This window comes from Microbacterium testaceum, assembly GCF_003075375.1.
Lineage (GTDB): Bacteria > Actinomycetota > Actinomycetes > Actinomycetales > Microbacteriaceae > Microbacterium > Microbacterium testaceum_E.
Genome location: NZ_QDFT01000022.1, coordinates 1 through 53,265, shown reverse-complemented (window position 1 = coordinate 53,265; position 53,265 = coordinate 1). Strand labels below are relative to the sequence as shown.

Genomic DNA, 53,265 nt, shown 5'->3' with positions numbered 1-53,265 from the left:
CAGTCGTCGGTCGCGGTCCTCGCGTTTCTTGATCGCGACGCGCGGGTCTCCGAACCGGCCGTCGTACTTCAGTAGGCCGTCCGCCTCGCCCGCGATACGCAGTTGGGGCCACCACAAGTCCACGCGGTCTCCGTCCCCGGCCTCTGCGCCGAACCAGACCTGCAGCTCCGGTTCGGCGAAGCCCGCCCATTCAGCGACCGCACGGCTCAGTGATTCGAGCGGCGATTCCGCGGCCGGATCCGCGCGATGAAGAGCCCAGCGCGCCCGCCGTCGACCGCGCGCGGACGCGCGTTCCTCGTTCAGCGTCACGAGAGTGAGAGCGGTGCAGCGTTCATCGACGCGTGCAGCCGCGTCGGCGACGGCCAGGGCGATCGCGGGATGCCGAGTCCTGGCCACGTCGATGCACGTATCGGCGATGGAGGTCAGACGGATGCCGTCGACCTCCTCGATCACGCGGTCCGGGTGGGCGCTGGTGTGCACGCGCACCCCGCCCACCGTCCGGGCCGTCGCGCTCGCCGATCCGAGCACATGGATGTCGTGCGCCGCCCCGACCACGGTCAGTCCGTGCAGCGCCGCCGCGGACTCGAGGCAGAGCACGTCGCCGGGGGCGTTCAACAGATGCGCCCGGACGCGCGCGAGGTACTGCTGCCACGGCGGGAGCGTCTGCCACGCGTCGCGCGGCGCGTAGACCCCGCGCATCACCTGGATGATGTCGCCGCGGCGCACGCTCCGCGTGGAGTGCGTCACCGCGGCGGCGGGCATCAGCGGAAGGGGCGTGTCGACTGTTCGGCGGAGCACCGTCATCGTTCGACTCTGCCGTCCGCGATCGCCCGGGTTCGACGGCATCCGTCGATCTGTGGACGGCTCGTTCTCGCGACCGTCGGTGGAGGAGCCGCGACATCGGCGCCGAAACTGCGCCCGGCCGACGATTCGGTTGAAGGATGTCGCCGAGTTGTCAGCCGCGTGCAGTTTCGCGGTCCGAGGCGGGCGCGACCGGCGCCCCGTCGGGGCCCGGTGCGGGCGTGGCGCGGCGACCCCGGCGCGCCGGCCCGGCCGGCCCGCCGGCCTCGCCGCGGCCGCCGACCTCGCCGCGACCGGCGACCCGCCCGCCAACCCCGCCGCGGCGCGGGGCGCCGGCCCGGGGCCCGGCCGGCCCCGGGGATCGCTCAGGGGGCGTTGGGTAAAGTGCCCCTGTGCACCACGGGCTGAACGACGTTCCTCGACCGACTCGACGACGCCGCGGTGCGGGCCGTCTGATCGCGCTGCTCGCCGCGGCCGGTGTCGTGCTGGCCGGCTGCTCGGCCGCCGAACCGGCACCCGCCCCCGAGAAGGAGCAGCGCACGAGCCTCACGCTCGGCGTCGTCGGCGAGCTCACCAGCTTCAACGCCGCGACCGCGACGGGCGCGACGGCGGCCAACCGCGCCGTGTCGGCGTTGCTCGACGAACGGCTGGGGTCGATCGACGGCTCGCTCCAGGTCGTCCCCAACGACGGTCTCGGCCGCATCACCCGCGTGCAGGGCGACCCGCTCAAGGTCAGCTACGAGCTGTTCACCGATCGCGTCTGGTCCGACGGCACGGCCGTCACCCTCGACGACCTCGTGTTCGGCTGGGCCGTGAGCTCCCACTTCTTCGACGACGCCACCTACGACGTCAACGGACAGGTCGTCTCGGGCACGCGCTACTTCGACACCGCGATGCCGGCCGACCCGAACGCGCGCACGGCGCGTCCGATCGTCGACCGCGCCGACGACACCCTGACCCTCACCTACGACCAGCCGTTCGCGGACTGGAACCGCCAGTGGCTGCTCGATCGGCCCGTGCACGTCGTCGCGCAGCGCGCGGGCGTCAGCGTCGAAGAGTTGATCACGGCGATCCTGACCGCGCCGGAAGGCGACCCCCGCGCCCCCGCCGAGCCGAACCCCGTGCTCGCGGCCGCGGCCGCGGTGTGGAACACGGGCTTCGACGTCGCTCCCGGAACCACCCCCGATCCGGCGAGCGTGGTGTCGGCGGGGCCGTGGTCGGTGGCCGAGGTCACCGCCGACAGCCTGCGGCTGACGCGCCGCGACAGCTATCAGGGGGCGCACTTCCCGGGCCTCGAGGGCCTGACGGTGCGCTTCTTCGCCGACCGGGCCGCGCAGCTCGCCGCGCTCGAGGCCGGTGAGGTCGACGTGGCCAACGTGGGCGACCTCGACGTCGCCGAGCGCAAGACCCTGACCGACGCGGGCTACCAGGTGCAGGTGGGCCCGACCACCCAGACGCTCCACCTCAGGTTCGCGGATGCCACGGCATCCGACCTCCGTCAGGCGATGACGCTCGCGACCGACCGGTCGTCGCTGGTGCAGGACGTCCTGGGCGCGATGCGCCCCGACGCCCAGCCGCTGCAGTCCTTCCTCTCGTCGACGGCGGCCGGGCAGCTGTACGCCGACCTGATCGCCGGCAACGGCGCGCCGGGCACGGGCGCCGACGTCGACGGGGCGCGCAACGCGCTCGGCGATCGAGCCGCCGTGCTGCGACTGTCGTACGACACGACCGACGAGGTGTCGGCGCAGGTGTTCTCGCGACTGGTGTCGATGGGCGCTCGCGCGGGTATCGCGGTCCGGGCGGCGACCCCGGGCGACACGGTCGACGCGACACTGTCGTGGGTCGGCGAGGACGAGAGCCTGTACCGCTCCGCGCGCGACCGCCTGGCCGAGGGGATCGACGGTCCGAACACCGACGAGCTCTTCGACGACCTGACGGTGCACACCGACCCCGTGGACGTCCTCGCCGAGGCGAAGGAGATCGACCGTTCGCTGTTCTCGGTCTACGCCGGCATCCCTCTGCTCGAGCGCACCGGCGCCGTCGTCGCCGCCGCGGGCGTCGGGGGAGTGGCCTACACGTCCGAACCCGACGGGGTGCCGCCGGCGTTCTGGACCTGGTCGCCCCCGCAGTCCTGAGCGGCGCGGGTCGGATCAGGACCCTGATGCCGGGGGTGCGAAGATCGCGGGCCACCAGGCGGCGGCGAGCGGGTACCCGACGAACGCCACGATGTCGATGATCGTGTGCGCCACGACGAGCGGCATGACGCGACCCCACCGCTTGTAGCACCAGCCGAACACGAGCCCCATCACGACGTTCCCGAGCGCCGACGGCCACCCCTGGTAGAGGTGGTAGCTGCCGCGCAGCAGGGCGGTCGACACGATGATGCCGCTCCACGACCAGCCCAGGCGGCGCAACCGGTCGAACAGGTAGCCGAGGAAGATCACCTCTTCGGTGAGGCCGGCCCGCAGCGCCGCGAGGATCAGCAGGGCGATCACCCACCACGACGAGTCGAGCGGGGCCGGGACGACGGTGATGCTCTGACCGATCGCGCGTCCGATCGCGTAGACGCCGATGCCCGGTGCGCCGATCAGGACCACGAGCACGACACCCCGCATGACGTCGGAGCCGAAGCGCCGGAAGTCCAGGCCGATCCGTCGCAGGGCGTTGTTCGCGGGCTCCCACAGCAGGTAGACCGCCAGGGCGACGAGGGCCAGAGAGAAGAAGATGTCGAGGAACTGGTAGATCGCGTCCCACAGCGGCTCCGCGCTGCGCGAGGGGTTCAGCTGCGTCTGCTGCTGCGAGATCGGCGCGCGGGTCGCCGCGCGGATGAACGACACCACCGAATAGATCGCGGACTGGCCGACGCTGACCAGCAGGACGAGCGCGATCTCCCACCCCAGGCGGGCGCGGCGATACCGGTCGGAGGGGGCGATCGTCGGAGGGTATGACCAGTCCGCGCGGGTGGCCGAGCGGGTCTGCTTGTCAGAATGCTCCATTCGAGCCCCTTCGAGTAAATGCTGTGTAACGTTTTTCAGAGAAGTTTGGGGCACCTGGGTAAACGTGCCTAGTGTGTTCTCATCCTGCCCGAACGGATTCCGCTCACCTCGTGCTGCGCGAAAACCTCGTGAGGGCGATGATCATCCCTTCCCTGGAGGAACTGTGAAGCGCAACAAGATTGCCCTGTCCAGTCTCGCCCTGCTGGGAGCTGTCGGGCTCATGCTCGCCGGCTGCTCGGGTGGAGACAACGGCGGCAGCGGCTCGGCCTCGGGCGGCGACGCCTCGGCCATCATCCGGACCAACGGTTCGGAGCCGCAGAACCCGCTGATCCCGACCAACACCAACGAGGTCGGCGGCGGCAAGATCCTCGACTCGATCTTCGCGGGTCTGGTCTACTACGACGCCGACGGCGCCCCCGTGAACGACATGGCCGAGTCCATCGTCACCAACGACGCGCAGAACCTCACCGTGACCCTCAAGCAGGGCCAGAAGTTCACCGACGGCACCGAGGTCAAGGCCGACAACTTCATCAAGGCCTGGAACTACGGCGCGCAGCTGTCGAACAACCAGCTGAACAGCTACTTCTTCGAGGACATCGTCGGCTTCAGCTACGACGCCGACTCGGAGCTCACCGGTCTGAAGAAGGTCGACGACTACACCTTCACGATCGAGCTCTCCAAGCCCGCCGCCGACTTCGCGCTGCGCCTAGGCTACTCGGCGTTCTTCCCGCTGCCCGACTCGGCGTTCGAGGACATGGCCGCCTTCGGTGAGAACCCGGTCGGAAACGGTCCGTACAAGCTCGCCAGCGACGGCGCATGGCAGCACAACGTGCAGATCGACCTCGTCAAGAACGACGACTACCAGGGTGGCCGCACGGTCGCGAACGGCGGCCTGACGGTCGTCTTCTACGCCTCCCAGGATGCCGCGTACGCCGACCTCCTCGGCGGCAACGTCGACGTGATCGACGCCATCCCGTCCGCCTCGCAGGCCACCTTCGAGTCCGACCTGGGCGACCGCGCGGTCAACCAGCCGGCCGCGGTGTTCCAGTCCTTCACCATCCCGGACCGCCTCGCGCACTTCGGTGGCGAAGAGGGCAAGCTGCGTCGTCAGGCGCTGTCGATGGCCATCAACCGCGACGAGATCACCAAGACGATCTTCCAGGGCACCCGTACCCCGGCCAGCGACTTCACGTCGCCGGTCATCGACGGCTGGTCCGACTCGCTCACCGGCGCCGACGTGCTGAAGTACGACGAGGCCAAGGCGAAGGAGCTGTGGGCCCAGGCCGACGCCATCTCGCCCTGGAGCGGCACCTTCCAGATCGCGTACAACGCCGACGGCGGACACCAGACCTGGGTCGACGCGGTGACCAACTCGATCAAGAACACCCTCGGCATCGAGGCGTCGGGCGCTCCCTACCCGACGTTCAAGGAAGCGCGTTCGGCCATCACCGACCGCAGCATCCAGACCGCCTTCCGCACCGGTTGGCAGGCCGACTACCCCGGTCTGTACAACTTCCTCGGACCGCTCTACGCGACCGACGCCTCGTCGAACGACGGTGACTACTCGAACGCCGAGTTCGACGGCCTGCTCGCGGCCGGCATCGCCGAGACCGAGGTCGACGCGCAGAACGCCGACTTCCAGAAGGCTCAGGAGATCCTGCTCCAGGACCTGCCGGCCATCCCGCTCTGGTACTCCAACGTCACCGGCGGATACGCCGACGGCGTGAACAACGTCCAGTTCGGCTGGAACTCGGTTCCGCTCTACTACGAGATCACGAAGTAACCCTTCCGATCTCTGGCCGCGAGGCGGTGACGGAAACGTCACCGCCTCGTGGTCTGCCAGCCAGGCCTCATCACGTCGTGTGATAAAACGGCACGGGTCCTTTCGGGCCCTGCCCCCCACGAAACGTCCGATGAGGCGTTTCCCACGTTCGAAAAGAGAGCGGATGCTCGGCTACATCCTCAGACGTCTGCTGCAGGTGCTCCCCGTGTTCTTCGGGGCCACGCTGCTGATCTACTTCATGGTCTTCGCCATGCCCGGAGACCCCATCCTGGGTCTCTTCGGCGACAAGACCCCCGCTCCGCAGGTCGTCGAAGCCCTGCGGGCGCAGTACCACCTGGACCAGCCCTTCATCGTCCAGTACTTCCTCTACCTCGGCGGCATCTTCCAGGGCGACCTGGGCACGACCTTCTCGGGTCAGTCCGTCAACGAGGTGCTCGCGCGCACGCTCCCCGTCACCGCGCGCCTGGCCGTGATGGCCCTCGCGATCGAGTTCGTCCTCGCCATCGTCATCGGCACCATCTCGGCGATCCGCAAGGGCAAGCTGTTCGACAACGTCGCGCTCGTCGTGGCGCTGCTGTTCGTCGCGCTGCCCATCTTCGTGGCGTGCTTCCTCGCGCAGTACTTCCTCGCCGTCCAACTGGGGTGGTTCCGGCCGACCGTGGGCGCCCAGAACAACTGGGGCGATCTGCTCCTGCCGGCCATCGTGCTCGGCTTCAGCCTCTTCGCCACGAGCATGCGCCTCATGCGCGGGTCGGTCATCGACACGCTCAACCAGGACTGGGTCCGCACGGCCTACTCGAAGGGCCTCTCGCGCCGTCGCGTCATCCCCGTGCACGTGCTCCGCAACTCGCTCATCCCGGTCATCACCAACTCCGCCACCAACTTCGGTGTGCTGCTGGTCGGTGCCACCGTGACCGAGGGCATCTTCAACATCCCCGGCGTCGGCAACACCCTGTACCAGGCCACCATCCGCGGCGAGGGCCCCACGGTCGTCTCGTTCGTGACCGTCTTCGTCATCATCTACGTGCTGGTCAACCTCGTCGTCGACCTTCTGTACGGCCTCCTGGACCCGAGGATCCGCTATGTCAAGTAGTCACTTCCCGGCGCCGCACTACGTCGCCCCCATCAAGACCGAGACCATCTCGGTCGACGCTGTCCGCGTCGCCGCCCGCAAGAGCAACCTCTGGCTCGACGCGTGGCGCGACCTGCGTCGTCGACCGACCTTCTGGATCGCGCTGGCCGTCATGGCGGTCGTCATCCTCATGGCCGCGTTCCCGACCCTGTTCACGCAGGTCCCCCCGAACAACGACTGCCAGCTGTCCAACAGCAACGGCGGTCCCACCGCGGGCCACATCCTCGGATTCACCTTCCAGGGCTGCGACACCTTCTCGCGCATCGTGTGGGGAGCCCGCACCTCGCTGTCGGTCGGCCTGCTGGCCACGGCCATCGGCACGATCATCGGCCTCATCATGGGCTCGCTGTCGGGCTTCTACGGCGGATGGCTCGACGCGGTGATCTCGCGCGTCGGCGACATCTTCTTCTCGATCCCCTACATCCTCGCGGCGATCGTCGTGATGAGCGTGTTCTCGCAGTACCGCAACGTCCTCACCCTGGCCGTCGCGATCGGCGGGTTCGCGTGGGCGTCCACGGCCCGCGTCGTGCGCGCCGAGGTGCTGCGCGTGCGCCAGGCCGACTACGTCGCCGCCTCGCAGGCGTTGGGCCAGTCGCGCTTCAAGACGCTGCTGACCCACGTCATCCCGAACGCCATCGCGCCCCTGCTCGTGGTCACCACGATCAGCCTCGCGGCCGCCATCGTCGCCGAGGCGACGCTGTCGTTCCTCGGTGTCGGCCTGGGTGGCGACACCATGTCGTGGGGTAACGACATCAGCCAGGCGCAGCAGTCGCTGCGCGTCGCGCCGGCAGCGCTGATCTGGCCGTCGCTGGCGCTGACCGTGACCGTGCTGGCGTTCATCATGCTGGGCGAACTCATCCGAGACGCCATCGACCCGAGAGCGAGGGCCCGCCGATGAGCGACGCCACCATGACGCCTCTGCTGTCCGTGCGCGACCTCAAGGTCGCCTTCGAGGGCCAGGGCGGCTCCCGCCAGGTCCTGCACGGTGTGAGCCTCGACGTCTACCCGGGCCAGACCGTGGCCATCGTGGGCGAGTCGGGTTCGGGCAAGTCGACGACCGCGTCGGCGGTGATCGGCCTGCTCCCCGGCACCGGGCACGTGACCGGGGGCAGCATCACCCTCGACGGTCGCGAGCTGACCGACCTCACGCCGACGCAGTTCGAGTCGGTGCGCGGCAAGGACATCGGCTACGTCCCCCAGGACCCCATGTCCAACCTCAACCCGGTGTGGAGCATCGGCTTCCAGGTCAAGGAGGCGATCCGTGCGAACGGCATCGCCACCGGACGCAAAGAGGTCGAGAAGCGCGCCATCGAGGTGCTCAAGCAGGCCGGACTCTCGGATGCCGAGCGCCGCCTCCACCAGTACCCGCACCAGTTCTCGGGCGGTATGCGCCAGCGCGCGCTCATCGGCATCGGCCTCGCCGCCGATCCGAAGCTGCTCATCGCCGACGAGCCGACCTCGGCCCTCGACGTGACGGTGCAGCGCGTGATCCTGGACCACATGGCATCCCTCACCCGGGAGCGGGGCACCTCGGTGCTGCTCATCACGCACGACCTGGGCCTGGCCGCCGAGCGCGCCGACACCATCGTGGTGATGAACCAGGGCGAGATCGTGGAGTCGGGGCCCAGCCGCGAGATCCTCGAGAACCCGCAGCACCCGTACACCCAGCGCCTCGTCGCGGCGGCTCCGTCCATCGCCTCGAAGCGCATCCAGGCGAAAGTCGAGGACCGCGGCATCCTGCGCGAGTCCGACATCGACGCACCGGCCACCGTCAAGGTGACCGACCTGGTCAAGGAGTACAAGATCCGCCAGGGCGGGTTCCGCAGCGAGCAGTTCCGCGCTGTGGACGGGGTGTCGTTCGAGATCCCGCGCGGCAAGACCCTCGCCCTCGTCGGCGAGTCGGGCTCGGGCAAGTCGACGATCGCCAAGATGGTGCTCAAGCTCGAGGAGCCCACCTCGGGCTCGATCGAGGTCGACGGCGTGAACACCGGCAAGCTCAGCGCGAAGGACACCTTCAACCTGCGCCGGCGCATGCAGCCGGTGTTCCAGGACCCGTACGGCTCGCTCGATCCGCTGCGCAGCATCGGCAACCTGATCGCCGAGCCGCTGAACATCCACAAGGTGGGCGACAACGCCTCGCGGCGCGCCCGCGTCGAGGAGCTGCTCGACCAGGTGGCGCTGCCGCAGGAGCTGGCATCCCGCTATCCGAACGAGCTGTCCGGCGGTCAGCGCCAGCGTGTCGCGATCGCGCGCGCGCTCGCGCTCAAGCCCGACATCCTCGTGCTCGACGAGGCCGTCTCGGCCCTCGACGTGCTCGTGCAGGCGCAGATCCTGCAGCTGCTCGCGGAGCTGCAGTCCGAGCTCGGTCTGACGTACCTGTTCATCACGCACGACCTCGCCGTCGTCCGCGTCGCCGCCGACCTGGTCTGCGTCATGGAGCGCGGCAAGCTCGTCGAGCAGGGAACCGTCGACGAGATCTTCGCGCAGCCGTCGCAGGAGTACACCCGTCGCCTGCTCGACGCCATTCCCGGCGCCTCGCTGCAGCTGGGCGGCGCGTGACGCGCGACGAGCGCTATCGGGGCGCGGAGCATCCTCGGGTGTTCCGCGCCCCGTCGTCGGTCGTGGGTTTGATCCTGGCCGCGGCCCTCGCGGCCGTCCTCCTGGGGGATGCCGCGCTCCGCGCCGGCGTCGGCGAGATGCTGCTGATCGCCCCGTGGGTGCTCTTGGCGCTGTGGGGCGTGTACGCCCTGATCTTCGCGCCGCACGTGCGCATCGACGCTCGTGGCATCCGCATCCACAATCCCCTTCGAATCGCCGAGATCGCGTGGGCCCGCGTGACCGACATCGACATGCGGTGGCAGCTCGAGGTGCGCACCGACGAACCCCGCGTGTACAAGGCGTTCGGGGGGCCCGTCGCGGGTCGCCCCGGCCGGCCCTCGCTGCGGCGCGACGAGGAGCGCGGACGCCGTGAGCCTCCGGCCATCCGCGACCTGGTCGTCATCCAGGACGCGTGGGAGTCCGCGCGAGAGGCCGCCGATGCCGCGGGCGGCGTCCGGCGTGTCTGGGACATTCCCTCGGTGATTTCCCTGGCGGTTCTGATCGTCTGGGTTATTATCGCTTTGTTCATCTCAGGCGGTGTTCGTTAAGCGCAGTGCTGCGCTCGACGTGAGCCGTCGTGGCAAAGCGCCATGTAAGAGCTTTGTTACGGTCGTGAAAAGTGTGTTCCCCCGGCACACGTTCCGCGAGAAGCCGACGTAGGGTCGCTGAAGATCCTTAGCAAGGCGAACGAATAAGCGGGGATCTCGAAGGCGAGAGGACCACCATGATGCAGACCATCGACACGTTCCGGACGGGCTGCCGCACGTCATGACGCTGTACGTTCTGCGACGGTTCCTGAACTACGCCGTCCTGAGCCTGCTGGCGACGTGCCTGGCGTACGTGCTGGGCAGCGCTCTGCTGCGTCCCCAGGACCGCTTCTACGGCATGAACCCGCGTCCGCCCGAGGACTCCATCATCGCGAGCCTGAACAACCTCGGCGCCAACCCCGACGTCCCGATCATCGTGCGCCTGTGGAACTGGCTCGTGAATCTGTTCACGAAGTTCTCGCTGGGCTCGACCATCGGCGGACAGGACGTCGTCACCGAGATCGCGGCCCGCGCCGGCACCAGCCTGCGCCTGCTGCTGATCGGCTCGCTCATCGGCGCGGTGGTGGGCGTGCTCATCGGCGTGTGGGGCGCGGTGCGCCAGTACCGTGCGAGCGATCAGATCACCACCTACGCCTCGTACCTGGTCTTCGCGACGCCGACGTTCGTCATCGGCGTCCTGCTGATGATCGCGGCGACCGGCTTCAACAACGCCGTGGGGACCCAGGTGATCCGCTTCACGGGCGAGTACACGGCCGGGATCGAGGGATTCTGGCCGACGGTCGCCGACCGCGCCGTCCACCTGCTGCTGCCGACCCTCGCGCTCGTGCTCATCAGCGCGGCCTCGTACTCGCGCTACCAGCGCAGCATGATGCTCGACGTGCTGGGCGCCGACTACATCCGCACGGCCCGCGCCAAGGGCCTGCCGCGCACCCAGGCGCTGTTCCGCCACGGCGTGCGCATCGCCCTGATCCCGATGTCGACCTTCTTCGCGTACAGCTTCGGCACCCTGATCGCCGGTTCCACGATGCTCGAGATCGTCTTCTCGTGGCGCGGCATGGGCCAGTTCCAGCTGAACGCGGTGACCCAGCAGGACATCAACGCGGTGGCGGGCTCGACGCTCTTCGTCGCGGTGCTCGTGCTGCTGTCGTCGACCCTGTCCGAAGTGCTGTACGCAGCCCTCGACCCGAGAGTGAGGAGCTGACATGACCATGCAGGAAGAAGCCCTCGACGGAACGCTCGTCGCGCCCAGCCCCGTGACCCGCGAGCGCAAGCCGCTGTCGCGCGGAGCCCTCGTCCGCGCGCGTCTGCGCAAGATGCCCCGGTTCTGGGTGGGCGCGAGCATCCTCGTCTTCATCGTGCTGTGGGCCTTCATCGGACCGCTGCTCTACCCCTACGACGCCAGCCAGCGCGACTTCCTCAACGTGGGGCTCGGTCCGACCCAGCTGCACTGGTTCGGCACCAACGGCATCGGCCAGGACATCTACGCGCAGACCCTCGTGGGCCTGCAGAAGTCCCTCATCATCGGCGCCCTCGCGGGTATCGGCGCGACGCTCATCGCCGCGGCGGTCGGCTCGGTCGCCGGGTACCTCGGCGGAAAGATCGACGCCGTCATCGGCTGGCTCATCCACCTGCTGCTGGTGATCCCGTCGTTCTTCATCCTCGTGCTGCTGAGCCCGCTGACGCGCGGCCTGTCGTGGCTGGCGCTGACGTTCTTCCTCGCGGCGTTCAGCTGGATGATCCTGGCCCAGGTCGTGCGCAACCAGACCCGGTCGCTGCGCAACCGCGACTTCGTCCGCGCGGCCCGCTACATGGGCATGCCGACGCGCCAGATCCTCGGGCGTCACATCATCCCCAACATCGCCTCGCTGCTCATCATCGACGCGACCCTCGGGATCGTGGCGGCCATCATGGCCGAGACCTCGCTGAGCTACTTCGGCTTCGGTGTGCAGCCGCCCGACGTGTCGCTCGGCACGCTGCTGGCCGCCGGCACCTCGGCCGCCGTCACCCGCCCGTGGCTGTTCGTCTACCCGGCCGGCGTGCTGATCGTGCTGCTCCTGGCCATCAGCCTCATCGGCGACGCCCTGCGCGACGCCATCGACCCCACCTCGGGAGCGAACCGTGACTGACACCCGTTCCGCCACCATGCTGTCTTCGACCGGACGCTCGCCGCTGCTGTCGGTGCGCGACCTCAGCGTCACCTTCCCGCAGCGCGAGGGCAACGCCGTCCGCGCGGTCCGCGGCATCTCGTACGACGTGCACGAGGGCGAGTTCCTCGGCATCGTGGGGGAGTCCGGCTCGGGCAAGAGCGTGTCCTCGCTCGCCGTCATGGGGCTGCTGCCCTCGAACGCCCGCGTCGAGGGCGACATCGTCTACGACGGCCGTTCGCTGCTGACGATGAACGACGCCCAGCTGTCGAAGATCCGCGGCGCGGAGCTGGCGATGGTCTTCCAGGACCCGCTGTCCGCGCTGACCCCGGTCTACACCGTGGGCGAGCAGATCTCCGAGGGTCTGCGCCTGCACGACCGCGCCCTGTCCGCTCAGGCCGCGCACGCCCGCAGTGTCGAACTGCTCAAGCTCGTCGGCATCCCGGATGCCGAGCGCCGGGCCCGCGCGTACCCGCACGAGTTCTCGGGCGGTATGCGCCAGCGCGCGATGATCGCCATGGCGATCGCCAACGACCCGCGCGTCATCATCGCCGACGAGCCGACGACCGCGCTCGACGTCACGATCCAGGCGCAGATCCTCGAGGTGCTGCAGAAGGCGCGCGAGGTCACGGGGGCGGCCGTCGTGCTGATCACCCACGACCTCGGCGTCGTCGCCGGCCACGCCGACCGCGTCGCCGTGATGTACGCCGGCAAGCTGGTCGAGCGCGGCTCCGTCGACGAGATCTTCCACGACCCGCACATGCCGTACACCGTGGGGCTGCTGCGCTCGGTGCCCAACATGCAGACCGCGGGTTCGCACCGGCTCGTCCCGCTCGAGGGGCGTCCGCCGTCCCTGGCGAACCTGCCGAAGGGCTGCCCTTTCGCGGCGCGGTGCCCGATCGCCATCGACGCCTGCCACGACGTCGAGCCCGAGCTGGTCGTGCACGGGAAAGACCCCGACCACGTCTCGGCCTGCATCCGCGCCGACGAGATCGCCGCGGGCTCCCTGGCCCGACCCGACATCTTCCCGCGTCCCGAGGCGCTCGGCGAGATCCCGCCGCTGCGCGCGGACGTCACGCCCGCGGTCGCGGTGAAGGACCTCGTCAAGCACTTCCCGCTGATGAAGGGCGCGGTGTTCCCGCGACGCATCGGCACGGTGCGCGCGGTCGACGGCATCTCGTTCTCGATCCAGCCCGGTCGCACGATGGGCCTGGTGGGGGAGTCGGGGTGCGGAAAGACCACGACGATCCTCGAGATCATGGAGATGGTCGCACCGCAGAGCGGCAGCATCCACATCAACGGCACCGACGTGGCCACCGTCAGCCGCAAGGACAAGGCGACGCTGCGCAAGGGCATCCAGATCGTCTTCCAGGACCCGATGGGCGCGATCGACCCGCGCCTTCCCGTCGGCGAGGTCATCACCGAGCCGCTGCTGGTCCAGGGCGTCCCGCGCGCGGAGCGCGACCGCAAGATGACCGAGCTGCTCGAGCTCGTCGGGCTCGACCCGAACATGTCCGACCGCTACCCGCACGAGTTCTCGGGCGGTCAGCGTCAGCGCATCGGCATCGCCCGCGCCCTGGCGACCGACCCCGCGGTCGTCGTCCTCGACGAGCCCGTGTCGGCGCTGGACGTGTCCATTCAGGCGGGCGTCATCAACCTGCTCGAAGACCTCAAGGAACGCCTCGGTCTGTCGTTCCTCTTCGTCGCGCACGATCTCGCCGTGGTGCGCCAGATCGCCGACGACGTCGCGGTCATGTACCTCGGGCGCATCGTCGAGCAGGGCCCGGTCGACGCGGTGTTCGACGACCCACGGCATCCGTACACCAAGGCCCTCATCTCGGCGGCGCCGATCCCCGATCCGCGTATCGAGCGACAGCGCACCCGCATCCTGCTGGACGGCGACCTGCCGAGCCCGACGCAGGAGATCTCGGGATGCCGTTTCCGCACGCGGTGCCCGCTGTACCGCCTGCTGCCCGACGCCGACCGGCGCCGGTGCGACTCCGACGACCCCGGTCTGCGCCCGTCGGCGCACTCCGAGGTGGCGTGCCACTACGCCGAACGGTCCGACCTCGTCCTCGAGACGGCGGCGGCCGGTTCCCCCCGAACGTCTTCGACCGACGGCACCACGTCGTCGAAGGCCCTCCCTGATCACCAACGAGAGGATTGATCACATGCAGATCCGCAAAGCGAAGGGGCTCGGTGCGCTCGCGCTGCTGAGCGCCGCCGCCCTGGCGATCGCCGGGTGCGCGCCCGGCAACACCGCGGCGCCGTCGGCCAACCCCGACGACCAGAACGCGCTGCCCTCGACCGCGTGGGTGCGCGCCGACGCCTCGAGCGTGCAGGACGGCGGCACGCTGACGCTCGCCGTTTCGTCGCTGCCGGTGAACTGGAACATCTACCAGATCGACGGCAACGAGCGCGACACCAACGACATCTACTCCACGATGAGCGGCGGTCCGATCAAGATCGACGAGTCGGGTGAACCCGTCGTGGACGAGAACTACGCCTCGTCCGCCGAGCTCGTCAGCGAGGACCCGCAGGTCGTCGAGGTCAAGCTGAACCCGAATGCCGTCTGGGAGGACGGCACGCCCATCACCGTCGCCGACTACCAGGGGATGTGGAAGGCCAACAACGGCTCGAACCCCGACTACGTCGTCACCTCGACCACCGGCTGGGACCAGGTCTCGTCCGTCGAGCAGGGCGAGGACGAGTTCGATCTGAAGATCACCTTCTCGTCCGTGTTCGCCGACTGGCAGTCGCTGCTCAGCCCCGTGCTCAAGGCCAGCGTCACCGCCGACCCGACCACGTTCAACACCGGTTACACGACGCAGGCCGTGCCGTCCTCGGGCCCCTTCAAGGTGCGCTCGATCGACGCCACCGCCGGTGTCGCGACGCTGGAGCGCAACCCCAACTGGTGGGGCGAGACGCCCAAGCTCGAGACCATCGTCTACCGCGCGGTGAGCCAGGACCAGCAGGGCTCCTCGTTCAGCAACGGTGAGATCGACGCCGTCGAGATCTCGGCCAACGCCGACCTCTACCAGACCGCCCAGGGCGTGCAGGGCGCGCAGATTCAGGCGTCGAACGGTCTGACCTGGACGCACATCACGATGCGCGCCTCGGACGGCCCGCTCGCCGACGTCAACGTCCGCAAGGCCGTGGCATCCATCGTCAACCGCGAGCAGATCGCGAACACGGCGAACTCGCCCGTCGGCGTCCCCGCGATCACGCAGGGCAGCTACATCTTCATGCCCGGACAGGACGGCTACACCGACGGTGCGCTGCCCTACGACACCGACGCGGGCGCGAAGTACCTCGAGGACGCCGGTTACACGAAGGACGGCGACTCCTGGGTCAAGGACGGTACCCCGCTGAAGTTCTCGGTGACGGTCCCCGCCGACACCGCGACCAACGTCCAGCGCGCCGAGCAGATCCAGGCCGACCTCGGCGAGTTCGGCATCCCCGTCGAGCTCGTCTCGGTCCCCGTGGGCGGCTACTTCAGCGACTACATCATCCCCGGCGACTTCGAGATGGTGACCTTCTCGTGGGTGGGCACCGCCTACCCGATCTCGTCGACCCGTTCGCTGTTCACCCCCGTGGACTCGGAGCAGAACTTCACCGGCATCGCCGATGAGCGTCTGGACGGTCTGTGGGAGCAGGCGAACAACGAGCTCGACCCGACCGCGCGTCTCGAGACCGCGCAGGAGATCGACAAGGTGCTGTGGGAGTCGGTGCCGATCATCCCGATCGCCCCGCTGCCCAACGTCTGGGCCGTCAAGCAGGGTCTCGTGAACTGGGGCGCCACCCAGTTCGAGACCGTCGACTGGACGATCGTCGGCTTCCAGAACAGCTGAGTCCGGCATCGTTCGAGGGGGCGGGGTCCTTCGGGATCCCGCCCCTTTTCGTGCGCCGTGGCCGTTCCTGAACGTGCGCTGCCGGGAGTGTCGCGGGCGCCCGGTAGACTGGGGTGGCCCGATTCCGGGCGCAACCCCGAAATTTCCTGGAGACCCTCCATGGCGCACGCCCTTCGTCCTGACCTCCGCAACGTCGCGATCGTCGCGCACGTCGACCACGGCAAGACGACCCTCGTCGACGCCATGCTCCGCCAGACCGGCTCGTTCGGCGACCACGCGCACGTCGAAGAGCGCGCGATGGACTCGAACGACCTCGAGCGCGAGAAGGGCATCACGATCCTCGCCAAGAACACGGCGATCACCTACAACGGCATCCACACCGAGGTCCCAGTGACGATCAACGTCATCGACACCCCCGGTCACGCCGACTTCGGTGGAGAGGTCGAGCGCGGTCTGTCCATGGTCGACGGCGTCGTGCTGCTGGTCGACGCGTCCGAGGGCCCGCTGCCTCAGACGCGCTTCGTGCTGCGCAAGGCTCTCGAGGCCAAGCTCCCCGTCATCCTGCTGGTCAACAAGACCGACCGCCCCGACGCCCGCATCGCCGAGGTCGAAGAAGAGGCGCACGACCTGCTGCTGGGCCTGGCGTCCGACCTGGTCGACGACGTGCCCGACCTCGACGTCGACGCCCTGCTCGACGTGCCGGTGGTCTACGCCTCGGGTCGTGCGGGCGCGGCATCCCTGAACCGTCCCGACAACGGCGCGCTGCCCGACAACGACGACCTCGAGCCGCTGTTCGCCGCGATCCTCGAGCACGTGCCGGCACCGGCCTACGACGACGAGGCGCCGCTGCAGGCGTGGGTCACCAACCTCGACTCCTCGCCGTTCCTCGGTCGTCTGGCGCTGCTGCGCGTGTTCAACGGCACGCTCAAGAAGGGCCAGACCGTGGCCTGGGTGCGCGCCGACGGCACCACCAGCAACGCCCGCGTCACCGAACTGCTCAAGACCCGCGCCCTCGAGCGCTACCCCGCCGAGGACGCCGGCCCCGGTGACATCGTCGCCATCGCCGGTTTCCCCGACATCACCATCGGCGAGACCATCGCCGACCCCGAGGACGTGCGCCCGCTCAAGGCGATCACGGTCGACGACCCGGCCATCTCGATGACGATCGGCACCAACACCTCGCCCCTCATGGGCAAGGTCAAGGGCCACAAGCTCACCGCCCGCATGGTCAAGGACCGCCTCGACCGCGAGCTGATCGGTAACGTCTCGCTCAAGGTCGTCGACATCGGGCGCCCCGACGCGTGGGAGGTCCAGGGCCGCGGCGAGCTCGCCCTGGCGATCCTGGTCGAGAACATGCGTCGCGAGGGCTTCGAGCTCACCGTCGGCAAGCCCCAGGTCGTCACCAAGCGCGGCGAGGACGGCAAGCTCAAGGAGCCCTTCGAGCACCTCACCATCGACGCCCCCGAAGAGCACCTCGGCGCGATCACGCAGCTCATGGCCGCCCGCAAGGGACGCATGGACAACATGACGAACCACGGCACCGGGTGGGTGCGCATGGAGTTCGTCGTGCCCTCGCGTGGCCTGATCGGCTTCCGCAGCGAGTTCCTCACGATCACGCGCGGCACCGGCATCGCCAACGCCATCTCGCACGGCTACGACGACTGGGCGGGCTCGATCACCACGCGTCAGAACGGCTCGATCGTCGCCGACCGCATGGGTGTCGTCACCCCGTTCGCCATGATCGCCCTGCAGGAGCGCATGAGCTTCTTCGTGCAGCCCACCGAAGAGGTCTACGAGGGCATGGTCATCGGCGAGAACTCGCGCGCCGACGACATGGACGTCAACATCACCAAAGAGAAGAAGCTGACGAACATGCGTTCGTCGACGTCGGACTCGTTCGAGTCGATGACGCCCCCGCGCGTGCTCACGCTCGAGGAGTCGCTCGAGTTCGCGCGCGACGACGAATGCGTCGAGGTCACCCCCGAGAAGGTGCGCATCCGCAAAGTCGTGCTCGACGCGACCGAGCGCGGCCGCGCCGCCTCTCGCCTCAAGCGACAGGATGCCAACGCCTGACGTCGCGTCCCGTCGAACGGCCCCGCCCAGCTCGCGCTGTGCGGGGCCGTTCGCCGTTTCTCGGGGCGGGGCGCCGTGGAGCGGGCGCGCCGGGGGCGTGCACAGCTGCGGGGCGGTCGGGCGACACGCCGTGTGAGTCGAGGGTCGGGGCGGCGTGTCGGGGGTGAGGCCCGCCGTTGTGCACGGTGACGGCCCGGCCGGGGGACGGGCCGGGCCGGGGGCCCGTCGTTGCCTCGACGGTGCGGCGGCGACACCGTGCAGCGTGCACAACTGCGGGGCGGGCGGGCGACACGCCGTGTGAGTCGGTGGTCGGGGCGGCGTGTCGGGGGTGAGGCCCGCCGTTGTGCACGGTGACGGCCCGGCGGGGACGGGCCGGGCCGTCAGCGCGACTCGACCACGCAGACGGCGCTCATGCCGGGGGTCAGGGCCTCGAAGACGTGCGGGGCGTCGCCCGCGTACGACAGGTAGTCACCGGGCGAGAGCTCGAACGGGGCGTCCGCGGGTCCGACGAGGCCCCGTCCCGACACGAGGACGACGTGCTCGATCGTGCCGCGGGGGTGCGGCTCGGAGCGGCGGGGGGTCCCGGGCTCGGCGGAGAGCAGATAGATGTCACGGCGCGCGTGCGGGGGACTCGCCGAGAGCAGCACGGCGACATAGGCCGAGGATGCCGAGGCCACCGCCGTCCCCGCCTCGCCCGCCCGGATCAGGGTGGGGGAGTGCGCTCCCTCGTCCACGAAGTCCGCGAAGGGGATCTCGAGCGCCGACGCGAGCGCCCACAGCGTCTCGACGCTGGGGTTGCCGCCCCCGTTCTCTAGCTGCGAGACGGTCGCCTTGGCGACGCCGGCGCGTCGCGCCAGCTCGGACGCGCTGAGATCGCGGCGCTCGCGCTCTCGTCGGAGCGTCGCCGCGATGCGGTCGCCGAGATCGGTCATGCGTTCATTATGGTCGTCGATCGTTCGACTTGACGAACAGATGCGCATCGTTCACGATGATGCGCATGCGTTCGTTCTACCGAACACCCGAGGGGGATGCCACCCGCCAGGGTCTCGCCGTGGCCCTCGCCACGAGCGCCTACGGCATCTCGTTCGGTGCGCTGTCGGTGGCATCCGGTCTCGACGTCTGGCAGACGTGCGTGCTGAGCCTGCTGATGTTCACGGGCGGCTCGCAGTTCGCCTTCGTCGGTGTCGTCGCCGCCGGAGGTCTCGCCGCCGCGCCCGCGGCGATCGCCTCGGCCGCGCTGTTGGGGGTGCGCAACGCCGCCTACGCCATGCGGATGGCTCCGGTGGTCGGCGGGGGAGCGTGGCGCAAGGCCGCCGCGACCCCCTTCACGATCGACGAGTCCGTCGCCGTGGCGCTCGCCCACGAGACGCCGCGGGCCCGTCGTGCCGGGTTCTGGGTGACGGGCATCGCGATCTGGGTGGGCTGGAACCTCTCCACGCTGGCGGGCGCGCTGCTCGGGGACGTGCGGGGCGACCCGCGCGCGTACGGACTCGATGCGGCCGCGGCAGCCGCTTTCCTCGCTCTGCTCTGGCCACGGCTGCGTGGCCGGCAGCCCCTCGCGGTCGCCGCCGGCGCGGCGGTCGTCGCGGCCGCGTTGACGCCGTGGCTGCTGCCCGGCATCCCGGTCATCGCCGCCGCGGGAGTCGCCGTGGCCGTCGGTCTCTTCGACCCGCGACGCCCCCCTTCGACACCGGTCGTCACCGATGAGGACGGGATGCCATGACCCTGTGGACCGCGGTGCTCCTGGCATCCGTCATCTGTCTTGCGCTCAAGGCGACCGGGTATCTGCTGCCCGCCCGCTGGCTCGACGCGCCCCGCCCGGCGCGCATCGCGGACCTGCTGACGGTCGCGCTGCTCGCCGCGCTCGTGGTCGTGCAGACCGCGGCGGCGGGACCGGCGATCGTGATCGATGCGCGCCTTCCGGCGGTCGGGGTGGCAGCGGTGCTGCTGTGGGTGCAGGCGCCGTTCCTCGTCGTCGTGGCCGGAGCGGCCGTCACCGCGGCACTGCTGCGCCTCGGGGGGTGGGCGGCCTGAGGGGTTCGCGCGCCGGGACCGCGCCGGTCCCATAGCACCGCACGAGCGTCGGCGGCTCAGCCGGCGCAGAGGAGCCGCACGTAGACTGGCGCCCGTGACTTCGAGGATTCTGCGCGTCGTCGGCTGGGTCGTCGCCCTGCTGGTGGGGGCGTTCTACGGCGCCGCCGGAACCGTGGGTCAGGCGTTCCTCGTCGGTCCGCTGCCCGTCGGACTCATCCTGGCCACGATCGGCAGCGCCGCCCTGCTCGTGGCTCTGCGCAGCCTGACCGGTGATCGCCTCAACGCCCTGGCGGGCGGGCTGGGCCTGACGGCCGCGACCTACCTGTTCTCGCAGATCGGGCCGGGCGGGTCGGCGATCGTGGCCGCGCCCACGGCCGGCACGGAGTGGATCCCGATCGTCTGGACCGTCGTGGGTCCGGCCCTCATGGTGCTCGTGGCGCTCTGGCCCGACTTCTCGCGCTTCGGCGACGCCCCGCGCCCCGCCGGATCATAGGGCCACGGCCCGTCGGCCGGGCCGGGTGTCCCGGCGGGATTAGACTGACCCCGTGACTTACGTGATCGCCCTCCCGTGTGTCGATGTCAAAGACCGCGCCTGCATCGACGAGTGTCCGGTCGACTGCATCTACGAAGGCGAGCGGTCGCTCTACATCCACCCCGACGAATGCGTCGACTGTGGTGCGTGCGAGCCGGTCTGCCCGGTCGAGGCCATCTACTACGAGGACGACCTGCCCGAAGAGTGGTCCGACTACTACAAGGCCAACGTCGAGTTCTTCGATGACATCGGCTCGCCCGGTGGGGCCGCCAAGGTGGGCGTGATCGCCAAGGATCACCCCGTCGTGTCGTCGCTTCCCCCGCAGAGCCACTGAGTCGTGGGCGTCGCCGACCTCGCCGACTACCCCTGGGATGCCGTCGCCCCGTACGCGGAGCGTGCACGGCGCCACCCCGACGGGATCGTCGACCTGTCGATCGGCTCGCCCGTCGACCCGACGCCGGCCGTCGTCGCGGCGGCCCTCGCCGACGCGACCGACGCGCACGCCTATCCGCAGACCGCGGGCACCCCGGCGCTGCGCGAGGCGATCGCCGAGTGGTACCACCGCCGTCGCGGTGTTCCGGGGCTGAGCGCCGAGAACGTGCTGCCGACCGTCGGTTCCAAAGAGCTCGTCGCCCTGTTGCCGCTGCTGCTCGGGCTCGGCCCCGGCGATGCCGTAGTGCATCCCCGCGCCGCCTACCCCACGTACGAGGTCGGCGCTCGCCTGGTGGGCGCCGAGGCAGTGGCATCCGATGATCCCGACCAGTGGCCCTCTCACGCGCGCCTCATCTGGATCAACTCGCCGGGGAACCCCGACGGCCGGGTGCTGTCGACGGATGAACTCCGGGATGCCGTGACCCGCGCGCGCGAGATCGGCGCCGTCTTGGCCTCGGACGAGTGCTATGCCGAACTGGGCTGGGACGCCCCGTGGGACGCGCAGCCCGTGCCGAGCGTGCTCGACCCGCGCGTCGTCGGCGACGACCTGGCCGGGGTGCTGTCGGTGTACTCCCTCAGCAAGCAGTCGAACCTCGCGGGGTACCGTGCGGCCTTCCTGGCCGGCGATCCGACGCTCGTGGAGCGCCTGCTGACCGGGCGCAAGCACCTGGGCCTCATGCCGCCCGCGCCCGTGCAGCGCGCGATGACCGTCGCCCTCGGCGACGACCAGCACGTCGCCGCGCAGCGCGCGCTCTACGCCCGCCGCCGCGCGGTGCTCAAGCCCGCGATCGAGGCCGCCGGCTTCACCATCGACCGCAGCGAGGGCGGGCTGTACCTGTGGGCCACCGAGGGCCGTGACGCGTGGGAGAGCGTCGGGCGCCTGGCCGAGCTCGGCATCCTGGTCGGACCGGGACATTTCTACGGCACCCACTACCCGGATCACGTGCGGTTCTCGCTCACGGCCACCGATGAGCGCATCGCCGCGGCGGCGGCGCGCCTGGCCGGCTGACGGCCCCGGGCGGGTCTTCGCCCTCATCCGGCGCGCTGATCAGGAGGATCCCTCCATTCGATGGGAGCATCCTTTGGCGGTGTCATCTGTACGACCCCTGGCCTACTAGGCTGTAGAAGCACAGCGTCCGGGGCATCCCTCCGTGCGCGTGCCGACCCGGAGGCCATACCCGTGGCATCCATCGGTCGAGAAGACCGCGGGTGCCGCAAGCCTCGCGATCGACCGGACGGGCGACCAGAAATCGCAAGGAGGCGCGGTGAGCGACGCGGGCACGCAGCAGGACAAGGCCACTCTCACGGTAGGGGGCAAGGCCGCCGAATTCCCGGTCCTGCGAGGCACCGACGGCGTCCCGAGCATCGACATCGCGTCGCTGACCAAGCAGACCGGTCACACGACGATCGACTACGGATTCGTCAACACGGCGTCGACCAAGTCCGACATCACCTTCATCGACGGCGATCAGGGCATCCTCCGCTACCGCGGCTACCCGATCGAGCAGCTCGCGAAGAACAGCACCTACCTCGAGGTCGCGTGGCTGCTCATCTACGGCGAGCTGCCCTCGGCATCCGAGCTGGCGTCGTTCGACGAGCGCATCCGCCGCCACACCCTGCTGCACGAAGACCTCAAGCGCTTCTTCTCGTCGCTGCCGCCGACCGCGCACCCCATGTCGGTGCTGTCGGCCGCGACCGCCGCTCTGTCGACCTACTACGAGGCCGAGTCCGACCCGCACAACCCCGAGCACGTCGAGCTCAACACGGTGCGCATGCTCGCGAAGCTCCCCGTGATCGCGGCCTACGCGCACAAGAAGAGCATCGGCCAGGCCTTCCTGTACCCCGACAACTCGCTGAGCTTCGTCGACAACTTCCTCAAGCTGAACTTCGGCGTGCTGAGCGAGATCTACCAGGTCAACCCGGTCATGACGAAGGCGCTCGACCTGCTGCTCATGCTGCACGCCGATCACGAGCAGAACGCCTCGACCTCGACGGTGCGTCTGGTCGGGTCGACCGGTGCCAACCAGTTCGCGTCGATCTCCGCCGGCATCCAGGCCCTCTCCGGACCCCTGCACGGCGGCGCCAACGAGGCCGTGCTGCAGATGCTCGGCCGCATCCGCGACTCGGGCGAGAGCGTCGAGCGCTTCGTCGAGCGGGTCAAGAACAAAGAAGAGGGCGTCAAGCTCATGGGCTTCGGCCACCGGGTCTACAAGAACTACGACCCCCGCGCCAAGCTCGTCAAAGAAGCGGCCGACGAGGTGCTCGAGGCCCTCGGCGTCAGCGACCCGCTGCTCGACCTCGCGAAAGAGCTCGAGCAGATCGCGCTGCAGGACGACTACTTCAAGGAGCGTCGCCTGTACCCCAACGTCGACTTCTACACCGGCGTGATCTACAAGGCGATGGGCTTCCCCACGCGCATGTTCACCGTGCTCTTCGCGATCGGTCGCCTGCCCGGCTGGTTGGCGCAGTGGCGCGAGGCGATCACCGACCCGCAGACCAAGATCGGCCGCCCGCAGCAGCTGTACACGGGTGCCGCCGAGCGCAACTACCCCGGCGTCTGAGCCGGCGTCGAACGCCCCGTCCCTCTTCGGAGGGGCGGGGCGTTCTTCTTGGGGGCGGCCGTGCTCGTCCCACTTTTGGTCGGTCGGGAGGCTGCCGAACCGCGATATGTGGGACATACCCCGTCAGAAGTGGGACATGGCGTCGGTGGCGTGGCTGGTGAGCCCGGCGCTCGGGGCCTCGTCCCACTTTTGGTCGGTCGGGAGGCTGCCGAACCGCGATATGTGGGACATACCCCGTCAGAAGTGGGACATGCGCCCCCGTAAGTGGGACGAGGGGAGGGGGAGCCGCGCGAACGCCGATCCGCGACGCCCGCCGAGACCCACTAGGGTCGGGGCATGCCGCGCCTGCTGGTCCGCCGCCCCTCGCCCCTGCTCGCCGAGGGCGAGCTCACGCACCTCGACCGCGTGCCGGTCGACGCCGATCTGGCTGTCGAGCAGTGGCGCGGATACGTCGACGCCTTCCGCTCGCGCGGCTGGGACGTGATCGAGATCGAGCCGGCCGACGCGCATCCCGACGGGGTCTTCGTCGAGGATGCCGTGGTGATCTTCGGCGACCTGGCCGTGCTGTGCCGGGCGGGCGCCGAGTCGCGCCGAGGCGAGGCCGAGACGGTGCGCGTCGGGGTGGTGGCATCCGGGATCGACACCGCCGAGATCGCCGAGCCGGGCACCCTCGACGGCGGCGACGTGCTCAAGGTCGGCGACACCGTGTACGTGGGCGCGTCGTCCCGCACGAATGCGGAGGGCATCGCGCAGCTGCGAACGCTGCTCGAGACGCGCGGGTGGGTCGTGCGCGAGATCCCGGTCGGCAAGGTGCTGCACCTCAAGTCGGGGGTGACGGCGCTACCGGACGGCACGGTGATCGGGTTCGAGCCGCTCGTCGACGACCCTGGTCTGTTCCCGCGGTTCGCGGGCGTCCCCGAGGAGCACGGCACCGCAGTGGTGGTGCTCGACGACAGCACCGTGCTGATGTCGGCGGATGCTCCCGAGACGGCCGCGTCGCATCGCGCGCGGGGGCTCGAGGTCGTCACGGTGGACATCAGCGAGTTCGAGAAGCTCGAGGGGTGCGTCACCTGTCTGTCGGTGCGCGTGCGTGACTGACGGGGCGGCTCCGGTCGGCGTCGTGGCGCCGATAAACGCCATCTGTGCCGAGAAACGCGGTGACGGAGCGTTTCTCAGCACGGACAGCGTTTATCGGCGTCTTCCCGCGGGCGCGGGGCCCCGCGGGCGCGACACCCCGCGGGCGCGACACCCCGCGGGCGCGGGACCCCGTGGGCGGCGTCAGCCGGGGCGCCGCGCGCTCAGGCGTGCAGGGCGTCGTTCAGCGTCACGCCGACGCCGGCGCGCGCCGAGGCCTCGACCGCACCCGTGAGGGAGTTGCGGCGGAACAGGATGCCGTCGCGGCCCGACAGTTCGCCGGCCTTGACCGTCTCGTCTCCGACGCGGACCTTCGTGCCCGCCGTGACGTAGAGCCCGGCCTCGACGACGCAGTCGTCGCCCAGCGAGATGCCGATGCCGGCGTTCGCGCCCAGCAGGGTCCGCGCGCCGATCGAGACGCGGTGGGTGCCGCCGCCCGACAGCGTGCCCATGATCGAGGCGCCTCCGCCGATGTCGGTGCCGTCGCCGATCACGACGCCCTGCGAGACGCGGCCCTCGATCATCGACGAGCCGAGGGTTCCGGCGTTGAAGTTGACGAAGCCCTCGTGCATCACGGTGGTGCCGGGGGAGAGGTGCGCGCCCAGGCGAACCCGCGACGCGTCGGCGATGCGCACCCCGGCGGGCAGGACGTAGTCGGTCAGACGCGGGAACTTGTCGAGCCCCTGGAGCTGGATGCCGTGGGCCCGCAGCCGCGGCAGCAGGCGCGTCGCGTCATCGGGGTGCATCGGGCCCGCTGTCGTCCACGCCACGTTGGGCAGGTGGCCGAAGATGCCGTCGAGGTTGATCTCGTTCGGACGCACGAGCAGGTGCGACAGCGCGTGCAGGCGCAGGTAGGCGTCGACGGTCGAGGTCGGGGCGGCATCCGCGTCGATCTGCAGCGACACGGTCTCGACGACGACACCGCGGCGCTCGTCGGGGCCTGCGGACGCGGACAGCTCCGTTTCGAGAGCGGAGAGGTCGTCGATGGCGCCGAGCCGCGGGTTCGGGAACCACGCGTCGAGCACCGTTCCCCCGGTGGTCCGCGTCGAGAGGCCGGCAGCGCTGATCAGTCGTTCGTCACTCACGAGCCCAGGCTACCGGCGCGACCGCGTGTGAAATGATCGGGGCATGCCCGGGCTCGACCTCACGTCCTCTTCCGTCGCCCTCACGCGGGCCATCTGCGACATCCACAGCGTGTCGGGGGACGAGACTCCTCTCGCGGATGCCATCGAAGCCGCCGTCTCGGCGTACCCCCACCTCGAGGTGACCCGCGACGGCGACACGATCGTCGCCCGGACCACCCTGGGCCGGGCGCGCCGCGTCGTGATCGCCGGGCACCTCGACACGGTGCCCATCAACCGCAACCTCCCGGTCGAGGACCGTGAGATCGACGGCGAGGCGTTCCTGTGGGGGCGCGGCACCGTCGACATGAAGGCGGGCGTCGCCGTGCAGCTCAAGCTCGCGGCCGAGCTCAGCGCACCCCCGGTCGACATCACCTGGATGTGGTACGACCACGAAGAGGTCGACTCGTCGCTGAACGGCCTCGGCCGACTCGCTCGCAACCGTCCCGACCTGTTCGAGGGCGACTTCGCAATCCTCGGCGAGCCGAGCAACGGCGAGGTCGAGGGGGGCTGCAACGGCACCCTCCGCGCTGTCGTGCGCACCACCGGCGTCCGCGCGCACAGCGCCCGCTCCTGGATCGGCGAGAACGCCATCCACAAGGCCGCACCCATCCTCGCCCGCCTGGCCGAGTACCGCGCGCGCGAGATCGAGGTCGAGGGGCTCGTCTACCGCGAGGGCCTCAACGCCGTGTCGATCACGGGCGGCGTGGCGGGCAACGTCATCCCCGACGCGTGCGCCGTCGAGGTCAACTACCGCTTCGCGCCCAGCCGCGACGCCGAGGCCGCCGCGCGCGTCGTGCGCGACGTCTTCACCGGTTTCGCGGTCGAGATCGTCGACATCGCCGAGGGCGCCCGTCCCGGACTCGACGCCGAGCTCGCGACACAGTTCGTGGATGCCGTCGGCGCCGCCCCGAAGCCCAAGTACGGCTGGACGGACGTGGCGCGGTTCTCGGCCCTCGGCATCCCGGCCGTCAACTACGGTCCCGGCGACCCGCACCTCGCGCACCACGACGAGGAGCGGGTCCCCGTCGCGCAGATCGTGGCGGTCGAGGACGGTCTGCGCGCCTGGCTGAGCGGGTCGTGACCACCGGGGTCTCGGCATCCGCGCCGGTCCGGGTGTGGTCGCGCCTGCCCGTGGCCGCGCGCATCGCGCTCGTCTACGTCGCGGCGCGCCTGGTCACCACCGGGTTCTTCCTCGCCGCCGCGGCCCTGTCGACGCCGGCCTCGCGCTACGGCGTCTCTCCGTCTCTCGCCGACCTCTCGATCGGGTGGGACGCCCAGTGGTACTGGCTGGTCGCGGTGTCGGGCTACCCGACCGAGCTGCCCCTCGCTGCGGGCGGGCACATCGCCGAGAACGCCTGGGCCTTCATGCCGCTGTACTCGTGGCTGTCGGGTGCCGTGGGGGCGCTCATGGGGTCGTGGGGCGCCGGCGCGGTGACCATCTCGCTGCTGTCGGGCTATGGCGCGTGCGTCGTGCTGCACGCCCTGCTGCGCGAGCGCATCGGTGCGTCGGCGGCGATGTGGGCGGTCGTCCTGTTCGCGTGCGGTCCGCTGGCGGCGCTGTTCCAGGTCGGCTACGCCGAATCGCTGTTCCTGCTGCTGCTGTTCCTGGCCCTGCGCTGCGTCCAGCTGCGGCGGTGGGGCTGGCTCTACGCGCTCGTGCCGGCGATGGGGTTCACCCGCCCCGGCATCCTGGCCTTCGCGCTGTTCCTCGGGCTGTACGGCATCCATCGATTCCTGCGTCGACGCCGCGAACCGCTGCCGTCGCGCGAGGTCGTGCACCTCGTCGCGCTGGGTGCGCTGGCCACGATCGTCGGGTTCTCGTGGCAGGTGATCGCGGCCGCGGTCACCGGTGATCCGGGGGCGTACCTGGCGACCGAGCTCGCCTGGCGCCGCAACTGGACGGGGAACAGCGAGGGTGGATTCCTGCCCGGTGACGGGTGGGTGCAGGCCGCCGGCTTCTGGTTCACGCAGTGGGGTCTCGGCGTCTGGGCCGGGTACGCCTTCCTCGTCGTGCTGATCGTCGGCACGGCGTGCGTGCTGCTGTTCGTGCCGCAGGTGAAGAAGCTCGGCGTCGAGGTGCGGCTGTGGTCGGCGAGCTACCTGATCTATCTGCTGCTGGTGTTCTTCCCGCAGTCGAGCGTGTTCCGCCTGCTCGTCCCGGTGTCGCCGCTGTGGGGGGCGCTGGCCCTCCCGCGCTCGCGCGCGTGGCGCATCGGCGTCCTGGCCCTGTCGCTGCTGGGCCAGTGGTGGTGGATCTACAACATGTACGGCCTGGGCAACGCCTACTGGCAGATCCCCTGAGACGGCCGATGACCGCGTCGGGGCGCCCCGACACGGGGTGCCCGCGACGACCGACTAAACTAGTTCACGACCAATCACGAAAAGGGGGCCGCGATGGCAGCCATGAAGCCGCGTACCGGTGACGGACCGATGGAGGCCGTGAAGGAGGGCCGGTTGATCATCGTGCGGGTTCCGCTCGAGGGTGGCGGGCGACTCGTCGTCTCCGTCAACGACGCCGAGGCGAAAGAACTCTACGACGTGCTCGGAGGGGTCGTCGGCGCCGCCTGACGATCTTCGCGCTCACGGAAGCCGGTCCTACGGGACCGGCTTTCGTCGTTCCCGGGGGCGTTGCGCGCCGGGCTCTTCGGGTCAGCCCTGGGTGGGACGGGTGGTCAGCTGCAGCAGCCCTTCACCCGTCGTCGACAGGGCGCCGATCACGGCGGGGGACGCCTGCACCTCTTGGATGAGCGACCGGTAGGCGGTGGTGACGGCGTCGCGGCGCACCGGGTCGGCGACGGCGCCGCCGGACAGGACGCGGGGGATGAGCACCGTGCCGCCCGCGCGCACCAGACGCAGGCCGTGCTCGACGTACTCGATGACGCCCTCGGGGTCGGCGTCGATGAAGACGATGTCGTACGAGGCCTCGTTCATGCGGGGCAGCACGTCGGCGGCGCGGCCGGTGATGAAGCGGGCCCGCGCCGCGGGGACGCGCGCGTCGGCGAAGGCCTGACGGGCGGCGCCGAGGTGCTCGGGCTCGCTGTCGATCGTGGTGATCGTCGCGCGCGGTGATCCGTGCAGCAGCCACAGGCCCGAGACGCCTCCGCCGGTGCCGACCTCGACGATGTTGAGCGCGCGCGACGCGGCCGAAATCACCGCCGCCTGGGCGCCCACCGCGGGGCTGATGGGGGCCGCGCCGAGCTCGAGCGCGTGCGCTCGGGCGCGAGCGATGTGCTCGGGCTCGACCGTCGTCTCTTGCACGAACCGCTCGTTCGCTTCATGACCGCTCACGTGGACCTCCACCCATCAGGCTAGACGGCCCGGCGGTGCGAACCCCCGAGGCGCGGCCGGTAATCTGGACCCATGTTCTTCGGCCTCACGATCGAGAAGCTGATGCTGATCGGCGTGATCGCCGCTGTGCTCATCGGCCCCGAGCGTCTTCCGCGGTACGCCGAGGCGCTGGCGAAGTTCACCAAGCGCGCGAAAGAGACACTGCAGGGTGCGCGCACCCGCATGCGCGACGAGATGGGTCCCGAGTTCGACGACGTCGACTGGAAGAAGCTCGACCCCCGCCAGTACGACCCGCGCCGCATCATCCGCGAGGCACTCCTCGACGACACCCCCACGGCCACGATGCGCGCCGCCGGTGCCGCGGCCCTCGCCGCGCGCGAGAAGCCGGCCACCACGCCGTTCGTGGCGGGGGAACGCCCGCCGTTCGACGACGAATCCACCTGATCCGACCGGGGTCCGACGGTCTCGGCCACCGGGGGCGGGGCCGCGACCCGACCCGACCGGCCTCCGACGTTCTCGGCCACCGGGGGCTGAGCCCCGCGGGCCTCAGACGCTCAGGCGCAACGGTTTGCCGGCCAGACCCCGCGGGCGCACCGCGAGGGCCGCGGCGGCGGCATCGATCGCGCGGGCGGCCGGGTCGTCGGGCTGCGACAGCACCACGGGTCTCCCGTCGTCCCCTCCCGCGCGGAGCGCCGGGCTGAGCGGAACGGATGCCAGCAGCGGCACCGCGGCATCGGCGCTCGACAGGGCGCGCGCGACCTCGTCGCCGCCCCCGGCGCCGAACAGGTCGAGCACCGTCCCGTCGGGAAGGGTCATGGCGGCCATGTTCTCGATCACGCCGATCGGTCTCTGACCCGTCTGCCGCGCGACCAGACCCGATCGCACCGCCACCTCGGCGGCCGCGGCCTGCGGGGTCGTCACGACGAGGACGTCGGCGTGGGGGAGCAGCTGCCCCACCGAGATCGCGACGTCGCCGGTTCCCGGCGGCATGTCGAGCAGCAGCACGTCGAGGTCGCCGAAGAAGACGTCGGTGAGGAACTGCTGCACGGTGCGGTGCAGCATGGGTCCTCTCCAGGCGACCGCGCCCGCGGCATCCTCTCCGGGACGGCGCAGGAACATGCCGATCGAGATCACCTTCACGCCGTAGGCGACCGGCGGCAGGATCAGGTCGTCCAGACGCGTCGGGGCCGGGGGCAGGCCGTCGGCGTCGACCAGGCCCATCAGGCCCGGGATCGAGAAGCCGTGGACGTCGGCGTCGATGAGCCCGACGCGCAGGCCCCGGGCGGCCAGGGCGACCGCGAGGTTCGCGGTGACGGTGGACTTTCCGACCCCGCCCTTGCCGCTGGTCACGGCGATCACGCGCGTGAGCGAATCGGGTCCGAACGGCATCTCGCGCTTCGCCCGACCACCGCGCAGCTTGTCGGTGAGGGCCTTGCGCTCGTCGGGCGACATGACGCCGACCCGCACCTCGACCGCGTCGATCCCGTCGACCGAGGCCGCGGCATCCCGGACCTCTCTTTCGATGCGGTCCGCGGCGGGGCACCCGACGATCGTCAGGGCGATGCCGACGTCGGCGACACCGTCCGCGACGGTGATCTCGCGCAGCATGTCGAGGTCGCCGAGGGGCCGGCGCAGTTCGGGATCGGTGACGGCCGCGACCGCGTCGCGGACGCGATCGGCGAGCGCCGCGGTCACGGGGTGGCTCGCGGAGCGGTCGAGCGGGCGGCGGTGTCGGGCTGGTCGTCCAGGCGTTCCAGCAGCGCCTTGAGCTCGGTGCGCAGCGTGTCCTTGGTGATGACCTCGTCGGTCAGGTCGCGCACGGCCATGCGCAGCGCCACGATCTCGCGGGCGAGGTACTCGGTGTCGGCGAGGTTGCGCTCCGCGCGCTGGCGGTCCTGCTCGATCTGCACGCGGTCGCGGTCGTCCTGCCGGTTCTGTGCGAGCAGGATCAGCGGGGCCGCGTACGAGGCCTGCAGCGAGAGCACGAGCGTCAGGGCGGTGAAGCCGATGTCGGCCGAATCGAAGCGCAGGTCGTCGGGCATGAGCGAGTTCCACCCCATCCACACCACGCAGAACAGTGTCAGCGACAGCAGGAACGTGGGCGTGCCCATCGCGCGTGCCACCCACTCGGTGAAGCGTCCGAAGCGGTCGCGCGAGGGCTGGGGGGTGCGAGGGGCGAGCACACCGGTGCGCCCGCGGGGCGCATCGAGGGCCGGCTGCTTGTTGTTGCGTGCCATCAGCGCCTCCTCGGGGTCTGCGGGATCTGGGGGATGCTCTGCGTCGCGAGCGGTCTGACCGACGTCGGCGGTCTCGGATCATCGCTGTCGTGCGTGCGCCAGTCGTCGGGCAGCAGGTAGTCGAGCACGTCGTCGACGCTGACGCAGCCGACGAGGCGGTGGGCCTGATCGACGACGGGGAGCGAGACGAGGTTGTAGCTGGCCAGCAGGCGCGCGACCTCGGCCGCCGTGGCGTCGGAGGGGACGGGCTCGAGCGTGTCGTCGATGATGGCGCCCAGCCGCTCGTGCGGCGGGTAGCGCAGCATCCGCTGGAAGTGCACGGTGCCCAGCAGGCGTCCGGTCGGCGTCTCGTACGGAGGCAGGGTGATGAACACGGATGCCGCGAGCGCCGGGTGCAGTTCGTGCCGACGGATCAGGGCCAGGGCCTCGGCGACCGTGGCGTCGGCCGACAGCACGATGGGCTCGGGGGTCATCAGACCACCGGCGGTATCGGGTCCGTACTGCAGCAGCGCGCGGACGTCGTCGGCCTCTTCGGGCTCCATCAGATCGAGCAGCTGCTCGGAGCGCGACTCGGGCAGCTGACCGAGCAGGTCGGCGGCGTCGTCGGGTTCCATGGCATCCAGGATGTCGGCGGCGCGTTCGTCGCCGAGCTGCTCGAGGATGTGCACCTGCTCGTCCTCGGGCATCTCTTCGAGGGCGTCGGCCAGACGGTCGTCGCTCAGCTCTTCTGCGACCTCGATCAGACGCTCCTCGGGCAGGTCGAGGAGGGTGTTGGCCAGGTCGGCGGGCTTGAGCTCGGAGTACGTCGCCACGAGCTGCTCGGCGGACTGCGCCTCGCCGGGCGTCTGGTTCTCGCGCACCTCGCCCCAGGCGGCGAAGGTCGTGGCGCCCTTGGCGAAGGGCGACGCGCTCGTGCGCGGGCGACGCAGGAACAGCTGGCCCACGTCCCACTCGCCGAGGCGGTTGCGCTCGATCGCGACGTCCTCGATCACGGCGGAGCCCGAGCCGTCGACGAGGCTCACGCGGCGTCCGAGCATCTCGGCCATCACGCGCACCTCGCCGCCGCGCTGCTGGAAGCGGCGCACGTTGATGAGGCCGGTCGTGATGACCTGACCGGCCTGGATCGAGGTGACGCGTCCGATGGACACGAACACATGTCGACGGCCCGGGATCTCGACGACGAGGCCCACGACGCGCGGTGCGGCGGAGGCGCGGTAGATCACCACGACGTCGCGCACCCGGCCCAGACGGTCTCCCGCCGGGTCGAACACCGTGCAGCCCGCCAAGCGGGCGACGAAAACCCTTTGCGTGCTCACCGGTACAGCGTAGTCCGCACCTCGTCGGCAACACCTCGGGAACGGTCAGGCGTGCGTGACAGGATGATGAAATGAGTATGTTCGCGCAGCGTCCGGGTGCCGGTCGCGACGAGGTCGGCGACAAGATCGCCTCGTTCCCCACGTACGAGCAGGCGCAGAAGGCCGTCTCGTCGCTCATCGCCGCCGAGGTTCCCGCGCGCGACATCGCGATCGTGGGTTCGGGCCTGCGCTCGATCGAGCGGATCACCGGAAAGCTCGGCTACGCCACGGCGGCCCGCTCGGGTGCGCTGAACGGCCTGATGCTGGGTCTGCTGTTCGCGTTCATCTTCGTGCTCGGCACGCCGACCGCGCAGATCTCGGCCTTCATCGGCGTGCTGCTGATCGGTATGGCCCTCGGCATGCTTCTGAGCCTGGGCACGTACTCGATCGTCCGTCGCCGTCGCGACTTCGCCTCGGTCATGCAGGTCGCCGCCGACCACTACGACGTGTGCGTCGCCGCGACCAGCGTGCACAAGGCGCGCGGCGTCCTGGGCCCCACCGGCACGGCCGCGCGCTCCACCGTGTCGCGCCCCGTCGGCGACGACTCCACGCCCCCGCAGTACGGCGAGCGCCGCCCGTCGGGTCAAGCCGCGCCGCCGCGTCCGCCGGTGCCCTCGGTCGCCCCCGGCTCCGCGCCGCGCGACGACGAGCCGCCGCGGTACGGCGAGCGCATCGCTCCGAAGGCTCCCGCGGCCGAGGCGCCGTCGTCCGCCGATGCGGGCGGTTCCGGCCGCTCCGGTCCCGACGCGCCCGCGGACGGTCCCGACGCGGACGACACCCCCGCCTCGCGGTGACCCCGCAGCCCGTCCGCATCGCCGTCGAGCTGCCGGCGGGACCCGCCGAGGTGTCGGGGCTCTGGTCGGCTTCCGCGCAGTCGCATGCCACGGTCGCCCTCGCCCACGGTGCCGGGGCCGGCATGGAGCACCCGTTCCTCGTCGGGCTGGCCGACGCCCTGACGGCCGACGGCGTGGCCGTGCTGCGCTTCGTGTTCCCCTACGTCGAGGCGGGACGACGGATGCCGGGCCCCGCCGCCCACGCGGTGGCGACCTGGCGCGGGGTCGAGGCCTGGCTCGCCGCCCACGCGCCGGGCGACTACACGGCGGTGGGCAAGTCGTACGGCGGGCGCATGGCATCCGTCGCCGCCGCCGAGGGGGCCATCGCCCCGGCGCGACTGGTGTACCTGGGATATCCGCTGCATCCGCCGGGTCGCCCCGACAAGCCCCGCAGCGCGCACCTGCCCGCGATCTCGGTACCCCAGCTGTTCGTCGAGGGCGCGAACGATCCGTTCATCGACCCGCGGGGGCAGTTCGACGAGGTGGTGGCCTCGTGCCAGGACGCCCGCGTGCGGTGGGTCGACGGCGGCAACCATTCGTTCGAGGTCAAGGGTGCGCGGCGGCCGGCCGAGCAGATCGGTGCGGGTCTGGCCGGGGTGGTCGGCGCGTTCGCCGGCGGGCGGTGACCGCCGCCATCCGTTCTCTCGGGTGGGCGTGCGGGGCGGGTGGAGCCGGCCCCGTCCGCCCGTTCTCGTGCGGGCCGGGTCATGTGGCCCGGGTGCCCGCCCCGGTCCGGCGGCGTCTCAGCGTCCGGCCGCGTACCCCTGCGCCCCGCGCGGGTTGGCCGCGGCCCACAGCAGGCCGTCGGCGTCGCGTCCCACGGCGCTGACGCGCCCGAGCGCCCAGTCGCCCGCACGGCGGACGCGGTGGCCGCGCTCCTCGAGCGCGCCGATCACGTCGTCGCCCAGGCGGTCCTCGACGGCCGCCCCGGCCGGAACCCACGTGCGCGGCCAGAACGAGTCGATCAGCGCCGTGGTGTTGAGCGTCGGCGCGTCGATCGCCTGCTGCGCGGTGTAGCCGCCCACGAGCATCCGCAGCAGCACCGGCAGCTGCCACTGGTCCTGCTGGTCGCCGCCGGGGGAGCCGATCGCGATCACCTCGTCGCCGCGCGAGAGCATCGTCGGGGTGAGAGTCGTCCGCGGGCGTCGCCCCGGGGTGAGGGATGCCGGATGCCCGGGCACCAGCCAGGTCGCCTGCAGGCGCGTGCCCAGGCAGAACCCCAGCGCGGGGACCGTCGGTGACGACTGCAGCCAGCCGCCCGAGGGGGTGGCCGAGACGACGTTTCCCCACCGGTCGATGACGTCGATGTGGCAGGTGTCGCCGCGGGTCTGCCCCGACCGGTCGACCGTCGGTTCGCCGGTGGACCCGTCCGCCGACAAGCGGTCGGTGCGCAGCGGTGGCAGGCGCGGCTCGCGTCCGTCGGGCGAGCCGGGCCGCAGCTCTGCGGATGCCGCGTGCCCGATGAGAGCGCGGCGCGCGGACACGTAGGCGTCGGACAGCAGGTCGTCGGCATCGACCGCGCCGCCGCCGTCGCCGAACCAGGCGTCGCGGTCGGCGTAGGCCAGCTTCTGCGCCTCGAGCAGCAGATGCGCCCCCTCGGGCGTCGACGGGTCGAGCCGGGCGTCGTCGGCGTCGTCCAGCAGACGCAGCGTGTGCAGCAGCGCGGGCCCCTGCGTCCACGTCCCCGCCTTGTAGACGTCCCACCCGCGGAACCGCGCCGTCACCGCGGGCTCGTAACCGGCGCGCCACGACCGGAGGTCGTCGGCATCCAGGATGCCGGCATGATCCGCCCCGTCGGCGTGACGGTGCGGGTGGGCCACGAACGCGGCGGCCTCGGGCAGCACCTCGGTCATCCACCGCTCGCGGGCGGCGTCGATGCGGCTCTCGCGGCCGGCGTCGCGGTCGCCCGCTGCGACGAGGGCGTCCAGGACGTCGGCCCACGCCGGGTTGCGCACGACCGTGTCGGGCGCGGGCGGGGAGCCGGTCGGCATCCACCTCTCGGCGGACGTCGGCCAGCGCTCGTGGAACAGGTCCGCGACGCGCGCGATGGTCGCGGCGGCACCGGCGACGAGGGGGTGACCGTCGCGGGCGTAGCCGATCGCGAAGGCGAGGACGTCGGCGAGCTCCCACGTGCCGTGGTCGCGCAATAGCAGTAACCACGCGTCGACCGCCCCCGGCACGGCGGCCGCGAGACCGCCCGCCCCGGGGACCAGGTCGAGGCCGCGACCGGTGAAGTGCGCGATGTCGGCGCGCGCGGGTGCCGGGCCCTGGCCCATCAGGACGACCGGTTCGGCCGCGCCCGCCGGGCGGATCAGCGCGACCAGGTCGCCGCCGGGGCCGTTCAGGTGCGGCTCGACGACGTGCAGCACGAACGCCCCGGCCACGGCCGCGTCGAACGCGTTGCCGCCGCGCTCGAGCACCGCCTGCGCTGTCGCGGTGGCCGTCCAGTGCGTCGAGGCCGACATGCCGAACGTCCCCCGCAGGGTGGGACGGGAGGTGAAGGGTGCCGGGGGCGTGAAGGTCATCGCTTCAGCCGGGCGATCCACTCCTCGACCTCGTCCGCGGTGCGCGGGATGCCGGCCGACAGGTTGACGGGACCGTCCGCCGTCATCACGATGTCGTCCTCGATGCGGGCACCGATGCCGCGGTACTCCTCGGGCACGGTCAGATCGTCGATCTGGAAGTACAGGCCGGGCTCGATCGTGAACACCATGCCCGGTTCGAGCAGCCCGTCGTAGTACATGTCGCGACGCGCCTGGGCGCAGTCGTGCACGTCGATGCCGAGGTGGTGGCTCGTGCCGTGGACCATGTAGCGCCGGTGCTGGCCGCCGCGGTCGCCGTCGAGGGCCTCTTCGGCCGTCACCGGCAGCAGACCCCACTCGGCGACGCGGGCCGCGATGACCTCCATCGCGGCCTCGTGCAGACGACGGAACGGCACGCCGACCTTCGCCGCGGCGAACGACGCGTCGGCGGCCTCGCGGACCGTCTCGTAGATGCGGCGCTGGATGTCGGTGAACGTGCCCGAGACGGGCAGCGTGCGGGTGATGTCGGCCGTGTACAGGCTGTCGACCTCGACGCCGGCGTCGAGCAGGATCAGGTCGCCCGGCTTCACGGGACCGTCGTTGCGGGTCCAGTGCAGGTAGCAGGCGTGCGGGCCCGAGGCCGCGATCGTGTCGTAGCCGACGCTGTTGCCGTCGGAGCGGGCGCGCTGGTGGAAGACCCCCTCGACGACGCGCTCGCCGCGCGGGTGCTCGATGATGCGGGGGAGCTCGGCGATGACGTCGTCGAAGCCGCGCCCGGTGACCTCGACGGCCAGGGCCATCTGCGCCAGCTCGTACTCGTCCTTGACCAGGCGCAGCTCGGACACGAAGCGCGTCAGCTCGTCGTCGGTACCGACCGTGCGGTCGTCCGCCTCGGGCGAGAACGCGTCCAGGTGCGCCGTGGTCAGGCCGAGGTCGGCGGCAACGCCGTCGAGAGCGGGGCGCGGGCCGATCCAGAACTCGCCGATCGTGGCATCCGAGTAGAACTCCGCCGTCGTGCGATCGGCGCGCTCACGGAAGTACAGGACCGCCTCGTGTCCCTCGTCGCGCGGCTCGAACACGAGCACGGCGTCGGGCTCGGCGTCACTGCCCCACCCGGTGAGATGCGAGAAGGCGGAGTGCGCGCGGAAGGGGTAGTCGCAGTCGTTGCTGCGCTGCTTGAGGCCGCCCGCGGGGACGACCACGCGCTGGCCGGGGAAGGCCTTCGACACCTTCTCGCGACGACGGGCGGCCCACGGGGCCTGCTCGCGCGCGACGGGCAGCGAAGCCGGGTGCTCGGCCCACCCCGTCGAGATGGTGTCGAGGAACCCGCGGGGGAACGGCGCCTTGCGGTTGCTGGGGGCGACGGTCTGGGTTTGGTCGGCCTGGGGCTCGGCGGCCTGGGGCTCGGCTGCCTGGGGCTCGGCGGTCGGCGCGGTCGTGTCGCGGGGGGAGGGAGCGTCCATCGTTCCAGTCTCGCACTCGACGGCGTCGGGCGCACGGATGCCACGGCCCCGCCGCTCGGATCCAGGGTGGGGAGGAGGGGCGCAGGCGCCCGTCGTCAGCGGGCGGTGCGCTCGAGCTGCACGACGATGGGGCGGTGATCGCTGCCCGACCCGTCGAGGGAGCGCATGACGACCGAGCCCGACACGGTCCAGTCGGGCGTCGCCATGACGTGGTCGATGGGCGCGCCCAGCAGCGCGGGAGCGTCGGTCGGCCAGGTGCCCACACCGCCGTTGCCGCTCTCGGAGGCCGCGTCGTGGCAGCGGCCCAGGGTGCCGCCGTCGATGCCCATTCCCGTCATGTGGTCGAGCGTGGCGTTGAAGTCGCCGGCGAGGATGACGTTGTCGGTGCCGCATTGATCGGCCAGCCACTGCAGATCGCTGCGCCACTGCGGCATGTACTCCTGGCGCGGCGCGACCGCGTGCGCGGCGACGATGATCGGCCCGTCGCCCGAGACCGGCATGGCCACGGCGCTGGGGACGGTGGAGGTGTTGCTCGAACCGTCGAGCGACGACTGGATGACGGAGTAGTCGCCCAGGGTCGGGCGGATCAGCACGGTCGTGGACGTGGCATCCCACCCCGTGATGCCGTATTCGCCGTACTCGGCGTGATGGGCCCACATGGGCTGACCCATGTCGCGCATCATCTCGGCGACCTGCGCGCCGGTGTCGATCGTGGTCTCGGGCAGCGTCACCACGTCGGCCTGCATGCCCACGGCGAACTTCGCGATCGACTCGGCCGAGGTCGCCGAGCCCGCGGTGTTCCACGTCATCACGCGCAGGCTCGTCTCGGTCTTGGCGGGGAGATCGCCGCCGAAGCCGCGGTCGGACAGCAGGGCGACGTTGATGCCGCCCGAGACGCCGAAGATCAGCGCGAGCACCAGGGCCATCGCCCGCACCGGGCGGATGAACGCGAACAGCAGCATGAGCAGCGTCGCCGCGATCAGGGCGGCCGCGAGCGGCGCGCGGAACGAGATCACCTGCGCGAGCGGGAACGTGCGCTCGAGACCGAAGGCCGAGGGCCACGTGAGCACGGCGGCACCCGCCGCAAAGACGAGCGCGACCAGGAATCCGAGCAGTCGACGCACGCATCCGACCCTAGGCGAGCCGTCTGGGAGATCGACGGATGCCGGCAGGGCGATGCCCGAAGGTCGCCGTGGCCACCAGGGGGGTGAGGGCGATACGCTCGACGGATGCCGCACGATCGTCGTTTCGAGGGACCGACCGATCTGCACCTGCACTCCTCGCACTCCGACGGGACCGAGCCGCCCGCCGAGGTCATGGCCGCCGCGCACCGCCACGGCCTGCGCACCGCCGCCCTGACCGACCACGACACGACCTCGGGCTGGGCCGAAGCCGCCGAGGCGGCGACGTCCTTGGGGATGACGTTCGTGCCCGGCATGGAGCTGTCGGCGCGTCACCGCTGGCGCAGCGTCCACCTGCTCGCCTACCTGATCGATCCCGACGACGCGGGGCTGCGGGCGATGACGGATCGCATCCGCTCGTCGCGCCTCGACCGCGCGCAGATCATGGCGGAGCGTATCTCGCACGACTACGACATCGCGTGGGACGACATCGTCGCGCAGACCACCGACGGCGCGACAGTGGGGCGCCCGCACATCGCCGACGCCCTCGTCGCCCGGGGGATCGTCGCCGATCGCACCGAGGCCTTCGCCGGCATCCTGCACCCGTCCGGCGATTACTACGTCGCCCTGTACGCCCCGGACCCGGTGACCGCCGTCGAGCTCGTCGTCGGGGCCGGGGGCGTGCCGATCGTCGCCCACCCGGCCGGTCGCGCGCTGCTTCCCGACGGGGTGCTGCAGGCGATGCTGCGGGCGGGTCTGGCGGGGTTCGAGCTCGCGCATCGCGAGAACCTGCCCGAGCCGACGGCCCTGCTCGCCACGCTCGCGGCCGAGCGCGACCTGATCGTCACCGGGTCGAGCGATTACCACGGTCTGGGCAAGCCGAACGTCCCGGGCGAGAACACGACCGCCGACGACATGGTCGCGCGGCTGTTCGCGCTCGGCCGCGGTTCGGCGCCGGTCTTCGCGTAGGCGCGGGGCGCTGCTCGCGCGCGAGCCCGGGGTGCGGGGCTGGGCCGCGGGGTGCTGCGCTAGGGCGCTGGGCTTGATCCGGGGTGTTTGGCCGGGCGGGGGTGCTGACCCGGGTCCCGATAAACGCTGTGTGTGTCGAGACACGCGTTCGCGGGGCGTGTCTCGGCACAGGGAGCGTTTATCGCGGGGGTGGGGCCGGGCGATGGGGGCGGGCGTGCTGGCTCGATGCGGGGCGCTGGGCTGGGCCGCGGTGCTGGCCCGGGCCCCGATAAACGCTGTGTGTGTCGAGACACGCGTTCGCGGAGCGTGCCTCGGCACAGGGAGCGTTTATCGCGGGGATGGGGGCCGGGCGGGGCCGGGCGATGGGGACGGGAGCGCCGGCCCGCTGCGGGGCGCTGGGCTGGGCGGGGGTGCTGGCCCGGGCCCCGATAAACGCTGTGTGTGTCGAGACACGCGTTCGCGGAGCGTGTCTCGGCACAGGAGGCGTTTATCGCGGGGATGGGGGCCGGGCGGGGCCGGGCGATGGGGACGGGAGCGCCGGCCCGCTGCGGGGCGCTGGGCTGGGCGGGGGTGCTGGCCCGGGCCCCGATAAACGCTGTGTGTGTCGAGACACGCGTTCGCGGAGCGTGTCTCGGCACAGGGGGCGTTTATCGCGGGGGCGGGGGCGGGCCGGGCCGAGCCTAGCCGGGCGGGCTGAGCCTAGCCGGGGCGGGCCGGGCCTAGCCGCGAGGGGCGGGGCGGAGGGGCCGGATGCCGTCGTCCCGGCGTGACGGACGACGGCGCCGACCCCCGAGGGGATCGGCGCCGTCGAAGGGTCCGTGGCTCAGGCGACGGGGGCCGTCGGGGCTCCGGAGCTGCCCCCGCTGCGGCGGCGACGGCGGCGGCGCGGGGCGGCGTTCCCGTCGTGGTGCTCCTTGCCGGCGCCGTCGTGCGTGCCGGCACCGGCGTCACCGCGCTCGGTCGAGCCGCCCTCGGCCGGAGCGCCCGACGACGAGCCTCCCCGGCGGCGACGACGCGGGGCGCGGGTGCCGTCGGCATCCTGGCCCTCGCTCTTCTTCTCGACCTGCTTGGGCGCGACGGCCTTGGGGGCGGTGACCAGGCGGCCCTTGGTGCCCTCGGGGATGTCGAGGTCGGTGAAGAGGTGCGGGCTCGACGAGTAGGTCTCGGTCGGCTCGGGCTGACCGAACTCGAGGGCGCGGTTGATGAGCGCCCACTTGTGCACGTCGTCCCAGTCGACGAAGGTGACGGCGATACCGGTGCGGCCGGCACGGCCGGTGCGGCCGGCGCGGTGCAGGTAGGTCTTCTCGTCGTCGGGGATGGTGTGGTTGATCACGTGGGTGACGTCGTTGACGTCGATACCGCGCGCGGCGACGTCGGTCGCGATCAGCACGTCCTTCTTGCCGGCCTTGAAGGCGGCCATCGAGCGCTCGCGGGCCTCTTGGCTCATGTCGCCGTGGACGGCGGCGGCGTTGAAGCCGCGGTCGCCCAGCTCGTCGACCAGCTTCTGCGCGGCGCGCTTGGTGCGGGTGAAGATGACGGCCTTCTCGCGCCCCTCGGCCTGCAGGATACGGGCGATGACCTCGTCCTTGTCGAGCGAGTGCGCTCGGTAGACGAGGTGCTTGATGTTCGCCTGCGTGAGGCCCTCGTCGGGGTCGTTGGCACGCATGTGGATGGGGTTCGACATGAAGCGGCGCGCCAGGGCGACGATCGGGCCGGGCATGGTCGCCGAGAACAGCTGCGTGTGACGCACCGCGGGGACCTTCGAGAAGATCTTCTCGATGTCGGCGAGGAAGCCGAGGTCGAGCATCTTGTCGGCCTCATCGAGCACGACCTCGGTCGCGTGCGACAGGTCGAGCAGACGCTGGTTGGCGAGGTCGATGAGGCGACCGGGAGTTCCGACGACGATCTGCGCGCCGGCCTTGAGCTGGTCGATCTGCCCCTCGTACGCCTTGCCGCCGTAGATCGCGACGACGCTCGTGGAGCGGTTCGAGGTCAGCATGTCCATGTCTTCGAAGACCTGGACGGCGAGCTCGCGCGTGGGCACGACGATGAGCGCCTTGACACCGGGCTCGGGGTCGAGACCCAGTCGCTGGACGACGGGGATGCCGAAGCCGAAGGTCTTTCCGGTACCCGTCTTGGCCTGACCGATGATGTCCTGTCCGGGAAGGCCCAGGGGGATGGTCTGCTCCTGAATGGGGAAGGCGTCGATGATGCCCTTGGATGCCAGGGCATCGACGATGTCCTGGTCGATGCCGAGCTCGGCGAATGTCGTCATTGTGCGTGCCTGTTCCGGCGGCGAGAGACCGCCTGGGGGAGTCGTATCCACGCCTCACTCGTCCTCAGGCGCGGGGCCCCGATCCATCGCCGGGGCGTGTCCACTCTACCCGGCGTGTTTCTGCGGGCCCCCGACGCCTAGGCTGGGGGCGTGTTCGAGTGGTTCCGTCGTCGTCAGCGCCCGGTGGGCCGCACGCTGCAATTGCGCTCGCGCGGAGACCTGGGCGAGGCCATGCGCGTCGACTTCGCCGAGCTCGCGCCCGACGTCGAGACCTTCCTCGGTCAAGCCGCGTATCTGCAGCTCGGCTTCTTCGAGACGCTCAGCGAGCTGATCGCCCTGACCCCCGAGCTCGCCGAGAAGGAGTCGCTGTCGCGCGCGGCCGGCGCGGCGCTCATCAAGCATCAGGAGCTCGTCGCGCTTATTCGCGAGCGCGGTGCCGATCCGACGCAGCTCATGCTGCCGTTCCGCGAGTCGCTCGACGCGTTCCGCCGCAACACCCACGGGGTACGTGCGCAAGAGACGATGCTCACCGTGCACATCACGGCGGGCATGCTCGACGACTTCTACCTCGCGCTGTCGTCCAGCTACGGCGACACCGGCAAGCGCGTGGCCCGCATCCTGCAGGCCGACGACGATCGGCAGGCGATCGTCGAGATCCTGGGCGCGACCATCGACAGCGACGAGGAATGGCGCTGGCTGCTGGCGCTGTGGGGCCGCCGCCTGGTGGGCGACACGCTGCTGGTCGCGCGCGCCGCGCTGCGGCGCGGGCACCTCGACCGCGACGAAGAGGCCAAGGTCGAGCCGGTGTTCAGCGAGCTGATGGGTGCGCACGCACGGCGGATGGATGCCATGGGCCTCGCGGCCTGAGAGCGGTTGGCGTGCGCCGAGCGCGTCGGTGGCCCGCCCCCGCGGCGAGCCCGTGCCGTCAGGCGCCGATGCGCGCGCGGTCGGCCTCGTCGCGCGCGAGGCGCGAGCGAGAGAGGACCGGGATCAGCGCGAGGACCGTCGCGGCGGGAGCCAGCACGGCCACCAGCCAGAGGATCGGCGAGTCGACGCCCAGCCCGGCCCACGTGAGAGCGGTCCACACCACGGCCGTGGCCGCCGCCCCCGCGAGAGGGGCGAGCGCCGCCCCGCGCAGCTGCCGGTGGGGCAGAGCGAAGTGAGCGGCGAGGCCGACGACCGCGCCGATGATCAGACCGAGCAGGATCTGCACGGGTCTGTCGTCAGGCGACGAAACCGACGCGACGCGACTCTTCGGTGCCGAGTTCGACGAACGCGAGGTTGGCGGTCGGGACGAGGTACGAGTTGCCCTTGACGTCGGTGAACGTGACGTGGCTGGCCGAGCTGTCGAGGGCCGAGGCGACGGCCGACTTGACGGCGTCGGAGCTCTCGTTGGTCTCGAAGTTGAGCTCGCGGCCGGTGTTGGTGATGCCGATGCGGATCTCCACGATGCGTCCTTTCCCCGCGGGCCGCGGTCGGCCCGGCGCGTGATTCGACTCTAGGGCAGGCCTCCGACACCACGACCCGTCGACGGCGCCGCTTCGCGGACGGCGAACGCCGCGTGCCCGCGGGCGATGTCGGAGGTCGCGATTAGCGTGGACGCATGCAGATTCCGGATGCCGTCGCCCCCGACGTCGCGACCGCGGTCGGTGTCGATCTCGACGACGACCAGCGGACCGTTGCGTCGTGGGCGCCCGAGGCGAGCGGCGTCGTGGTGGGGGCGCCCGGCACGGGCAAGACGACGGCGTTGCTGGCGCGCGTGCGGCGGTTGGTGGCATCCGGAGTCCATCCCGACGACCTCCTGGTGTTGACGCCGACGCGGCCCGCGGCCACGGCTCTGCGCGACCCGCTGGCCCTCGCGGTCGGGCGGGCCACGTCGGGCGCGCTCGCGCGTTCGGTGGCGTCGTTCGCGTTCCAGCTCGTCCGCGGTGCCGAGGTGCGCCGCGGCGCCGAACCCCCGCAACTGCTCACCGGCGGCGACGAAGACCAGATCATCCGCGATCTGCTCGAGGGCGACACGCTCGACGAGCTCGAGGGGGCGTCGCGGTGGCCCGAGTGGCTCGGCGCCGCGATCCGCGCCACGCGCGGCTTCCGCGGCGACCTCCGCGCTTTCCTCGCGGAGTGCACCGACCTCGGCGTGTCCTCGGCCGAGCTCGTCGACCTCTCCGAACGGCACGACCTGCCCGTGTGGGCGTCGCTGGCGTCGTTCGCCGACGAGTACCGGGCCGTGCGCGCCGAGATGCGCGGGGCGCATCGCGACGCCGCCGACCTGGCCCGCGAGGCGGTCGCCGTGCTCGACGACGCGCGGGTCGACCGTTCGCTGCTCGGCCGGTTCGCGTCGCTGCGCTGCGTGCTGGTCGACGACGCGCAAGAGCTGACCGCCGGCGGGATCGACCTGCTGCGCGCGTGCCGCCTGCTCGGCATCGGGGTGGTGGCGTTCGGTGACCCCGACGTCGGCTCCGGCGCCTTCCGCGGTGCCACCCCCGAGAACTTCGCCCGACTCGCGCGCGAGCTGGGCGCGACGCACGCCCTCGCCACCCCGCATCGGGGGACGCCCGAGCAGATCGACCTGGTACGGCAGGTCGCCTCGCGCATCGGCGCCGCGGGTGTGGTCGCACACCGCCGTGCTCCGGTCGGCGCCGCCCCGCAGGGCTCGGTGCGGACGTATCTTCTGCGGTCGCCGGCCGAAGAGGCCGACGCCATCGCGCGGCTCCTGCGCGAACGACACGTCCTCGACGGGGTGCCGTGGGGGGCGTGCGCCGTGATCGCCCACGACTCGCGGCAGGTCGCCACCCTCGAGGCCGAGCTCGCCGCGCGCGAAGTACCGGCGCGGGCGAGCGGGCCGGGACTCGCCCTCGGCGTGCAGAAGCCCGTCCGCGACCTGGTGCGTCTGGTCGAGCTCGGTGCGCTCGACCCCGACGAATGGCGGGCCGACGAGGTCGTCGACGCTCTGCTCGGCACGTTCGGCGGCCTCGACCCCATCGAACTGCGGCGGCTGCGCACGGCCCTGCGGCACGACGAGGTCTCGGCCGGCGGAAGCCGACCCGCGACCGAGCTGCTGGTCTCGGGTGTGCGCCACCCGCTCGAGCTCGAGAGCATCGACTCGCGCGAGGCGCGGCGGGCCATCCGTCTCGGCGAAACGCTCGCGGCGATCCGCGCGCAGGCGCGGGCGCGGGCGACGGCGCACGAGATGCTGTGGACCGCGTGGGAGCGCAGCGCGCTCTCGCGCACGTGGCGCGAGGCGACGCGCGGTCACGGCCCGCTCGCCGAGCAGGCCGACCGCGACCTCGATGCGATCGTGGCGTTGTTCCAGGCCGCCAAGCGCTACACCGAACGCGAACCCGACGGCGAATCGTCGACGTTCCTGCGGTCGGTGCTCGACAGCGACGTCGCCGAAGACCGCATCGAGCAGCCCGCGGTCGTCGACACCGTTCGCGTGCTCACGCCCGCCGCGGCCGCCGGTACGTCGTTCGACACGGTCATCCTCGCCGGCGTGCAAGAGGGCGTGTGGCCCAACACCCGACTGCGCGGCGGACTGCTCGAGACGTGGCGTCTGGCCGACGCGGTGCAGAATCCCGACCTTCCCGCCGCCGGCATGCTGGACCGGCGTCGAGCCGCGATGCACGACGAACTCCGGCTCTTCGTGCGCGCCATCAGCCGCGCCGGCTCGCTTCTCGTCGTCACGGCCGTCGACGACGACGACACCGGCCCGAGCGTGCTGTTCGAGATGCTCCCGGCGCCCGAGGCGGCGGCATCCATCCCCGAACACCCGTTGTCGCTGCGCGGCCTCGTCGCCCGCCACCGGCGCACGTTGACCGCGGCGCGGGTCGGCGCGAGCGAGCGCGCTCACGCGGCCGGCCAGCTCGCCCTGCTGGCCGCGGCCGGCGTCGCGGGCGCCGCGAGCGAGCAGTGGTACGGCGTGGCGGCCCCCAGTTCGACGGCGCCGCTGCGCGACCTCGAGCGCGAGGACGTGCGGGTGTCGCCCTCGCGACTGCACGCCCTCGAAGAGTGCGAGCTCGACTGGGTGATCGCCGACCTCGGCGGTGATCGCGGCGGGACGACCGCGGGAATCGGCACGATCATCCACGCGGCGCTCGAGACCGCGGCATCCGCGTCCGAAGACGACCTGTGGGCCGTCGTCGACGAGCGCTGGGGCGAGCTGGTGTTCGACGCGGTGTGGCGCGAACGCGCCGAACGCACGCGCGCCCGCGACCTGGTGCGCCGTCTCGCCGCCTACCTGCGCCGCTTCGACGACGCGGGTGGGCGTCTGATCGGGGCGGAGCGGCACTTCGAGGTGCCCATCCCGGTGGCGGATGCCGCTGAGCACGGAGCCGTGCTGAGTGGCGACATCGACCGGGTCGAGGTCAATCCCGCCGGAGAAGTGGTCATCGTCGACCTCAAGACCGGCAAGAGCGAACCGCAGACCGACGCGAAGGTCGCCGACAACCCCCAGCTCGCCGCCTACCAGTTGGCCTTCGCGTCGGGGGCGATCGAGCAGGCCGCCGGCATGCCGTCGGGCGGCGCCAAGCTTCTCGTCCTGCGGCCGACCGCCGCGACCAAGGACTACGCCGAGCCGACGCAGAAACCGTTCGACGACGAGCAGCGGGGCGCCTTCGTCGAGCGGGTGCAGCGCGCGGTGGGCGTCATGCGCGGTACGAGCTTCGCCGCGCCCTACGAGGTGCACTGCCGCGACGAGTTCTCGTTCGGCCTGTGCCGCATCCACACGGTGTCGGCGGTGAGCGCGTCATGACGGCGATGCTCTCGGCCGCGACGATCGCGGCCGCCCTGGGGCAGTTTCCGCCCACGCTCGAGCAGACGGCGGTGATCGAGGCCCCGCTCGCCCCGGCGCTCGTGGTGGCCGGTGCCGGCAGCGGCAAGACCGAGACGATGGCCGGCCGCGTCGTGTGGCTCGTCGCGAACGGTCTCGTCCGCCGTGACGAGGTGCTGGGCCTGACCTTCACGCGCAAGGCCGCCGGTGAGCTCGCCGAGCGCATCCAGCGCCGGCTGCAGCGACTGTCCGAGTTCGAGGCCCGCGGACTCCTTCCGGCCCTGCCCGCCCTGCACGCGGCGGGGCGCTTGGCGGTCTTCGCCGAGATCGCCGGTCTCGAGGGCGCGCGGGGCGATGCGGTCCGTCGAGAGGCGCTCGACGCCCTCGCCGCCGAGGTCGGCGCCCACAAGGGCGCGGCGGCCGACGCCGACCAGCTGCTGCACCGGCCCACCGTGTCGACCTACAACAGCTTCGCCGACTCGATCGTCCGCGAGCACGGGCTGCGCATCGGCCGCGACTCCGAGTCGGCCGTGCTGTCGGAGTCGGCCGCGTGGCTTCTCATGCGCCGCGTCGTCTTCGCCAGCGACGACCCCCGTCTCGAAGAGCGGCAGGAGTCCCCGCGCTCGCTCATCGACGCGGCCCTGCGCATCGCCCGCGACGGGGTCGACAACCTCGTCGACCTCGAGCGGTTGGCATCCTTCCCCGAGGAGTTCGGGCGCATCGTCGAACGGCCGTCGACGTCCAAGCGCGTCGTCGTCTATAAAGAGGTCGGCGAGGCGGCCGCCAAGGTGTCCGCCCTGTCGTTGCTCGCCGCGCTGGCCGCCGACTACGACCGCGAGAAGGCGCGACTGGGCGTCATGGACTTCGCGGATCAGGTGGCGGGGGCGCTGCGGATCGCCCAGGAGCATCCCGCTGTCGTCGCCGAGCTGCGCGCTCGATACCGGGTCGTCCTGCTCGACGAGTACCAGGACACCTCGGTCGTCCAGACCGACCTGCTCTCGACCCTCTTCGGCGGCACCGGCGTGATGGCCGTCGGCGACCCCCACCAGGCGATCTACGCCTGGCGCGGGGCGAGCGCCGGAAACCTCGGCGGCTTCCCCGACGCCTTCGCCCCCGCGGGGTCGTGCCAGAGGTTCTCGCTGCTGACCAGCTGGCGCAACAGCGCCCGCGTGCTCGATGCGGCCAACGCCGTGCTCGCCCCGCTCGCCTCACGCGCGGCGGTCGCCGTCGAAGAACTGCGATCCCGGCCGGGTGCGCCCACCGGGGTCGTCGAGATGGTGTTCGAGAACGACCTGGATGCCGAGGCCGACCGCGTCGCGGCCTGGTTCGTGGGCGTGCGGGCGGCGCGTGCCGCAGAGGGGCGCCCCACGACGGGGGCCGTGCTGTTCCGCAGCAAGAAGCACATGGTGCGCTTCGGCGACGCGCTCGGCCGACGCGGCATCCCTCATCGCATCCTCGGCCTGGGCGGCCTGCTCACCACCCCCGAGGTGGTGGACGTCGTCTCGGCGCTGCGCGTCATCAGCGACCCCGAGGCCGGCTCGGCGCTCATCCGTCTGCTCTCGGGGCCGCGCTGGGCCGTCGGACTCGCCGACCTGCGCGCCCTCGCCCAGCTCGCCCGCCGACTCGCCACGCACGACGTGGCCCTGCAGCCGCTCGCGCCCGAGGTCGTCGACCGCCTGCGCTCGACCCCGGGGGCCGATCGCGCGTCGCTCGTCGACGCGCTCGACTTCGTCGCCCGTCAGACCGACGGCCACGGCTGGCTCACCGACTTCACGCCCGAGGGGCGCGCGCGCCTGCGCGAAGCGGGCGCGGTGTTCGCGGGGCTGCGCCGCAGCGTGGGCGCCCCCATCCCCGAGCTCATCCGCCTGATCGAGGCCGAGCTGCGCCTCGACATCGAGCTCGCCGCGAACGAGTCGCGTGGACCGGCGCGCATCGCCTCGGCGCAGTTGCGCGCCTTCGTCGACGAGATCCGCGGCTTCCTCGCCGCTGACGAGTCGGGGTCGGTGACCAGCCTGCTCGCGTGGCTCGATCACGCCGAGCAGGCCGACGAGTTCGCCCCCCGGACCGAGCCGCCCGAAGACGACGTCGTGCAGCTGCTCACGATCCACGGGTCGAAGGGCCTGGAGTGGGATGCCGTCTCCGTCGTGCGACTCGTCACCGACGAACTTCCCTCCGCGCCGCGCGACACGAAGGGGTGGCTCGGGTTCGGCATCCTCCCCGCCGAGTTCCGCGGGGACTCCGCCTGGCTGCCGATGCTCGGCTGGCGCGGAGCCGAGACCCAGCAGGACCTCAAGGCCGCGATCGACCAGTTCGTCGCCGACAACCGCGCACGCCAGCTCGACGAGGATCGTCGACTCGCCTACGTGGCCTTCACCCGCGCCCGTGACCATCTGCTGCTGTCGGGCTCGAGCTGGTCGGGCACGAAGAAGCCCCGCACGCCGAGCGTGTTCCTCGACGAAGCCGCAGAGGCGCTCGGAGTCGACCTGCGGGTCGGCGAGCCCGGCGACGACCCCTACGACGGCGAGCGTCGCCTACTGCACTGGCCCCTCGACCCGCTCGGGGCCCGCCGCACCGCGATCACCTCGGCGGTGGCCGCGGCCGACGCGGCGCGCGCGAGCGAACCGGCCGATCCCGACCCCGATCTCGAACTGCTGCTCGCCGAGCGCGCCGACCGTCTGCGCCCGACCCATGCGCCGGCGCCGACGCGCATCCCGGCGTCGAAGTTCAAGGACTTCGTCGCCGACTACGGACGCGCCGTCGACGACCTGCGCCGTCCGATGCCCGAACGGCCGTACCGTCAGACCCGCCTGGGCACGCTCTTCCACGCCTGGGTCGAGCAGCGGTCGGGGCACGTGGGTGCGGGGATCGGTCTCGACGACGACGGGCTGTGGGACGACGACGAGGTCGGCGCCTCGGCCGCGGACGCCGTAGAGCTGCAGCGCCTGCGCGAATGCTTCGAACGCTCCGAGTGGGCGGGCCTGCGCCCCCTCGAGGTCGAGACCGAGATCGACTTCGTCACGACACGACTCGATGGCCGCGAACACGTCGTCATCTGCAAGCTCGACGCGGTTTACCGCCGTGGTGAGCGGTACGAGATCGTCGACTGGAAGACGGGCCGACCGCCCACCACCGAGGCCGACCGGCGCGCGCGCATGCTGCAGCTCGAGCTCTACCGCGAGGCGTACCACGCCAAGCACGGCATCGACGTCGACCTCATCGACGTCGCCCTGTTCTACGTCGGCGACGAGCTGGTGCTGCGCGGCTGACGCGCGACGCCGCGCAGCGGCGGCTACGCCCGGCGGCGGGTCGGCGTTGCGCGGCGGCGCCGCACGGCGGCGGCTACGCCTGACTGCGGGCCAGCGCCGGGCGGCGGCGACTACGCCCGGCGGCGGGTCAGCGCCGCGCGGCGGTGGCCACGCCCGGCGGCGGGTCCGCGCCGCACCCGTGATCTGCGGAAGCGGCGCCGGGAAAGAGCTCAGGCCGAGTCGCCCGACACGCCCCAGCGCTTCAGCGCCGCACGGCTGGCGCGAGCGGCATCCTCTTCGTCGTCCACATCTCCGTCGCGTGCGTGGTCGCCGTCCCGGAAGATCGGGAGCGAGGCGTCGCCGTGATCGCGGATCGCGGGCTCGGGGGTCGACGGCTCGTGCGAGGACTCGGCCGTCTGCGGCCGCGCCCACAGCGAGGTGCCGTCGGTGTCGCCCGAGAGCGCGGGGCCCTGGGTGGCCGGGGCGGTCCAGCCGTCGAGGTCGACCGGGGCGGTGGCGTCCGGGTCGACGCTGTCGGGCTCGGGCAGCTGGTCGACGTGGATGGCGCCGGTCTCGGCATCCGGGTTCTTGCGCTCGTCGAGGGCGTCGGCCAGCGCTTCGGCCGCGGCGGCGCGGTCGCGTTCGGCCGAGAGGTAGAGCGAGAGGGCCTCGGGGTCGTAGGCGTCGGTCTGCATCGACGTGTCGACGACGCCGGGCGCGGCGACGGGCGGCACGCTCTCGACCAGCGCCATGGCGTCGTCGATGTCGCTGCGCGTGTCGGGGACGATGTGGTCACCGCGGACGCCGTCGGCGAGGGCGTCCAGCAGGGCGACGGCGTCGGCGACGACGTCGGCCTCACCGGCGTCGTGTCCGTGCACGAGCCAGCGGGCGAACTCGAGTTCGGCGTACAGGCGCGCGCGTTCTCGCAGCAGGGGGTCGGGGGAGCGGTCGCCGGCCGAGGCGTAGCCGTCGTGCACGTCGTCGGCGGCGAGGGGGGCGGATGCCAACCACCTCAGGTCGATGGCCGGGTCGCCGACGCTCAGGCCGGCCCAGTCGAGGATGCCGACCACGTGGGGGATGGCGTCGTCGTCGTCGGCGAGCACGATGGAGGCGCTGGTCGCTCCGCCCAGCACGACCGCCGACTCGAAGCGCCAGAGGTCGTCGACCTCCAGGGCGCGGCGCCAGCGCAGCATGAGGTCGTCGGACACGCGGCCGGTCGCGTCGGCCCGGTCGAGCAGGCGCTTGACGTCGTCGCGGATCTGCTCGGGCGAGCGCACGGGCAGTCCGTCGGTGCGCACGATCGACACGGGCAGGGCGTGCACGGCCGCGAGGGCTCCGCCGATGGCCGGGGCGTATCCGGGCCCCTTGGGCAGGTGCGCGGGGTCGATCCGGTAGCCGTGGATGTGCTCGGTGATCAGCACGCGCTGGGCTCCCGAGCCGCTCTCGCCGAGCACCTCGGGTACGGCGAAGGGCAGCAGAGCCCGAACGCCCGCGGTCAGGGCGTGCAGGGCGCGCGACTCGGCCGCGAGGTCGTGGGCGCTGTCGTCGGTGGCCGGCATGCGCACGACGACCTGTCGCCCGTCGTCGGTGCGGGCCAGTGCCGCGTCGAAGCGGCCGCCCGCGTTCTCGGTCAGCGCACGGGCGCTCGTGAAGGCGGTTCCCGGCAGGGCCGTCGTCGCCGACGCGGCTAAAATGAGGGGCGAGCGTGCCATGCCCCCAGGGTAGGTCGGCGCCCCGCTCCGCCACTCGCGCCACGCCCTTGACCGCAGAGGTCGAGCCGACGGTCGCCCGCTCGCTCCCATCGTCAGAGAGGTGCTCGATGCCGCTTCCCGCGTCTTCGTCGTCCGATTCCCTCGCCGTCCAGCCGGTCGATCGCTCCGGCGGCGAGCGCGACGAGCCCGACCTGCTGCCGCGGCTGCTGTCCGAGCGGGGCACCCGCGTGCTCGCCGTCCGCCGTGACGCGGCACCGATGCGAGACGGTCGCCTGTTGTACGTCGCGGTCGACGAGCTGTCGGGCGTGCGGGAGTGGGCGTTCCTGGGACGCGACGCCGATGGGGCGGCCGTCCTTCTCGCGGTCCTCCCCGACGACGCCGACGACATCACGTCCCCGGATGCCGAGTGGGCGTCGTTGCGGGCGTCGGGCGGCGACCTGCCCGCCGCCGAGGCCGAGTTGCTGACCACCGCCGTGGCCCTGGCGGGGTGGCTGCGCGATGCGCCGTTCTGCCCGGCCTGCGGGACGCGCACCGAGCTGCGCCACGCCGGCTGGTCGCGGCACTGCCCGGCCTGCGGGCGCGAGCACTTCCCGCGCACCGATCCGGCCGTGATCGTGCTGGTCACCTCGGCATCCGACGACGATCGGGTGCTCCTCGGCGCGAACGCGGCCTGGGGCGGGGATCGGTACTCCTGCTTCGCGGGGTTTGCCGAGGCGGGGGAGTCTCTTGAGGACACGGTCGCCCGTGAGGTGAACGAGGAGGCGAACGTGCGTCTGCGCCGCGTCGAGTACCGCGGCTCGCAGGCGTGGCCGTACCCGCGGTCGCTCATGCTCGGGTTCCGCGCCGAGGTCGTCGATGACGCCGAGGCGCAAGCCGACGGGGAAGAGATCGTCGAGGTGCGGTGGTTCTCGCGTGACGAGATCGGCGCCGCGATGCGCGGCGAGGGCGTCGCGCAGCTGCCGGGGCCGGCATCCATCGCCCGTCGGCTGATCGACGACTGGTACCGGGGCGTCGCATGACCGGCCCTCTCGACGGTCTCGACGAGCATCAGCTCGAGGCGGCGCGCGCGCTGCGCGGACCGGTGTGCGTTCTGGCGGGCGCGGGCACCGGCAAGACGCGCGTCATCACGCGCCGCATCGCGCACGGCGTCGACACCGGGGCGTACTCGCCGCAGCGGGTCATGGCGGTGACGTTCACGGCCAAGGCCGCGGGCGAGATGCGCGGTCGACTGCGCGCGCTGGGTGTGTCGGGCGTGTCGGCGCGCACGTTCCACGCGGCGGCGCTCGCGCAGGTGAACTTCTTCTGGCCGACCCTCGCGGGCGATCAGGCGCCCTCGATCATCGATAACAAGGTGCGGATGCTGGCCCACGCGGCCGACGGTGTGGGGCTCGCGCCCGACACCGCGACGCTGCGGGATGTCGCGGCATCCATCGAGTGGAGAAAAGTGACGCTCCGCTCGATCGAGCAGTACGCGGTCGACCGACCGGACGGTGTCGGCCGGCTCTCGGTGGACCAGGTGGTCGCTCTGCAGCGCGCGTACGAGAAGCTCAAGGACGAGCGGCGCCAGATGGACTTCGAGGACGTGCTGCTGACGTGCGCCGGCATGATCGAGGCCGAACCGCGCGTGGCCGCGGCGGTGCGCGAGCAGTACCGGCACTTCACGGTCGACGAGTACCAGGACGTCTCGCCGCTGCAGAACCGCGTTCTCGAGCTGTGGCTCGGCGATCGCCGCGA

At 71.5% G+C, this 53,265-nt stretch carries 45 protein-coding genes; 30 read left to right on the top strand and 15 right to left on the bottom strand.

The window, feature by feature from the left end:
* Positions 1-804, bottom strand: an 804-nt coding sequence (locus DC432_RS10115) for a hypothetical protein (protein WP_133177916.1), incomplete at its 3' end; no start/stop codon positions are given.
* A 389-nt stretch (positions 805-1,193) separates the two neighbouring features.
* Here DC432_RS10115 and DC432_RS10110 point away from each other — a divergent pair.
* Positions 1,194-2,936, top strand: a complete 1,743-nt coding sequence (locus tag DC432_RS10110; protein ID WP_116537788.1) for an ABC transporter substrate-binding protein — start codon at positions 1,194-1,196, stop codon at positions 2,934-2,936.
* Between the two features lie 15 nt (positions 2,937-2,951).
* On the opposite strand, the gene DC432_RS10105 is transcribed toward DC432_RS10110, so the two are convergent.
* Entirely contained in the window at positions 2,952-3,797 is an 846-nt protein-coding gene (locus tag DC432_RS10105; protein WP_243393093.1) for a CPBP family intramembrane glutamic endopeptidase, read from the bottom strand.
* 163 nt (positions 3,798-3,960) lie between these two features.
* On the opposite strand from DC432_RS10105, the gene DC432_RS10100 reads away from it, so the two are divergent.
* From DC432_RS10100 to typA, 10 genes are all read left to right on the top strand, one after another.
* On the top strand, positions 3,961-5,580 hold the full coding sequence (locus DC432_RS10100) for a peptide ABC transporter substrate-binding protein (protein WP_207770796.1): 1,620 nt from the start codon (positions 3,961-3,963) through the stop codon (positions 5,578-5,580).
* Positions 5,581-5,743: 163 nt separating this feature from the next.
* Positions 5,744-6,673: an ABC transporter permease gene (locus DC432_RS10095; RefSeq protein ID WP_116537787.1), complete on the top strand. Its 930-nt coding sequence runs from the start codon at positions 5,744-5,746 to the stop codon at positions 6,671-6,673.
* A complete protein-coding gene (locus DC432_RS10090; RefSeq protein WP_108317469.1) occupies positions 6,663-7,610 on the top strand; it encodes an ABC transporter permease in 948 nt (315 codons plus the stop codon). The genes DC432_RS10095 and DC432_RS10090 overlap by 11 nt, the downstream gene beginning before the upstream one ends.
* On the top strand, positions 7,607-9,271 hold the full coding sequence (locus DC432_RS10085) for a dipeptide ABC transporter ATP-binding protein (protein WP_116537786.1): 1,665 nt from the start codon (positions 7,607-7,609) through the stop codon (positions 9,269-9,271). Before DC432_RS10090 ends, DC432_RS10085 begins: the two co-directional genes overlap by 4 nt.
* Positions 9,272-9,309: 38 nt before the next feature.
* Positions 9,310-9,858 carry a PH domain-containing protein gene (locus tag DC432_RS10080; RefSeq protein WP_116537785.1) on the top strand — a complete coding sequence of 183 codons (549 nt, stop codon included), beginning with the start codon at positions 9,310-9,312 and terminating at the stop codon, positions 9,856-9,858.
* Positions 9,859-10,078: 220 nt separating this feature from the next.
* Complete coding sequence (locus tag DC432_RS10075) at positions 10,079-11,059, top strand: ABC transporter permease (protein ID WP_116537784.1); 981 nt, start codon at positions 10,079-10,081, stop codon at positions 11,057-11,059.
* Between the two features lies 1 nt (position 11,060).
* Positions 11,061-11,984 carry an ABC transporter permease gene (locus DC432_RS10070; RefSeq protein ID WP_116537783.1) on the top strand — a complete coding sequence of 308 codons (924 nt, stop codon included), beginning with the start codon at positions 11,061-11,063 and terminating at the stop codon, positions 11,982-11,984.
* The gene (locus tag DC432_RS10065) at positions 11,977-14,169 is read left to right on the top strand and encodes an ABC transporter ATP-binding protein (RefSeq protein ID WP_431739680.1); all 2,193 of its coding nucleotides are present in this window, start codon (positions 11,977-11,979) and stop codon (positions 14,167-14,169) included. Before DC432_RS10070 ends, DC432_RS10065 begins: the two co-directional genes overlap by 8 nt.
* Positions 14,170-14,173: 4 nt before the next feature.
* On the top strand, positions 14,174-15,853 hold the full coding sequence (locus DC432_RS10060; protein ID WP_116537781.1) for an ABC transporter family substrate-binding protein: 1,680 nt from the start codon (positions 14,174-14,176) through the stop codon (positions 15,851-15,853).
* A gap of 159 nt (positions 15,854-16,012) precedes the next feature.
* Complete coding sequence (gene typA, locus DC432_RS10055) at positions 16,013-17,926, top strand: translational GTPase TypA (RefSeq protein ID WP_108317476.1); 1,914 nt, start codon at positions 16,013-16,015, stop codon at positions 17,924-17,926.
* Positions 17,927-18,306: 380 nt separating this feature from the next.
* Here typA and DC432_RS10050 read toward each other — a convergent pair whose 3' ends face one another.
* Complete coding sequence (locus DC432_RS10050; protein WP_116537780.1) at positions 18,307-18,858, bottom strand: helix-turn-helix domain-containing protein; 552 nt, start codon at positions 18,856-18,858, stop codon at positions 18,307-18,309.
* Positions 18,859-18,923: 65 nt separating this feature from the next.
* Between DC432_RS10050 and DC432_RS10045 the strand changes: the two genes are divergently transcribed.
* From DC432_RS10045 to ddaH, 7 genes are all read left to right on the top strand, one after another.
* Positions 18,924-19,649: an AzlC family ABC transporter permease gene (locus DC432_RS10045; RefSeq protein ID WP_116537792.1), complete on the top strand. Its 726-nt coding sequence runs from the start codon at positions 18,924-18,926 to the stop codon at positions 19,647-19,649.
* Complete coding sequence (locus DC432_RS10040; protein ID WP_116537779.1) at positions 19,646-19,960, top strand: AzlD domain-containing protein; 315 nt, start codon at positions 19,646-19,648, stop codon at positions 19,958-19,960. Before DC432_RS10045 ends, DC432_RS10040 begins: the two co-directional genes overlap by 4 nt.
* A gap of 94 nt (positions 19,961-20,054) precedes the next feature.
* A complete protein-coding gene (locus DC432_RS10035; RefSeq protein ID WP_116537778.1) occupies positions 20,055-20,453 on the top strand; it encodes a histidinol dehydrogenase in 399 nt (132 codons plus the stop codon).
* 52 nt (positions 20,454-20,505) lie between these two features.
* Positions 20,506-20,826 (top strand): ferredoxin, encoded by a 321-nt coding sequence (fdxA, locus tag DC432_RS10030; RefSeq protein WP_076676249.1) that lies wholly within the window; start codon positions 20,506-20,508, stop codon positions 20,824-20,826.
* Between the two features lie 3 nt (positions 20,827-20,829).
* On the top strand, positions 20,830-21,933 hold the full coding sequence (dapC, locus tag DC432_RS10025; RefSeq protein WP_116537777.1) for a succinyldiaminopimelate transaminase: 1,104 nt from the start codon (positions 20,830-20,832) through the stop codon (positions 21,931-21,933).
* A 256-nt stretch (positions 21,934-22,189) separates the two neighbouring features.
* Positions 22,190-23,485: a citrate synthase gene (locus DC432_RS10020; protein ID WP_108318244.1), complete on the top strand. Its 1,296-nt coding sequence runs from the start codon at positions 22,190-22,192 to the stop codon at positions 23,483-23,485.
* Between the two features lie 336 nt (positions 23,486-23,821).
* Complete coding sequence (gene ddaH / locus DC432_RS10015) at positions 23,822-24,583, top strand: dimethylargininase (protein ID WP_116537776.1); 762 nt, start codon at positions 23,822-23,824, stop codon at positions 24,581-24,583.
* 200 nt (positions 24,584-24,783) lie between these two features.
* Here ddaH and dapD read toward each other — a convergent pair whose 3' ends face one another.
* The gene (gene dapD, locus DC432_RS10010; protein WP_116537775.1) at positions 24,784-25,704 is read right to left on the bottom strand and encodes a 2,3,4,5-tetrahydropyridine-2,6-dicarboxylate N-succinyltransferase; all 921 of its coding nucleotides are present in this window, start codon (positions 25,702-25,704) and stop codon (positions 24,784-24,786) included.
* Between the two features lie 43 nt (positions 25,705-25,747).
* Between dapD and dapE the strand changes: the two genes are divergently transcribed.
* From dapE to DC432_RS09995, 3 genes are all read left to right on the top strand, one after another.
* Positions 25,748-26,824: a succinyl-diaminopimelate desuccinylase gene (dapE, locus tag DC432_RS10005; protein ID WP_116537774.1), complete on the top strand. Its 1,077-nt coding sequence runs from the start codon at positions 25,748-25,750 to the stop codon at positions 26,822-26,824.
* Positions 26,821-28,044, top strand: coding sequence for a hypothetical protein (locus tag DC432_RS10000; RefSeq protein WP_116537773.1), 1,224 nt, complete (start codon positions 26,821-26,823; stop codon positions 28,042-28,044). Before dapE ends, DC432_RS10000 begins: the two co-directional genes overlap by 4 nt.
* 93 nt (positions 28,045-28,137) lie before the next feature.
* Positions 28,138-28,311 carry a DUF3117 domain-containing protein gene (locus tag DC432_RS09995; RefSeq protein ID WP_076490128.1) on the top strand — a complete coding sequence of 58 codons (174 nt, stop codon included), beginning with the start codon at positions 28,138-28,140 and terminating at the stop codon, positions 28,309-28,311.
* Positions 28,312-28,392: 81 nt separating this feature from the next.
* Here DC432_RS09995 and DC432_RS09990 read toward each other — a convergent pair whose 3' ends face one another.
* A complete protein-coding gene (locus DC432_RS09990) occupies positions 28,393-29,031 on the bottom strand; it encodes an O-methyltransferase (RefSeq protein WP_116537772.1) in 639 nt (212 codons plus the stop codon).
* A 72-nt stretch (positions 29,032-29,103) separates the two neighbouring features.
* Here DC432_RS09990 and DC432_RS09985 point away from each other — a divergent pair, with 72 nt between their 5' ends.
* Positions 29,104-29,475: a Sec-independent protein translocase TatB gene (locus DC432_RS09985; protein WP_116537771.1), complete on the top strand. Its 372-nt coding sequence runs from the start codon at positions 29,104-29,106 to the stop codon at positions 29,473-29,475.
* Positions 29,476-29,577: 102 nt separating this feature from the next.
* Here the strand turns inward: DC432_RS09985 and DC432_RS09980 are convergent, their stop codons facing one another.
* From DC432_RS09980 to DC432_RS09970, 3 genes are read right to left on the bottom strand one after another with little or no spacing between them, the layout of a single operon-like run.
* On the bottom strand, positions 29,578-30,726 hold the full coding sequence (locus DC432_RS09980; RefSeq protein ID WP_116537770.1) for an Mrp/NBP35 family ATP-binding protein: 1,149 nt from the start codon (positions 30,724-30,726) through the stop codon (positions 29,578-29,580).
* A complete protein-coding gene (locus DC432_RS09975) occupies positions 30,723-31,268 on the bottom strand; it encodes a DUF1003 domain-containing protein (RefSeq protein WP_116537769.1) in 546 nt (181 codons plus the stop codon). Before DC432_RS09975 ends, DC432_RS09980 begins: the two co-directional genes overlap by 4 nt.
* Positions 31,268-32,584 (bottom strand): magnesium transporter MgtE N-terminal domain-containing protein, encoded by a 1,317-nt coding sequence (locus DC432_RS09970; RefSeq protein ID WP_116537768.1) that lies wholly within the window; start codon positions 32,582-32,584, stop codon positions 31,268-31,270. Before DC432_RS09970 ends, DC432_RS09975 begins: the two co-directional genes overlap by 1 nt.
* Positions 32,585-32,655: 71 nt before the next feature.
* Here DC432_RS09970 and DC432_RS09965 point away from each other — a divergent pair, with 71 nt between their 5' ends.
* Together DC432_RS09965 and DC432_RS09960 are read left to right on the top strand one after the other, a co-directional pair.
* The gene (locus DC432_RS09965) at positions 32,656-33,417 is read left to right on the top strand and encodes a general stress protein (RefSeq protein ID WP_116537767.1); all 762 of its coding nucleotides are present in this window, start codon (positions 32,656-32,658) and stop codon (positions 33,415-33,417) included.
* Positions 33,414-34,082, top strand: a complete 669-nt coding sequence (locus DC432_RS09960) for an alpha/beta hydrolase family protein (protein ID WP_243393092.1) — start codon at positions 33,414-33,416, stop codon at positions 34,080-34,082. Before DC432_RS09965 ends, DC432_RS09960 begins: the two co-directional genes overlap by 4 nt.
* A 117-nt stretch (positions 34,083-34,199) precedes the next feature.
* Here the strand turns inward: DC432_RS09960 and DC432_RS09955 are convergent, their stop codons facing one another.
* The 3 genes from DC432_RS09955 to DC432_RS09945 all read right to left on the bottom strand — a co-directional run bounded on the left by DC432_RS09955 (position 34,200) and on the right by DC432_RS09945 (position 38,565).
* Positions 34,200-35,981, bottom strand: coding sequence for a gamma-glutamyltransferase family protein (locus tag DC432_RS09955; protein WP_116537766.1), 1,782 nt, complete (start codon positions 35,979-35,981; stop codon positions 34,200-34,202).
* Positions 35,978-37,441 (bottom strand): aminopeptidase P family protein, encoded by a 1,464-nt coding sequence (locus tag DC432_RS09950; protein ID WP_116537765.1) that lies wholly within the window; start codon positions 37,439-37,441, stop codon positions 35,978-35,980. Before DC432_RS09950 ends, DC432_RS09955 begins: the two co-directional genes overlap by 4 nt.
* A 95-nt stretch (positions 37,442-37,536) precedes the next feature.
* Entirely contained in the window at positions 37,537-38,565 is a 1,029-nt protein-coding gene (locus DC432_RS09945) for an endonuclease/exonuclease/phosphatase family protein (RefSeq protein WP_116537764.1), read from the bottom strand.
* Positions 38,566-38,670: 105 nt separating this feature from the next.
* On the opposite strand from DC432_RS09945, the gene DC432_RS09940 reads away from it, so the two are divergent.
* On the top strand, positions 38,671-39,531 hold the full coding sequence (locus DC432_RS09940) for a PHP domain-containing protein (protein ID WP_116537763.1): 861 nt from the start codon (positions 38,671-38,673) through the stop codon (positions 39,529-39,531).
* Between the two features lie 823 nt (positions 39,532-40,354).
* Here the strand turns inward: DC432_RS09940 and DC432_RS09935 are convergent.
* Positions 40,355-41,806 (bottom strand): DEAD/DEAH box helicase, encoded by a 1,452-nt coding sequence (locus tag DC432_RS09935; protein ID WP_116537762.1) that lies wholly within the window; start codon positions 41,804-41,806, stop codon positions 40,355-40,357.
* A gap of 150 nt (positions 41,807-41,956) precedes the next feature.
* Here DC432_RS09935 and DC432_RS09930 point away from each other — a divergent pair, with 150 nt between their 5' ends.
* On the top strand, positions 41,957-42,673 hold the full coding sequence (locus DC432_RS09930; RefSeq protein WP_116537761.1) for a ferritin-like fold-containing protein: 717 nt from the start codon (positions 41,957-41,959) through the stop codon (positions 42,671-42,673).
* Between the two features lie 58 nt (positions 42,674-42,731).
* Here the strand turns inward: DC432_RS09930 and DC432_RS09925 are convergent, their stop codons facing one another.
* Together DC432_RS09925 and DC432_RS09920 are read right to left on the bottom strand one after the other, a co-directional pair.
* A complete protein-coding gene (locus DC432_RS09925) occupies positions 42,732-43,019 on the bottom strand; it encodes a hypothetical protein (RefSeq protein WP_116537760.1) in 288 nt (95 codons plus the stop codon).
* 10 nt (positions 43,020-43,029) lie between these two features.
* Positions 43,030-43,254, bottom strand: coding sequence for a DUF3107 domain-containing protein (locus DC432_RS09920; RefSeq protein WP_116537759.1), 225 nt, complete (start codon positions 43,252-43,254; stop codon positions 43,030-43,032).
* A gap of 155 nt (positions 43,255-43,409) precedes the next feature.
* Here DC432_RS09920 and DC432_RS09915 point away from each other — a divergent pair, with 155 nt between their 5' ends.
* Together DC432_RS09915 and DC432_RS09910 are read left to right on the top strand one after the other, a co-directional pair.
* Complete coding sequence (locus DC432_RS09915; protein WP_116537758.1) at positions 43,410-46,556, top strand: ATP-dependent helicase; 3,147 nt, start codon at positions 43,410-43,412, stop codon at positions 46,554-46,556.
* Positions 46,553-49,840 (top strand): ATP-dependent DNA helicase, encoded by a 3,288-nt coding sequence (locus DC432_RS09910; protein WP_116537790.1) that lies wholly within the window; start codon positions 46,553-46,555, stop codon positions 49,838-49,840. The genes DC432_RS09915 and DC432_RS09910 overlap by 4 nt, the downstream gene beginning before the upstream one ends.
* A gap of 209 nt (positions 49,841-50,049) precedes the next feature.
* Here DC432_RS09910 and DC432_RS09905 read toward each other — a convergent pair whose 3' ends face one another.
* Positions 50,050-51,531, bottom strand: coding sequence for a phosphotransferase (locus DC432_RS09905; protein ID WP_116537757.1), 1,482 nt, complete (start codon positions 51,529-51,531; stop codon positions 50,050-50,052).
* Between the two features lie 107 nt (positions 51,532-51,638).
* On the opposite strand from DC432_RS09905, the gene nudC reads away from it, so the two are divergent.
* Together nudC and DC432_RS09895 are read left to right on the top strand one after the other, a co-directional pair.
* Positions 51,639-52,550, top strand: a complete 912-nt coding sequence (nudC, locus tag DC432_RS09900; RefSeq protein WP_116537756.1) for an NAD(+) diphosphatase — start codon at positions 51,639-51,641, stop codon at positions 52,548-52,550.
* A partial coding sequence (locus DC432_RS09895) for a UvrD-helicase domain-containing protein (RefSeq protein ID WP_133177915.1) occupies positions 52,547-53,265 on the top strand: 719 nt, incomplete at its 3' end. The genes nudC and DC432_RS09895, both read left to right, overlap by 4 nt.

Bases quoted from the DNA above. Each gene is read 5' to 3' on its own strand.
- DC432_RS10040 (WP_116537779.1), top strand. From the start codon at position 19,646: ATGACCCTGTGGACCGCGGTGCTCCTGGCATCCGTCATCTGTCTTGCG.
- DC432_RS10060 (WP_116537781.1), top strand. From the start codon at position 14,174: ATGCAGATCCGCAAAGCGAAGGGGCTCGGTGCGCTCGCGCTGCTGAGC.
- DC432_RS09985 (WP_116537771.1), top strand. From the start codon at position 29,104: ATGTTCTTCGGCCTCACGATCGAGAAGCTGATGCTGATCGGCGTGATC.
- DC432_RS09955 (WP_116537766.1), bottom strand. From the start codon at position 35,981: ATGACCTTCACGCCCCCGGCACCCTTCACCTCCCGTCCCACCCTGCGG.
- DC432_RS09995 (WP_076490128.1), top strand. From the start codon at position 28,138: ATGGCAGCCATGAAGCCGCGTACCGGTGACGGACCGATGGAGGCCGTG.
- DC432_RS09915 (WP_116537758.1), top strand. From the start codon at position 43,410: ATGCAGATTCCGGATGCCGTCGCCCCCGACGTCGCGACCGCGGTCGGT.
- ddaH (WP_116537776.1), top strand. From the start codon at position 23,822: ATGCCGCGCCTGCTGGTCCGCCGCCCCTCGCCCCTGCTCGCCGAGGGC.
- DC432_RS10095 (WP_116537787.1), top strand. From the start codon at position 5,744: ATGCTCGGCTACATCCTCAGACGTCTGCTGCAGGTGCTCCCCGTGTTC.
- DC432_RS09910 (WP_116537790.1), top strand. From the start codon at position 46,553: ATGACGGCGATGCTCTCGGCCGCGACGATCGCGGCCGCCCTGGGGCAG.
- DC432_RS09965 (WP_116537767.1), top strand. From the start codon at position 32,656: ATGAGTATGTTCGCGCAGCGTCCGGGTGCCGGTCGCGACGAGGTCGGC.
- DC432_RS09950 (WP_116537765.1), bottom strand. From the start codon at position 37,441: ATGGACGCTCCCTCCCCCCGCGACACGACCGCGCCGACCGCCGAGCCC.
- DC432_RS09905 (WP_116537757.1), bottom strand. From the start codon at position 51,531: ATGGCACGCTCGCCCCTCATTTTAGCCGCGTCGGCGACGACGGCCCTG.
- DC432_RS10045 (WP_116537792.1), top strand. From the start codon at position 18,924: ATGCGTTCGTTCTACCGAACACCCGAGGGGGATGCCACCCGCCAGGGT.
- typA (WP_108317476.1), top strand. From the start codon at position 16,013: ATGGCGCACGCCCTTCGTCCTGACCTCCGCAACGTCGCGATCGTCGCG.
- nudC (WP_116537756.1), top strand. From the start codon at position 51,639: ATGCCGCTTCCCGCGTCTTCGTCGTCCGATTCCCTCGCCGTCCAGCCG.
- DC432_RS09940 (WP_116537763.1), top strand. From the start codon at position 38,671: ATGCCGCACGATCGTCGTTTCGAGGGACCGACCGATCTGCACCTGCAC.
- DC432_RS10070 (WP_116537783.1), top strand. From the start codon at position 11,061: ATGACCATGCAGGAAGAAGCCCTCGACGGAACGCTCGTCGCGCCCAGC.
- DC432_RS09935 (WP_116537762.1), bottom strand. From the start codon at position 41,806: ATGACGACATTCGCCGAGCTCGGCATCGACCAGGACATCGTCGATGCC.
- DC432_RS10075 (WP_116537784.1), top strand. From the start codon at position 10,079: ATGACGCTGTACGTTCTGCGACGGTTCCTGAACTACGCCGTCCTGAGC.
- DC432_RS10085 (WP_116537786.1), top strand. From the start codon at position 7,607: ATGAGCGACGCCACCATGACGCCTCTGCTGTCCGTGCGCGACCTCAAG.
- DC432_RS09975 (WP_116537769.1), bottom strand. From the start codon at position 31,268: ATGGCACGCAACAACAAGCAGCCGGCCCTCGATGCGCCCCGCGGGCGC.
- DC432_RS10050 (WP_116537780.1), bottom strand. From the start codon at position 18,858: ATGACCGATCTCGGCGACCGCATCGCGGCGACGCTCCGACGAGAGCGC.
- dapE (WP_116537774.1), top strand. From the start codon at position 25,748: ATGCCCGGGCTCGACCTCACGTCCTCTTCCGTCGCCCTCACGCGGGCC.
- DC432_RS10105 (WP_243393093.1), bottom strand. From the start codon at position 3,797: ATGGAGCATTCTGACAAGCAGACCCGCTCGGCCACCCGCGCGGACTGG.
- DC432_RS10090 (WP_108317469.1), top strand. From the start codon at position 6,663: ATGTCAAGTAGTCACTTCCCGGCGCCGCACTACGTCGCCCCCATCAAG.